The following is a 55,625-nucleotide window of genomic DNA, read 5'->3' as shown; positions in this document are numbered from 1 at the left end:
GACGTCGTCGGCGGCGACTTCTATCATTTCGCGGCCTTTCCGACCGGCTGGTTTGGCGCTGTTGCCGATTGCACCGGACATGGCGTACCGGGCGCCTTCATGACCTTGCTTGCTTCGGCGTCACTGTCGAAGGCGCTCGAACACATCGGTCCGCGCGACCCCGCCGCGCTACTGGCGGCCGTCAATCAAAACGTCAAGGGCTTGCTTGGGCAAGTGAACAGTGCCGACGAAGGAACCCAATCCAACGACGGTCTGGATACCGCACTCTTCTGGTTCGACGCCACGCAGAGCGTGCTGCATTTTGCCGGCGCGAGGATCGCTCTGCACATCCTGTCGCCCGATGCCGCGGAGTTTGAAACGATCGACGCCGACCGCATGGGTGTCGGTTATGTGGATAGTCGCGCCGACTATGCGTGGAGCTTGCGTTCGATTCCGGTCACGGCGGGCAGCCTGCTGTTCATCTATACCGACGGCCTCACCGATCAGATCGGCGGCCCGCGCAACATTTCTTTCGGCCGGCGCCGTGCGCTCGACCTGATACTCGAAAACCGCGCCGAAACTCCAGCGACGATTTGCGAGCGCGTCCGGCTCGCGCTCGCGGAGTGGCAAGGCAAGCAACCGCGCCGTGACGACGTCACGCTTTTCTGTGCCCGCATTTAGTGAATTCCCAGAATGTCCCAACTACTAGAACAAGACAGCGCCTTTTTCGAACTCGCGCAGCGGCGCAACGTGCTCTTCTATCACAAGGGCTACTTCTCCCATAACATCGTCGCGTCGATGGGCGAAGTCGTGAAACTGCAGCTCGAAGTCGCCGGCGTCAGCGGTCCTACTCGCCGCAAACTCTTCTCGTCCTTTATCGAGCTGGCACAGAACATCGTTCATTACTCGTCGAACGCGCTGGAGCCCGGTGGCGAACGGGCAGGCGAGATACGCGAGGGCGCGGTGTGCATCTCCAGGCACGGCGAACATCACGTAATGTTGTGCGTCAATCCCATCGCGACCGCCGAAGTCGAGGACCTGCGAAGCAGGTTGGAGCCTCTGCGCAACATGTCACTCGAAGAAATCAAGCAAGCGTACAAGGTTTCATTGCGCACCGACGCTCCGAAAGACAGCAAGGGCGCCGGGCTCGGCTTCCTGACGATGGCGCGCGATGCGAGCGCGCCGCTTGAATTCGCTTTTCATCCGCGTGCCGACGAACCGGGCACCACGCTGTTTTGCCTCACGGCCATCATCTGAGCAGGAAGGCACACGAACAATGGAAAACCTACACATCCCCGCGACGACGACGTCGCCCGAAGTCGATTTTCGCTTCGACCAGCACGCGTTGTCGATCAGGGGAGAGTCTTACCCCGAAAACGCAGCCGCCTTTTACGCGCCGATCATCGAGCAGATGCGCAAATACCTCGCCGCGAACGCCGGGGCCGAGATCACCATCGACGTCGCGCTGACGTACTTCAATAGCTCGAGTACCAAAATGCTGTTCAGCATCTTCGACGCGCTCGATCAAGCGGCGGAATCGGGAAGCCGGGTGTCGATGAACTGGTATCGCGACGAGGAAGACGAGACCATTGCCGAATTCGGCGAAGAACTGAAAGCCGATTTCCGCGCGATCGAGTTCACCGATCGTCCCATTGCGCAGCAGGGGAAGTAAAGTGCGTTCGACCTCTTCCCTTGACGTGTCCTCGGGTGGCGCACCCGATCTGTTCCAGAACGAGAGCACCGCGCTGGCAAAGGCTCGGGCCATGCATTCGATCATCGATGCGGACCCCGCGGAGTATCGCCAGTCGTTGGGCGAACTGATCGAGCACTTCCAGCGCCTGATGCGCGAGACACGGCGCCTGATCGGCCGCAGCGACCGGGCCGAACGCGAGATGCAGGCGCTGGCCCAGCAGTTGGCGTATCGCGCATCGCACGACGCGTTGACGGGCGTACTGAACCGCAGTGCCGTGATCGAACGGACCACCAAGGTCTTGCGCATCAGCAGCGCGGTGATGATCATCCTCGACATCGACGAATTCAAGCGGATCAACGACGACTACGGCCACCCCACCGGAGACGCGGTCATTTCGGGGGTCGTCGATTGTCTGCGCAGAATCGTCGGGGAACAAGGCTTCATCGGGCGAGTGGGCGGTGAGGAGTTCACCGTCCTGCTGCCCGGTCATGAACCGGCCAGCGGTGCCATTCTTGCCGAGCGCATGCGAGAAGCCATCGGTGACTCGCTGGTCGTTCCACCCGTCGAGCGCCGCATCACGGCCAGCTTTGGCGTCAGCATCAACGAGGTCGGAACCTGTTTCGACACCGCATATGGCCTCGCCGATGCGGCTCTGTACCGCGCCAAGCGAAGCGGGCGCAACCGCGTGGAATTTGCCGATCGATAAGGCGGATAAGCAGACCCATCGCGCGCCGTTACAGGCAGATCCGGAGCGCCCTAAGGCAAGTCATGCAGCCACCTAAACATTCACTATCCGGGCGGGTCGGTGTTCGCCCGCGCCGGGTTGACGGAAAGGGAAGGGCCTTGGGACAGGAAGCAACGCGCAAAGCCGGTACTGTCATAGCCGTGCTTGCCATTCTCGCTGTCATTGCGACGAGTACCTTCCTCGCAATCCGCCAGAGCAGCGAGCAGGACAGTTCGCTTCGGACGATCCAGGCTTCCGGGCGGCTGCGCCATGATCTCGACCAGGTTCAGCAAGTCATGCTCGATGAGCATGCGACGCTCTACACCTCGATCGCAACGGTGCCGCTTTACAACCGCGCCGCTTATAGCTTTCCGATGCTGGAACTGCTCGCGTTGACGCGCGACGCGCGCGAGAGCTGCAGCGAGAATCAGGAATGCATATCGAGGCTGTCGGATCTGGACGACATGATCGGCAGACTTAGCGAGCTGAGCTTTGGTCTTGCGCGCAAGATCGCGGAAAATCCCGGCAGTGTGGCAGTGGGCGACCCCAGACTCGAAGAAATCGACGCCTATTTCTATAGCGTTCTCGAGCGGGTCGTCGACGTACGACTCGCGGCCGACGCCAAGGTCGCTTTAGTCGTCAGCAAATCCTCGTTGGATGGGAAGTGGTTTACGCGCATGCTGTTGAGCTGCGGCGTCGCTTCGGCCTTATTGCTGCTTTCGCTGATTCACGGGAACGGGCGCATTGGAGCGCATCTTCGTCGTTCGCTCACAAGACTCGAGCATCAAGCCAGATACGACGCCCTGACCGATCTGCCGAACCGGGTGCTGCTCGGCGAACATCTTTCAGAGTCGCTCGTCCGCGCGGCAGCGACAGGTCAGAACGTTTCCGTCCTGTTCCTCGATCTCGATCGTTTCAAGGACGTCAACGATTCGCTCGGACACCGCATTGGCGATTTGCTGCTACAGGCCGTGGCGCGAAGGCTTCAGCGTCTGCTGCGCGCGACGGATTTCGTCGCGCGTTACGGGGGCGATGAATTCGTCATCGTCGCGGAACGGGCCGACGCGAAGCAACTCACCGAAATGCTGGACACGCTCATTCACGAGATGAGCGAGCCGTATCGCATCGGCGAGCACGAGCTTTATCTCGAAGCAAGCATCGGCGTCAGTACTTTTCCACAAGACGGCGCCCAGCCGGAACTGCTCACGCGAAATGCCGATGCCGCGTTGTACGTGGCGAAATCGCGCGGGAGAAACGGCTATCAATTCTACGAACCGGAGCTGAGCCGGGCGGCCGCCGAGAAGTTGCGGCTCACGACGCGACTGCGGCGCGCGGCGAAAGCCAATGAGTTGTATCTGGCGTATCAGCCGCAAATCGACATGAAAACCGGATGCATCGTCGGTGCCGAGGCACTTTTGCGGTGGCACGACGACGAACTCGGTGAAGTCTCGCCGGCCGTCTTCATCCCGCTTGCCGAAGAAACCGGTCTGATCCAGAGCATCGGCACGTGGGTATTGCGGCAGGCGTGTCTGCAGGCGAGCGCATGGGTACGCTCGGGGCTTCCGCCCGTGCGCATATCGGTCAATGTTTCGCCACTTCAACTCGAACGGGCGGACCTTCCAGGCGTAGTGCGCTCGGCACTCGACGATGCCCATTGGCCCGCCGAACTGCTGGAGCTCGAAGTCACCGAGGGCACATTGATGCGCAACGCTGAAGAAGCGCAACGGGCTTTTCGCGAACTGCGCGAACTCGGTGTGTCCATCGCTATCGACGACTTCGGCACGGGTTATTCGAGCCTCAGCTATCTGAAACGCTTTAGCGTCGACCGCATCAAGATCGATCGCGCCTTCGTTTGCGAAATCGGCAGAGACAAGGAACTTGAAGCTCTGTCGCTTGCCATCATCGCGATTGCTGAAACGCTGAGCTTCGACGTCGTCGCTGAAGGGGTCGAGCTCGACGTCCAGCGCGAGTTTCTGGTCCGTCACGGATGCACGGTGGCCCAGGGTTTCCTGTTTAGCCCAGCGGTCTCGCCGGAGGCTTTAGCGCAATTGCTCGGCAAGACCGCGGTCGCGTCTTCATTGAGCGTGGCGTCTTTCCGGGGATTCGCTTTGTGAGTCGCAACATGTATCCGCGTTGACGCACTACTTACGTTTTGTCACCAGCGCGGCGTCAACTCCTGTATTCCGCCCTACGTTAAACCGGCAGCGCTGAAATGATTCAGCCGCGACAAACGAATCCATCGATTCAACCTGGAGTCACATCATGAAGACGCTGTTCGCCGCTGTTGCTTCCGCACTGCTCGTGTCGACCGCCTTTGCTCAAACGGCCGCACCGTCTGCCGCACAACCCGCGCAAACCACGCAGTTGCCAGCCACCGGCCAGGCGAATCTGAAGGCAGGCACCGCGGTACAAGCCGGCGCGACCGCAACGAAAGCGCCTGCCGAAGCCGCTACGCAAAAGCACGTGAAAAAGACTTCCGCCCATACGAAGAAGGCCCACAAGTCCACGGCCAAAAATGCCGTCGAAACGAGCGCAGCGAAGACTAAAACGGAGAGTGCGAAAGAGGCCAGCACTGCCCCGGCGAAAGCCGACGGCGCACAAGCCGACACGACCAAAACGCAATAACACGTGATCGGTTTCGGCGCTGACCGGCCATGCAGGTGCTGTTCAAATAGAAGTTGATCGAAGCCGGACTGTGCCGTTCAGGGAGGGCGAGTCTTATGACTCGCCTTTTTTTATGCCGCGTGTCATTCCCCGTCGTATCTTTTTGCCGACAAACGCGCGAATTTTTGCACCGTCTTTACTCGCGGACGACTACTCTCGAATTGTTCCAATTCACCATCGCGTCGCACGAACGCCGCATCACATGGCTCTTACCCAATCGCTCGACAAGCTCTCGCCGCAACCTGCCAGCAAGCAGGTTCAACACAGCAACGTCATTCCGTTTCCGTCGGCGCGCGCGGCTCTACTCGTGACGCTGCCGCACGCTCACTTGCGCGCACTGCTTCATTCGCCGCTCGGCGTCTACGTAATCAACACGGAAACCGTGCGCGAAGAAGACCGCGTGCAACTCGACATCGCGTGCGAAGATCTCCACTTCACGTTGCACATGCTGCTCACCACGTTGCCCGCCGCGACGATCGGTCCATTGAAACGTCGCGTCAGCCGCCCGAGCGCGCGTTAAATGCGCTCGACGAAAGCCTGTTTACGCAGCTTGTCGGCATCGACGATTTCGATCTCCGCATAGCGCAGCTTCAACGCGCCCTGCGTCTCGAAGTGCTTGAGCACCTGATTGATCGTCTGCCGCGACAACGCGAGCATCATCGCCAGGTCTTCCTGCGGGACCTTCAGCGCGTTGCGCAATGCGCCGGGTTCGCCATAGCCGCCCGCCATCAGCAACAGGCGCCGCGCGACACGCGGTGCGGCCGGCAATAGCGCGGCTTCCTCGATCGCCTCGAACGCCAGACGCAACTTGTGCGCGAGCAGCAGACCGAACGCATGCCAGTAAGCCGGCGTGCGCTCGAGCAACGCGGCGAGCGCCGCGCGCGGCACATGAAACAGCGCGGTATCGCGTTCGGCATAGGCGTCGTGGGTGCGCGATCGATCGTCGAACAGCGCGATCTCGCCAAACCAGTTCACCGGCTCGATCACCGCGAGCAACGCTTCCTTGCCGGTCGAACTCGCCGCGCCGATTCTGACGAGGCCGTCGAGCACACAGTACAGGCCGTCGTCGGCAGCGCCGCGCGTGAAAAGCCGCTGACCTGCCGCGAGAGATTCGACGCGCCCCGCGTCGAGCAATTGCACCCGCAGCCCGGCTGGCGCGGCGCGAAACCACCCGCTGCGTTCGAGCAGCCCGGCAAGCTCCTTCGATGAAGAACGCGCTGTCATGGTCGGTATCCGTGGACGGTCGTTGCTGATTGTCGGCTACCCGATGGTTTGAAAATCCGCTGCCCGCGATTATGCTGACTTTGACACAGGAGCGGCACTGATGAGAACGCTGACGCAGCAACTGACGCAATACGCGGCCTACCATCGCGACCGGCGCAATATCGCCACGCACTTCGTCGGCATTCCGATGATCGTGCTCGCGCTCGCGGTGTTGCTGAGCCGCCCGTCGTTTGGCGCCGGGATGTTCCCGGTCACGTTGTCGCCGGCGTGGCTGCTGTTCGTGGCGGCGACCGTCTACTATCTCGCGCTCGACGTGCCGCTCGGCGTGCTGATGGCCTGCGTCTCGGCGCTCTGTGTCGGGTTCGGCGAGTGGATCGCCGCGCAAACGACGCTCGTGTGGCTCGCGACCGGCATTGGGCTGTTCGTGGTCGGCTGGGTGTTCCAGTTCGTCGGCCACGTGGCCTACGAACATCGCAAGCCGGCATTCGTCGACGACGTGATCGGCCTGTTGATCGGCCCGCTATTCGTGCTCGCCGAAGCGCTGTTCGGTGTCGGCTGGCGCCCCGAGCTGCGCGATGCGATCGAGGCTGAGGTAGGCCCGACGCGCATCGCTGAGCGAGCGCCGTAGTTCAGTTCGACGCGAACCGAACGAAGCGCACGCTGTGCAGCGCGGTTAGCGCGACGGCAATCCAGATCGGCACATAGGTCGCGAGTTGCGCGACGCTCAGCGTTTCGCGCAGCAGCGTGATCGACACGAACACGAGCAGCACCGGCTCGACGTAGCCGAGGATGCCGAACAACGCGACCGGCAACAGTCGGCTCGCCTTCAGATACGAAGCGAGCGCGAGCGTGCTCAACGCACCGAGGCCCGGCAATAGCAGACACCACATTTCGGCGCGGCCGGCGATCGCCTGCAGCGAGCCGCCGCTGAGAATGCACACGGCGGCCACCGGCAGCAGTAACGCCATTTCGACGGTGAACATCGCGAGCGAATCCTGATTGATCTGACGACGCACCACGAAATAAGGCGGATAACCGAGCGCGACGACGAGCGTCGGCCACGAGAACGCACCCGTCACCCACAGTTCGTGAGCAACGCCAACCGCCGCGCACGCGACCGCGAGCCACTGCAACGCGTCGAGCCGCTCGCGATAGTGGAAGCGCCCGACCAGCACCATCGCGAGCGGCAGCAGGAAATAGCCGAGCGATACTTCGAGCATGCGCCCATGCAGCGGCGCCCACAGAAACAGCCACAGCTGTACGCCGAGCAGGCCCGCAGCCACGGCCATCGCGGCACCGAGCTTCGGCCGCGTCATCATTTGGACAACGAGCGCGCGCAGAATCGGCAGGCGCTTGCGCAGCGCGACGAGCAGGAGCGCGCCAGGCACGGTCCACACGATGCGCCACGCGAAGATGTCGAGGCCCGACAGCGGTTTAAGCAGCGTCGCGTAAGCGGACAATAATGCGAACATCGCCGACGCGCCGACCGACAATGCGATCCCGCGCCTGAAGTCGTTGTGATTCATTGCGCGGTCGGGGATCGGTGTGACGCGTGGGCTTGCGGCGCGCGACGCAGGCTCGCGGCGTTCGTTGTCGTCATGAATATGATGTCTCGTGAGCAGGCGGCCACGCAGGCAAAGCGGCAGACGCTGCGTTGTTGTTCTGAAGCGGCGGTGCAAAACCGTAGGAAAACGGGCATTCTAGACGGGTTATTCGCCAACGGGCTTGCGCTTTTTCGTCAGTCGGCCGCAATTAGTCGTGCGCGTCGCGCGTCGATGCACTAGAACATAACTCTGTGCGCCGCGGCCGGCGAAGCCATTTCCGGCTCGTCCTCGCCGCGCGCGAATCTTGCTACCCAAGTATTGCACGCTGTGGCCGCACCACTCGCGACAACGACGTCCACAGCGGCACGCAACGTGCAGCACCCACGAGCCGGATCGGCGAATGCAGCCTCGAGCGCAGTCTGTCAGGCCGCCACGAATCACCGCCCGCGCATCTCGCCCACGGCATGCCTCAACTGCGTTTCATCGCGCATGCCACCGCCCGGCAGCAATCCCGCTCATCGAATGTGACTACTGGAGCCAGCATGACCCAGCCAGCCCTATCGCTCAGCAACTCGCCTTCCGAACTGCGTCGCGCCTTCGCCGCCGACGTGTACGCCGGCCTCACCCATACGCCGCAAAAAGAGCTGCCGTCGAAGTATCTGTACGACGAGGTCGGTTCCGCACTTTTTGAAGTGATTACCGTATTACCGGAATATGGCGTCACGCGCGCCGAAGAACGTCTGCTCGCGAAGCACGCGGCCGACATCGTCGAGCATTTGCCGCATGACGTCACGGTCGCCGAACTCGGCAGCGGCAGCGGCCGTAAAACGCGGCGCATTCTCGAGGCGCTGTGTAAAAAACGCCCTACTTCCTACTGCCCGATTGAAATTTCGCGCAGTGCGTTGCAGTTGTGCCGGCGCGAACTCGGTGACATCGAGCGGATTTCGATCGTCGGTTATGAGCGCGACTATCTGGCCGGTCTCGCCGAAGTGAGCCGGCAGCGCGCGCCCGGCGACCGCTTGCTCGTGCTGTTCCTCGGCAGCACGATCGGCAACTTCGGCAGGCTCGCGGCGACGCGTTTTCTGCGCGAGATCCGCAACATGCTCGCGCCCGGCGACGCGTTGCTGCTCGGCACCGATCTGATCAAACCGACGCCGGTGCTGGTCGCAGCCTACGACGACGCGATCGGCGTGACCGCGTCGTTCAATCTGAACCTGCTCGCGCGCGTCAACCGCGAACTCGACGGCGACTTTCCGCTCGATGAGTTCGAGCACGTCGCGCGCTTCAATCCGGACGCGCGCAGCATCGAGATGCATCTGCGCGCGAAGCGCGATATCACCGCTCACGTGCGCGCCGCAAAGCTGACGGTGTCGCTGAAGGAAGGCGAGACGATCTGGACCGAAAGCAGCCACAAGTATCGCGCGGAAGAATTGCCCGCGATCGCCGATGGCGCCGGCTTCGTGTGCAGCCATCAATGGATCGAGGACGAGTGGGGATTCGCGGAGAGTTTGTTGGTGGCCCGGTAAGCGCTGACCACGCGGCAAATAACGGCCGATAAAGTCATAAACGAAAAAGCGGCGCGCCCTCCTCTGGTCGGCGCGCCGCTTTTTTAACTCGCGCAGCTCGAGCTCAATGCTGCTCGAAGCGCTCGTAACGCCTGTCCGTCACGCGCTCCTCGCCGCTCACTTCGGTCACGCGCGCCGCCGGCGGTCCGTGACGCAGCCACGACAACATCCGGTCGATCTGATTGGCCGGTCCCTGCAACATCGCCTCGACCGAACCGTCGTCGAGATTCGCGACCCATCCCTTGATGCCGAGCGCGTGCGCCTGGCGCACCGTCGCAAGGCGAAAGCCAACGCCCTGCACGGTGCCGCGCACCCGCGCGTAATACGTTTCGATCCGCTCATCCAGATCCGGGGCCATGCCGCTACCTCCTTTTAATGCCTGACAGTCTTTCAAGCCGGCATTCTAGTCGCGTCGCGGCGAGCGCGCTCGGCAACGCCCATCCTTTGCGCGCGCCACGTACAATCCGTCGACCGTCACGCAGGAAATGGAAACAGAATGACCGAACAGCATCGCGATCTCGTGCTCGTGACCGGCGCGTCCGGCTTCGTCGGCTCGTCGGTGGCGCGCATCGCGCAGAGCAAGGGCTTTCGCGTACGCGTGCTGGTGCGCGCGACGAGTCCGCGCAAGAACGTCGAATCGCTCGACGCGGAAATCGTCGTCGGCGACATGCGCGACGAAGCATCCATGCGCAACGCGCTGCGCGGCGTGCGCTATCTGCTACATGTGGCCGCCGATTATCGACTGTGGGCGCCGGACCCCGGCGAAATCGAGCGCGCGAATCTCGAAGGCACCGAGGCGACGATGCGCGCGGCGTTGAAGGAAGGTGTGGAACGCATCGTATATACGAGCAGCGTCGCCACGCTGAAGGTGACGAGCTCCGGCCAGTCCGCCGACGAAACCTCGCCGCTTCGCGCCGACCAGGCGATCGGCGTCTACAAGCGCAGCAAGGTGCTCGCCGAGCGCGCGGTCGAGCGCATGGTCGCCGAGGACGGTCTGCCCGCGGTGATCGTCAATCCATCGACGCCGATCGGCCCGCGCGACGTGAAACCGACGCCCACGGGGCGCATCATTCTGGAGGCGGCGCTCGGCAAGATTCCCGCATTCGTCGATACGGGGCTGAACCTCGTGCACGTCGACGACGTCGCCGCCGGTCATTTCCTTGCGCTCGAACGCGGCAAGATCGGCGAGCGCTATATTCTGGGCGGCGAAAATCTGCCGTTGCAGCAGATGCTCGCCGATATCGCGGCGTTGACCGACCGCAAGGCACCGACACTGAGCCTGCCGCGCTGGCCGTTGTATCCGCTCGCGATGGGCGCGGAAGCGGTCGCCAAGTTCACGAAGCGCGAACCTTTCGTCACCGTCGACGGGCTGAAGATGTCGAAGAACAAGATGTATTTCACGTCGGCGAAGGCGGAACGCGAGCTGGGGTATCGGGCGCGGCCTTATCGCGAGGGGCTCGCCGATGCGCTCGAATGGTTCCGGCAGGCGGGGTATCTGAAGCGGTGATCAAGGGATAAGTGAAGGGCTGAACAGCGGCCGTCAGCATTTTGTTACAAGTCCCGCGCCGGCGACGGGTCCAAGCCCGCGCGCAGCAGGTAAAATCGCGGGTCCTACCTGAGAAACCTCGCATGAATCTTCACGAACAGCTCGGCGCGCTGGAAATGGGCGTCGATCAGCTCATTCAGGCTGTCGTGGCCACGCAGGCCGAGAACACTCCCGAGACAAGCGCTGACGCTGCGGCATCGCCCGCGGCGGTGGAGCATGCCGCGCACGAAGCAGCGGCGCAAGCGGCAGCGGAACAGCCCGCGAGCACCGAAGCAAACGCAGAAACGCACGCCGAAGCGATCGATACGCCGGCCGCCCCGCAATTCCAGCCGACGCTCGAAATCAACCGCCCCGCGCGCGACGAAATCACGATGACGATCGGCGACCAGACCGTCGCGCTACGCCCGGACCAGATCAGCCGGCTGATCGAGGAACTGTCGAACGCACGGGCGTCGATGACGCCGGAGCAGCCGCAAGGCATCCCGCCGGGCTGGCAATTCGTCTCGACGAAGAATCCGATGATGGCCGTGCAGAAGCAGTCGAACGGCGACCGCTTGCTGGTGATGCGCCACACCGGCCACGGCTGGGTGCCGTTCACATTCTCGCCGGACATCGTGATCCAGATGTACATGATGCTGACGAACGCGTGATGAAACGCGCGTACATAACAAAAGCGGCCTGGAGCCGCTTTTTTTACGTCTGCCTTCTGCAACCGACGAGCGCATCGGCCATCGACAGACTTCAGCGCTCCTGCACCGGCGCCTGCACGCGCGCCTTCCACTGCCCACCCTTGCCACGCCAGTAGCGCACCGCCGATGCGAACGTTGCGCCGACATAGAACAGCGCCACGAGCGGCAGAAACGGCGCCCACAGCGGCGAGCGCCGGTAGTAGACGAGCATCGGCGCATAGGCGCAGCACATTGCCGCCCACGCGATCCAGGCCGGCCAGCCGAGCGGCCCGAGGATCAACGCCGCGACCGGCGGCAACAGATAGATGATCGCCATGCCGACGAGCGTGCCCGCGAGCAGCAGCGGCGAGTAGCGCAGCTGCGTGAACGCGGTGCGCGCGATCATGTTCCAGATGTCGCGCCAGCTATCGTAGGGACGCAGCGACACGCTCTTCGCCGCCACATCAAGCCGGATCGGATGACGGCCGGTGCCACGATGCTTGATGCGCGCGGCAAGACTGCAATCGTCGATCAGCTCGGCGCGGATCGACTCGATGCCGCCCGCTTCCTCGAGCGCCGCGCGGCGCACCAGCATGCAGCCGCCCGCCGCGGCCGCGGTGCGGTTGCGTGGATTGTTGACCCACGCGAACGGATACAGCTTCGCGAAGAAGAACACGAAGGCCGGAATCAGCGCCTTTTCCCAGAACGAATCGCAGCGCAGCCGGACCATCAGCGAGACGAGGTCGCGCTTTTCGGCATCCGCGCGCGCGACGAGCTGCGTCAACGCCTCGGCGGGGTGGCCGATGTCGGCATCGGTCAGCAACAGGAATTCGGCCGGCAGATCGAGCGTGCGCACCGCTTCGATGCCCTGCGACTGCGCCCACACCTTGCCGGACCAGCCTGGGGGCAACGGCTTCGCGCTCAGCACGGTGAGGCGCTCCGGACATTGCAGCCGCAGCGCTGCGGCACGCGCGGCGTCGGCGGTGCCGTCGGTGCTGTGATCGTCGACGACGATCACGTGGAACGCGCCTGCATAGTCCTGCTCGAGCAGCGACGTGACCGCCTCGGCGATTACGTCGACTTCATTGCGCGCCGGTACGACGGCCGCGACGGCCGGCCATGCGTCGCGCGCCGTGATGGCCAGCGGCGCGGCGGGGCGCGCGCGCCAGAAGCCGCCACGCGCGAACAGCAGCACGCACCAGATCAGCAGGGAAACACACGAAAGAACGAACAGGACCGCCGCCATTAAGCATTACCCTCGATTGAGCGCGCCGCCATGCCGACGCGTCTGGATAGTCGCATTTTCAGGGTGCGCCCCGCCACCACGCACCAGTCGAACAGATTGAGGACTGGGCGCGCGCGGAACACATCGTGATCCGCGCGCTCGATGCGCTCGAGAAACCGAAAGCCTGCATGCACCGCGGCGCACAGCTCGATGCCGAGCCGCCCCGGCATGCGCAGCGCGAGCGGTGCGCCGCGGACCAGCGTGGCGCGCACGAACGCGATTTCATACGCCATCAGCGCGCGCCACGCATCGTCGACGACACCATCGGCAATCTGCGCCTCGGTCACGCCGAAGCGGCGCAAATCGGCTTGCGGCAGGTACACGTGCTGTCGTTGCCAGTCGGCGGTGACGTCGAGCCAGAAGCTGATCAGCTGCGACGCCGTGCAGATCGCGTCGGCGTCGGCAAGATTGTGCGGCGTCGCCGCCCCAACCAGATGCAGCAGCAGATGCCCGACCGGATGCGCCGAGCGGCGGCAATAGTCGACGAGCGCGGCGCGATCCGCATAGCGATTCGTATCGATGTCCTGCGCGCAGCCGTCGAGCAGATCGTAGAACGGTTCGAGCGGCAGCTCGTATTGCGCGATCACGCCAGCGAGCTTGCCGAACAACAGCGCATGCACGGGCGCGGCGCGCCGTTGCGCGATCGCGTCGAGGCCGGCGCGGAAATCGGCCAGCCGGGCATGCCGCTCGGCGGCGCTCCACTGGCCTTCGGCGGAGATATCGGCCGCAGTGCGCACGACCTGATAGATAATACCGACAGGCGCGCGTAGGGCCTTAGGCAGCAACACGCTCGCGATCGGAAAGTTTTCGTGCTGATCGACGTCCATCCAGCGAGCCTCGAAACCATTCTGTAATACAGCGCGATGTCCGCGCGGCAAGGATCGGTAGTTTAAGGGTTCCGCCGTGACGGTGCAGTGTGCGGTCATGGTCGGGCGCGTTACGAGGCAATCCCGCGCTGACTCCTTACATCGTTGTAACGCTCGCCGCCCCGGTCGTCCGCACGGCCCGGCGGCTGCGGCAAGCGGCCAACACACGGGCCACAGCAAAAAGCAAAGTGGCCCCGATAGCGTTAGAATGCGCGTTTGGTTTTGCTGTACCGGCCGGTCGCCGGGGCTCAAGACGTCAACTAATCAAGATGAGCGCGGCGATAAAGTCAGTTTCACGACTTCTTCGAAACCCGCGTTAGTCGGAGTTCGCCAACTTATGCGAGTCATCCTTGCTCAGCCCCGCGGCTTTTGTGCGGGCGTTGTCCGCGCAATCGAAATCGTCGATCGTGCGTTACAGCAACACGGCGCGCCCGTGTATGTCCGCCACGAGATTGTCCATAACCGTCACGTGGTCGACAATCTGCGCCAGAAGGGCGCGCGTTTCGTCGAGGAACTCGATGAAGTGCCGCAAGGTGCCGTCGCGATATTCAGCGCGCATGGTGTTGCGCAGACCGTCGAACGTGATGCCGAAGCGCGCGGCCTCGACGTGCTCGACGCAACCTGCCCGCTCGTGACCAAGGTGCACGTACAGGGTCGTCAGTACGTGGCCGCCGGCCGCACGCTGATCCTGATCGGCCACGCCGGCCATCCCGAAGTGGAAGGCACGATCGGCCAGATCCCCGGCACGGTGCTGCTCGTGCAGAGCGAGGCAGAAGTCGCGAAACTCGAGTTGCCGGTCGATGCGCCGCTCGCCTACGTGACGCAAACCACGTTGTCGGTCGACGACACGCGCGGCATCATCGACGCGCTGCTGCGCCGCTTTACCGACATGGTCGGTCCCGACACGCGCGACATCTGCTATGCAACGCAGAACCGCCAGGCGGCGGTGCGCGAATTGAGCAAAGAGGTCGATGTACTGCTGGTGGTCGGCGCGACCAACAGCTCGAACTCGAACCGGCTGCGCGAAATCGGCAGCGAGAGCGGCGTGGCGAGCTACCTAGTCGCCGACGGCTCCGAAGTGAAGCCGGAATGGTTCGCCAACGTGCACACGGTCGGCATCACGGCCGGCGCGTCGGCGCCCGAAGAAATGGTCGAAAACGTAATCGATGCGCTACGCGCATTGGGGCCCGTCGATGTCACGACGATGGCGGGCCGTGAAGAAAAAGTCGAATTCAAGTTGCCATCGAAACTGATGCAACCACTCGCTGCACGCGAAGTTTAAGGAGGACGCCTTGTCTATTCCGCTGCTACAGAAAGTCCGCGTCGGCGCATACATCATGCGCCAGCATCTCTCCGGCAACAAACGCTATCCGCTCGCCCTGATGCTGGAGCCGCTGTTTCGCTGCAATCTCGCCTGCAATGGCTGCGGCAAGATCGACTATCCGGATCCGATTCTGAACCAGCGTCTGTCGCTGGAAGAATGCCTGCAGGCCGTCGACGAATGCGGTGCGCCGGTCGTGTCGATCGCGGGTGGCGAGCCGCTGCTGCACAAGGAAATGCCGCAGATCGTCAAGGGCATCATGGCGCGCAAGAAGTTCGTGTACCTGTGCACGAACGCGCTGCTGATGGAAAAGAAGATGGACGACTACGAGCCGAATCCGTACTTCGTGTGGTCGGTTCACCTTGACGGCGACAAGGAAGCGCACGATCACTCGGTGTCGCAGGAAGGCGTGTACGAGAAGGCCGTGGCCGCGATCCGCGAAGCGAAGCGCCGCGGCTTCCGCGTCAACATCAACTGCACGCTGTTCAACGACGCGCAGCCGGAACGCGTGGCGAAGTTCTTCGACACGTTGGGCCCGATGGGCGTCGACGGCATCACGGTATCGCCGGGTTATGCGTATGAGCGCGCGCCGGATCAGCAGCACTTCCTGAACCGCGACAAGACCAAGCAGCTGTTCCGCGAAATCTTCAAGCGCGGCAACAACGGCAAGAACTGGTCGTTCAGCCAGTCGGCGATGTTCCTCGACTTCCTCGCGGGCAACCGGACCTACGAATGCACGCCGTGGGGCAACCCGGCGCGTACCGTGTTCGGCTGGCAAAAACCGTGCTATCTGGTCGGCGAAGGCTACGTGAAGACCTTCAAGGAACTGATGGAAACCACGGACTGGGACAAGTACGGCACCGGCAACTACGAGAAGTGCGCGGACTGCATGGTCCACTGCGGTTTCGAAGCGACGGCCGTGATGGACACGGTTGCGCATCCGCTGAAGGCGCTGAAGGTCAGCATGCGCGGCCCGAAAACCACGGGCGCGTTCGCGCAGGACATTCCGCTCGACAAGCAGCGTCCCGCCGAGTACGTGTTCTCGCGTCACGTCGAGATCAAGCTCGAAGAAATCACGCGCGCCGGCAAGGGCAAGAAGGTGGAGACCGCGACGGCCGCGCACTGAGGCGTTCGACAGGAGAGCGGCCGCGCGCCGCCCTCTATTGCGCCTGATCGTTAGCGCAAGCAGCTCGAAAAAAAGCGCGGTGGCCAATCAAGGCCACCGCGCTTTTCTTTTACCGATTGAAACTTCTGTCGACCGACCCGCTTACGCGCCGCGCGCATTATGCGCGGTCAGGAATTTGATCAGCCCGTCGATGCCGCCTTTGGCGATCTGGTCGGCGAACTGCGTCTGATACACCTGGATCAGCCACGCGCCCATCATGTTGATGTCGTAGATCTTCCAGCCCGACGGCCCCTTGGTGAGCCGGTAGTCGATCGAGTCATCGCCGCCGTTGCTGATCACGTGCGATTGCACGACGATGTCGGTCGCGCCGCCTTGCACGCTGACCGGCGCAAACTGGAACTTCACGTCCTGGTCGCGCAGTTGCGACAGCGATGCGGCATAGGTACGCGTGAGCAGCAGCGTAAACTGCTCGTACAGTTGCTTCTGCTGCTCCGGCGTCGCGGTCGCCCACGGCTTGCCTACCGCGATACGTGTGGTGCGCTGAAAGTCGGTGGCGGGCAGGAAGTGCGTCTGGACGACCTCGGTGATCTTCGCCATGTCGCCGCCGCGCGCCTGCGGGTCAGCCTTCATTGCAGTCACCGTGCCCTGGACTGCACTTTTTACCACCGCGTCGGGTGCGCTCTGCGCAAACGCCGCCGTGGATACCACGGCCGCAGCCACAAAAGCAGTCAGATATCGTTTCATACGCTTGTCATGACTCGAAAGAAGTAGCGCCGACGGGCCGCAGCCCCGCGGCTAAAGAGAGGTACACCAGTATAGCGGGGATTACGTTCCCATCCGGACGAAGCCGTCAGGAGCCGTACTTGCTACCGAAGTCGGGCTTGCTTGCCCGGGCTCTGTATACTTATGCACCTTCGTCAAAAACAACACCCGTGATAAGGCCACGTCCGCCTACATGCTGAAGTCATCTATCGTCCGTCTCGTCGCGTATTCGGTGCGTCATCCGCTGAGGATCATCGCGCTGTCGATCGTGCTCGCTGTCCTGAGCGGCATATACGTCGCGCATAACTTCAAGATCAACACGGACATCAGCCGTCTCATCGAGACCGACAAGCAATGGGCGGCAGTCCAGAACGCGCTCGACGCCGCCTTCCCCGACCGTGGCGACACCGTGCTGGTGGTGGTCGAGGCGCGCGCGCCCGAATTCGCCGACGCCGCCGCCAACGCGCTGACCGCCGCGCTCAGAGCCGATCCGAAGGAGTTCACGTCGGTCTCGCAGCCCGCCGGCGGCCCCTTCTTCGAACACAACGGCCTGCTGTTTCTGTCCACCGACGAGGTGATGTCCACCACCTCGCAACTCGTGCAGTCGCGCCCGCTCGTCAATCAACTTGCGCATGATCCGAGCCTGACCGGTCTCGCCGGCACGCTGACTACGACCCTGCTGCTGCCGCTGCAACTCGGCCAGGTCAAACTCCCTGACATGAGCCGGCTGCTTGCGCAAAGCGCGAACACGCTCGATCGCGTGCTGGCCGGCCAGCCCGCCGCGTTCTCGTGGCGCGCTCTCGTCGATAAAAGCACCGCCACCGATCCGGCGCGTTCGTTTGTCGTCGTGCATCCGGTCGTCAACTACGACGCGCTGGAGCCGGGCGCGAGCGCGTCGAGGGCGATTCGCGCAACCGCGGTCTCGCTGCATCTCCAGGAGCGCTACGGTGCGACGATCCGCCTGACCGGCGAGCAGCCACTCGCCGACGAGGAGTTCGCGTCAGTGCAGGACGGTGCGGTGCTGAACGGCATCGGCACTTTCATCGTCGTCCTGATCATTCTGTGGCTCGCGCTGCGCTCGGGCCGCATGATCGCGGCCGTGTTCATCACGCTGTTCGTCGGCCTCGCGATTACGGCCGCGCTCGGCCTGTTGATGGTCGGCGCGCTCAACATGATTTCGGTCGCGTTCATGGTGCTGTTCGTCGGGCTCGGCGTCGATTTCGGCGTGCAGTTCGGCGTCAAGTATCGCGAGGAGCGCAACCGCGACGACCGGCTGTCGGCCGCGCTGATGCACACTGCGCACAGCATCGGCGTGCCGCTCACGCTCGCGGCCGTGGCAGTCGCGCTGAGCTTCTTCTCGTTCCTGCCGACCGCTTATCGCGGCGTGTCGGAGCTTGGCCAGATCGCGGGCGTCGGCATGTTCGTCGCGTACTTCACCAACATGACCTTGCTGCCAGCGCTGCTGAAGCTCTTCAATCCGCCGGGCGAAGTCGCCTCGCCCGGTTTCAAGCAGCTCGAGCCCGTCGACGACTTCCTCGACCGCCATCGCAAGCCGGTGTTGATCGGCACGCTGCTCGTCGTGATCGGCGCGACACCGCTGCTCACGCACCTGCGTTTCGACTTCAATCCCCTGCATCTGAAGGACCCGCACACCGAGTCGATGGCAACGTTGCTGTCGCTGAAGGATTCGCCCGAAGCCGCGGTGAACAACGTGCAGGCGCTGGCGCCGTCGCTTGCCGACGCCAACGCGATGGCCGAGCGACTGCGCAAGCTGCCGGAAGTGGGCCGCGTGAACACGTTGAGCACCTTCGTGCCGGCCGACCAGCAGCAGAAGATGATGCTGATCGCGAGCGCCGCGCAACAGCTGCTGCCGGCGCTGCAACAGCAGCCCGCGCCGCAAGCCACCGACGAGTTGCGCGTCGCCGCATTGAAGCGCGCGGCGAATCAGTTGTCGCTCGCGGCCGAGGACCATCCGGGCCCGGGCGCGGCGGACGCGCAGCACCTGTCCGCGACCTTGCAAAAGCTCGCCGCCGCCGACGCCGCCACGCGCGACCGAGCCGAAGTCGCGATGTCCGACACGCTGCGCATCGCCTTGAAGCAGCTTGAGAACCTTCTGCAGCCGACCGAAATAACCCAGCAGACCCTGCCGCCAGGCATCACCGCGATGTGGATCGGCAAGGGCGGTCATGCGCTCGTCGATATCGCGCCGAAGGTGCCGCCCGGCGTCGATCCAAACGACGACCAGATGCTCGCGCGCTTCGCGCACGCGGTGAAGAGGGCGGAGCCGGGCGCGATCGGCGGACCGATCTCGATCCTGCATTCGGCCGACACGATCATCAAGGCGTTCCTGCAGGCGGCCGTCTATGCGCTGCTGTCGATCGCCGTGCTGCTGTGGATCGCGCTGCGCCGTGTCGGCGACGTGCTGCGCACGCTGGTGCCGCTGCTGGTGTCCGCGATCGTCACGCTCGAACTGTGCGTGGTATTCGGCATGCCGCTGAACTTCGCGAACATCATCGCGCTGCCGCTGATGCTCGGCGTCGGCGTCGCGTTCAAGATCTACTTCGTGATGGCGTGGCGCCACGGCCAGACCGGCCTGTTGCAGTCGAGCCTCACGCATGCGGTGCTGTTCAGCGCCGCCACAACAGCCACCGCGTTTGGTAGCCTGTGGCTGTCGCACCATCCGGGCACGTCCAGCATGGGGAGGCTGCTCGTGCTTTCGCTGTTCTGCACGCTGATCGGAGCGGTGGTTTTCCAGCCGGTGCTGATGGGCAAGCCGCGTCAACGTCGCGGGAAGCAAAAAGGAATATAAGCATGAAGCTGCGTAACACCGCGCTGGCGCTCACCGCCGCGGGTCTCATTTCTGGCTGCGCGACCGCTCCGGATCGCAAGCCGGGCGATCCGTTCGAGCCGGTGAACCGGGTGATCTTCAATTTCAATGACGGAGTCGATCGCTATATCGCGGTGCCGGTCGCGAAGGGCTACCAGAAAGTGACGCCGCAGCCGCTGCGCACCGCCGTCAGCAATTTCTTCTCGAACCTCGGCGACCTCACCAACGCCGCAAACGCGCTGCTGCAACTGAAGATCACCGATGCGACCGAAGACATCATGCGCTTCGCGTTCAACTCGGTGTTTGGTATTGGCGGCCTGCTCGACTGGGCGACGCCGGCCGGCCTGCCCAAGCATCATCAGGACTTCGGTCTGACGCTCGGGCATTGGGGCATTCCGTCGGGTCCGTATCTGGTGCTGCCGCTGTTCGGGCCGAGCACGGTGCGCGACAGCATGGGGCTCGTCGTCGATGTGAAGTTCAATCCGCTGAACTATATCGAACCCGCGACCCGCAATCCGCTGTACGTGCTGCAGTTCGTGAGCACACGTTCGGATCTGCTCGGCGCGACCAGCCTTCTGGAGCAGGCTGCGCTCGACAAGTACTCGTTCGTTCGTGATGCCTTTTTGCAGCAGCGCCTCGCGCGGCTGCGCGGCACGAGCAATAACCCTCTGCCGCTGCCGAACTACGACGATCACGGCGATACGGGCCCGGCTGCTGCCCCAGCGGCAGGCGCGCCGGCGGGCGGCCTGCCGAATTACTCCGATCCGGGTGAGTCCTCGCCGGCGCCCAATGGGGCTTCCGGTGGAGCGACCAACGCGCCCAGCGGGGATCTGCCGAACTACACCGATCCGGGTGACAGTGGCGCGGGCGCTACGCCAGCCGTGCCTGCTGAACCGGCGTCGGCCCCGCAATAGCGCTCCAGGGGATCTGGGCAAGTCGATCCAGCGCTCCAAGGCACAGCGGGCGCCCTCGATGGGTGCCCCGCGTGGAAGTACAGCCAAACGTCGCCCGACCAAGCCCGCGGGCATCGCTGCAACCCGCTCAGTGCAGGCTCTCGACCTCGCTGCGCGCCGCGCCCCGATCTTCCTCGACCGCCGCGACTGGTGCCGTTTGCGGCACTGGCTTGGAGTTCGCGCGATAGTGAGCGAACTGCTCGTCCGCATAACGGATACGCGTGCGGCCATGTGGCACCGGATCGCCGTTTTCGTCGAGATTGACGAATACCATTTTCTCGACCGTCAGAATGCTCTTGCGTGTGATCTTGTTGCGCACTTCGCAGCGCAGCGTGATCGACGTGCGTCCGAAATGCGTGGCGGTCATGCCCAGTTCGATGATGTCGCCCTGGCGTGCCGAACTGACGAAGTTAATCTCTGACATGAACTTCGTCACGACGCGCTGATTGTCCAGCTGAGAGATCGCGTAGATCGCGGCTTCTTCGTCGATCCAGCGTAGCAGGCTGCCGCCGAACAATGTCCCGTTGGGATTCAGGTCTTCGGGCTTGACCCATTTTCTCGTGTGGAAATTCATTTGGTACTCCGTGTCTGAGGCTCCCGGGCGGGCGCGTCATGCGCCGGAACCTAAGGGTTAACACTAGCATTGTACCAAAAGTAGGGGTTTTCCCTAGTATTTCAAAATTGCATAATTAACCGTGCTGATAGTCTTGGGGGCCCACGATGGACCACCGCTAGTGGTCAACCGCTTCGGGCGATGGCTAGGGGCAGCACGTCCATCACTGTCCCGGCAATTTTTAAGAAGTCGCTGATTGGTTCAAGCTCTGTCGGTACCTAAAGTTGGCATCCCCCGACTACGGCGTAGCAGACAATTTATGAATTCGGTTACTTGTGGCAACTTTGGAAGTGCATTTGCAGCAAACCTGGTCCTAGTGCAACGGTTGCCGAGTTGATTGGAGCAACAACGACACTCGAGGCGCTATCCGTCGCCGGCGCGCTAAGTGCGGCGTTCTACGTCGGTGCATGCATCGGTTCGCTGATCGTCGCGACCAAGGCTGCGATAACGTGCGGCACCAGCAGCGCGGCGGTCACTGCGCGAATTGCAGCGGGCCGCCTCGGATTGGTCGTTCCAGAGTCGATGCTGGCATTCATCCATCGCCATCCGGAAGTGCTGACAAACAGGCCAGCGCGCCGGCACTACGCCTGTCTGGCGCTCCATCGAGCGGAATTGGTATGAATTGGATCGTCGATAAAGTGGCGCTTCTGCTCGCCGCTATCGCCTGTGCGGCGATCGCATGGGCGCTGATTCGCTACAGCGGCCAGTGGTTTCCGCTGCTACTGTTCATACTGGCGTTTGCGGGGCTTTACGCAGATAACCAGCGGCTGCGCAACCGCCTAAGGGACCTGGGCGAAGACTCGAGTCGCCGCTCCAGGGGTGAGTCACGCACACGCTAGCGACTTGCTGCCGGCCCCAGACGCAGTCGGGATGGCTAACCGCCATCCCCGTCGCTCAACTGCTGACGCCCGCGATCCGCAGCGCGCCGCCCTTCCCCAAAGCCTCCCGCGCCTCGACCAGCGTAGTCCGCGCGGCGCGCGCATCACCGGCGAGTCGCAGCAGCGCGCCGAGTTGCGACGGCTGCCGCAGCAATTCGCGCAGAATCGGCCCGAGGGTGGTGCTGCCGTCGTCGCGCAAACCAGCGGTCGCGGCCGGCGGCAGCGTGCGCCAGGCCGGATCGACGATCGCGCGACACACGGCGAACGGCAGACCGTGAGCGGCAGCGGTCGCGCCAGCGATGTGCGATTCCATATCCACCGCGAGCGCGCCGGTCGATTCGTGCAGCGCGCGTTTCTCTTCGGCGGTGATCAGCGGCGCGGCGACTGCCGCCATCGCGCCACGGCGCAGACGTCCCGCGAGCCCTTCGGCCGTCCTGACGTTGGTCACGGCGGCGGCAATCCGCTCCGCCCATTGCCGATCCGTGTCGATACGCCCGAACGGCCCATGCACGGCATCCGCGACGATCAGCGCCCCCGGCTGCAGATCCGGCGCGAGCCCACCCGCCGTGCCGAAACTGACGATCCCCGCCGCGCCGCGAGCGACCGCCGCGTTCAGCGCGCGCTCGAGCAGATCGGCGCGCGCCGCGTACACGACTTCGACGCGCACGCTGCCGTCGCCGCGTGCGATGCGCGCCTCGAACGCCATGCCCGTCACGACGATCACCGGCAAGCTGCTATCGCCCGTCCCCACGGACGGCGTCATCGACACGGACATCCGTCACATCCCGACCGTGACGCGCGTGAGCCCATTGCGCTTCAGATGACGGAAGCGCGCGAGCGCCCACAGCGGGAAGAACTTGCGATAGCCGTGGTAGCGTAGATAAAACACGCGCGGAAAGCCGGTCGCGGTAAACCGGGTTTCGTCCCACAGCCCATGCTCGCGCTGCTCACGCTGCAGATAGTCGATACCGCGCGCCACCGCCTCGTGATCGACCTCCCCCGCCGCCATCAGCCCGAGCAGCGCCCAGGCTGTCTGCGACGCGGTGCTCGGCGCACGCTCGTAGCCGCGATAGTCGAGCTTGTAGCTCTCGCCGCCCTCGCCCCAACCGCCGTCGTCGTTCTGGATCGACACGAGCCATTGCACCGCGCGCCGCATGCGCGGGTCGTCGTGTGGCATGCCGGCCGCGTTCAGCGAGCACAGCGCGGTCCATGTGCCGTAGATGTAGTTCAGGCCCCAGCGGCCGTACCAGCTGCCGTCCGACTCCTGCTCCTGGAGCATGTAGTCGAACGCGCGCCGCGCCGGCTCGCTGCTTTGCGGCAGCTCGCCGATCTGCGCGAACATCGACAGACAGCGGCCCGACACGTCCGCGGTCGGCGGATCGAGCAGCGCGCCGTGGTCCGAGAACGGAATGTTGTTCAGGTAGTACTGCGTGTTTTCCGGTTCGAACGCGCCCCAGCCGCCGTCGCTGCTTTGCATGCCGACCACCCATTCGCGCGCGCGGGCAATTGCTTCGCGATCGACATCGGATTGCGTGAGCGCCGCCGAGCGGTGCATCGCCATCGCGACCACCGCGGTATCGTCGACATCCGGGAAATGCGCGTTGTTGTACTGGAACGCCCAGCCGCCCGGCCGCACCTTGGGGCGGCGCGAAATCCAGTCGCCGCGCACGTCGAGAATCTGCAGCGGACGCAGCCACGCGAGCCCGCGTTCGGCCGCCTGTTCGGCGCGCGCTTCGCCGGTTTCGAGCAAAGCGTGCGCGGCGAGCGACGTATCCCACACCGGCGACAGACACGGCTGGCAATAGGCTTCGTCGTCCTTGATGACGAGCAGCTTGTCGAGAGAATTGCGAGCGATCGCGCGATGCGGATGATCGGCCGGATAGCCGAGACCGTCGTACATCATCACCGAGTTGGCCATCGCCGGGAAAATCGCGCCGAGGCCGTCCTCGCCGTTCAGCCGTTCGTCCACGAACGCGACCGCCGCGCGGATCGCGCGCTCGCGGGTCGCCTTCGGCAACAGGCCATCGACCGCGCGCAGCACCGAATCGACACAACGGAACAGGCCGAACCAGCCCGCGTGCTGATGCGGTGCGCGCTCGTTCATGCCGGTGTTCACCGGCGCGCCGCGGAACAGCTCGTCGATGCGCACCTTGCGCGGATTACGCGCTAGCGGCCGCTTCGCGTTGAGCACCAGCAGCGGCACGATCACCGTGCGCGCCCAGTACGACACCTTCGACAGATGGAACGGGAACCACACCGGCAGCAGCATGATCTCGACCGGCATCATCGGCACCGCGCGCCACGACACCACGCCAAAGAGGGCGAGCAGGATTCGCGTGAACACGTTCACGTGTTCCGCGCCGCCGTGCGCGAGGATCGCGTCGCGCGCGCGCACCATGTGCTCGGCATCGACCGGGTCGCCGATCATCTTCAGCGCGAAGTACGCCTTCACGCTCGCGCTGATGTCGAGCGCGCCGTCGGTGAAGAGCGGCCAGCCGCCGTTCGGCAACTGGATGCGGCGCAGATAACGGGCGATCTTCTGTTCGAGTTCGAGGTTCGGCGTTTCGCCGAGATAGTGGACCAGCAACACGTATTCGGCCGGAATCGTCGCGTCGGCTTCGAGTTCGTAGACCCAATGGCCGTCCGGCTGCTGCGCGGCCAGGATCGCATCGGTCGCGCGCGTGATCGATGCGTCGAGCGCGTTCCCGCCCTGCACGGGCGCCGGCGTTGCGGTTGCCAATGCGTCCGCCACGGCGGGCGCGTTGGCAACCACGGCAGCTTCGGCCAGGTCCGGCGCCGCATCGGCGGCTTCGGGCAGCGCCGCGTCGAGCGGCTGGGTGTGAGATAAGTCGTTCATCTGCGTTCCATCGGTTGATTCAGCAGCGTATCCGCGGCCTTCCGGCCGGAGCGGATCGCGCCTTCGAGCATCGCGGGCAGGCCGGTGGCCGTCCAGTCGCCCGCGAGCAGCAAATTGTTCCAGCGAGTGCGCGTGCCCGCCCGCAATGTCTCCTGCGCGGGCAGCGCGGCAAACGTCGCGCGCGATTCCATCACCACCTGCCAGCGCGGCAGCGGCGCGACCGGCAGATTGACCGCCTGCGCGACCTCGGCCCAGACGGTCGCTGCCAGCACGTCATGCGGCGTGTCGACGAGCCGCTCGGCGCCGTTGAGCGTCACCGACAGGCGCTCGTCGAACGCAAACAGCCATTCGGCCGTTCCGTTCAGCAGCGCGGTGATCTGCGGCAGGCCGAACGGCGGCTCGACCGCGAAATGCACGTTGAGCACGGCCGCGAAACGCGTCGGCGCGCGCAGGCCCGGCACGAGAGCCACCGCGGCTTCGGGCGGCAGCGCGAGAATCACCGCCTCGTTCGCGCCGAGCGCGATGCTCTCATCGTCGAAATGCAGCGCCTGCACACGGGCCGGGTCGGCCGCGAACGTGATGTCGCGCAGACGCGAACCGAGCCGGATGGTCGCGCCGCCATGTTGCAGCAGACGCAGCGCCGGATCGACGAACGCGCTGCCAAGACCATTACGCGCGACCAGCGGCCGGCACGCGAGCCCGCCCGCGAACAGCGTTTCGCGCACGAGCGCGCCGGTCAGTTCGGCCGAGGCGTCGCGCGGCTCCAGATTCAGCAGCACATGCAGCAGCGGCCGCAGCAACCGTTCCCACAGCGGACCGTGACAGCGCATCGTCTGCGCGACGCTGCGGCCCGGTTTCGCAAACAGCAGCGGCACGAGCGACAGGTAATCGGTCGGGCCCGTGTTCGGCACGCGCGCGTGCGCATCGAAAATCCACCACGGCAAACTCCCCGGCGACAGACGCACGCTCCAGCGCGAACGCGTGGCCAGATCGACGAACGGATACTCGGGCTGCGCGGGGCCGACCAGTTCGTCGGCGGCGCCGATCGCGCGCACGTAGTTGAGCGTCGCGGCATTGGCCGACAACACGATGTGATTGCCGCTGTCGAGCGTCGCACCAAGCTTCGCGTCGTAGTACGAACGGCAGCGGCCGCCCGCGTGATCCTGCGCTTCGTGCAGCACGACCCGCGCGCCGCGCCGCTGCAGTTGCACGGCGGCGGCGAGCCCGGCCACGCCCGCGCCGACCACGTGGACGAGCTTCGACATCAGCTCAGAAAAGCGCGTAACGCGCGACGATCCACAGCAGGCGCAGCTTCGGCTTGCGGACCTTCGTGCGCGGAACGTCGAAGCCGCGCTCCAGCGCGCGCTCGAGCAGCACGCGATAGACGCCCGACATGATGCGCGGCGCGCGCACCTGAGCGCGCGGCTCGCGATCCATGATCGCGTCGGACTCGGCGAAGTGCTGCTTCGCGCGCTCGGCGAGCGTCGCGCAGACGCGCGGCAGCGTCGGATCGTCAGCGATCTGCCGCGGGTCCGTGGCCGCGATGCCTTCGCGCGCGAGCAGCTCGCGCGGTAGATAGCAGCGGTTGATGACGGCGTCTTCGTCGATATCGCGCAGGATGTTGGTGAGCTGCAGCGCGCGGCCGAGATGGTGCGCGAGCAGCCGGCCCGGCTCGTCACGCATCCCGAATATCCTCACCGACAGACGGCCGGCCGCGCTCGCGACGCGGTCGCAATAGAGGTCGAGCGTGGCGTCGTCGGGCGCGCAGATGTCGGCGGCGGCATCCATCGCCATGCCGTCGATCATTGCGTGAAAATCCTCGCGTTGCAGATGAAACGTGTGAATGTGCCGCGTCAGCGCGCGCAGCGACGCGCGCGGCTGGCCGGCGTAGCAAGCGTCGAGGTCGGCGCGCCATTGCTCCAGCCCTGCCGCGCGCTCGGCGCGCGGCAGGTCGCTGTCGGCGATGTCGTCGACGGCGCGGCAGAAGGCGTAGACCTGGTACATCGCATCGCGCTGCGCCGCCGGCAAGATGCGCATCGCAAGATAAAACGAGCTGCCGGACGTGGCGGCAGCGGCGTCGATTTCAGTATCGTCCACGACAAGATTGGAAACAGCCAAGACGATCTCCGCTGGAGGCGCCCGCTGAAAGGCGTTCAAAGAGGTTTTTATGCCGACCCGCAGGGCAGTGGGCCCGCGCGCGCGGACACGCGCGAAACATCCGGCTGGGCGGCCGGAAACGGCGAAAAGTATAGCAATCTTTGCCGGTGACCGCAGTTTCGCCGGTCAATAGGGGGACGGGAAGGAGGGCCGCCGGGGGCGGCGCGGCGGCCTCGACCGCGCCGCGCCCGCTAGCGAATCAGGCTCCCGCGAGCCGGAACGCGACCGCGCAGTTGCGGCCCTGACGCTTTGCGCTATAGAGCGCCGCGTCGGCCTCGTTGATCAGCACGTCGTAGGCGGGCACCCCGGCGCGCGCCGTCGCGCCGCCGAGGCTCGCCGTGACCGGCACGCTGGTGCCGATCAGCTCCACCGGCGTTTCCTCGATCACGCGACGGATCTTCTCCGCCACCAGCATCGCGTCGTCGAGCGGCGTGCACGGCAGCAGCAGCGCGAACTCTTCGCCGCCGAAGCGCCCGAACGTGTCCTGCGCGCGCACCACGCCGGCGACGCGCTGCGCCATCACACGCAGCACCGTATCGCCGACGCCATGACCGAACTGGTCGTTGATCTTCTTGAAGTGATCGAGGTCGAACAGCAACATCGACATCTCGCCGCCGTAGCGCTGCCAGCGCGTGAACTCGTCGCGCAGCCGCGTTTCGAAAAAGCGCCGGTTCGCGATGCCGGTCAGTCCGTCGCGATTCGCGTACTCCTGCAGCTTCGCAACTGCCTCCTCGCGTTCGCGCTGCACGATGCTCACATGCGTCACGTCGGAGATCGTCACGCACACGGCCACCACTTCACGACCGCGCATCAGCGGCATGAACGTGCAGTCCTGCTGCATGAAGTCGACCCCACCGGTGATCGGCCGGTCGTGATCGAACTTGAACAGATACGGGCGCTGCTCCCACGAGCTGAACGCAAAGCTGCCGAGCTGAAACACGCTCTCGATCTTGCGCGACAGCCACACGCGCGGCAGCTCCGGAAAGTTCTGATAGATCGAGCGGCCGACCACCTGCTCCGCCGACAGGCCGCTATGGTCCTGCATGAAGCGATTCCACATCAGCACGTTCAGTTCACGGTCGAGCACGAAGATGCCAAAACCGACCCGCTCGACCACGAGGTCGCTCAACGATTCCACGGAGACGTTCATATACTGGACAGCAGCGCATCGAGCGCTTCGTTCATGTGACGGATTGATTCTTCGGCCATCAGCATCACCAGATGCGCGCGAAAACTCTGATGTTCGAGCGCGAAATTCACTTCGACGAGCAGCGCCACCTGCCATTGCAGCACGCCGGGCTGGAACACTTCGTCGAGCGTCAGCGTGTCGCCGAGCATGCCCGGCGCGGAAAACACCGGCGTGCGGCCGAGCTGGTCGAGTATCGACGACACGCACGCGCCGGACAGCAGGTTCGCGACGTCGAGCATCAGTTCGCGCTCGCCGACCTCCTCGTAGCTCGAACGCGCGTACGGGTCGCGGACGAGCGAACACAGCTGCGCGATGCTGTCGCTGCGACAGATCACCAGCACCTCGCCCTTGATGTCCGAGCGAAAGCCCTGGCGCACCGCGCTGACCGTGTCGTCGATATGGGTCATCTCGCGCAGCGTGCGCGCCGCGTCGCTCACCGCGACCATCCGCACGCGCGGCACCGACAGTTCGATGAACGAATCGAGCAGGCCCGCGAGCCGCGTCGCGGCCCGGCCCATCGCGAGATTGGCGATTTCCTGTAGCGCGTCGCGCTGGTCTTCGGTGAAGGCGGGCTCAGACATACAAGCCGTACTCCTTGAGGATGGGCAGGACCGCCTCCGGCGTCACCGGCTTGGCGATGAACGCGATCGCGCCGAGCTCGCGCACGCGCTGCTGGGCGAGCGGCTGCACGTCGGCGGAAACGACGATCACGAAGGTGTTGAGGTCCTCGTGCTGCAACGCTTCGAGGACCTGGTAGCCGGTCATGTCCGGCATCGTCAGGTCGAGGAACATCACCGATGCCTTGCCCTCGCGATACAGCGTGAGCGCCTCGTGCCCGTTCGTCGCGTAGGACACGTCGACTGCCCAGTCGGGCGGCAGTGCCTTCGTGAGCAACTTGCGGGCGAGCAGCGAATCGTCGGCGATCACAATGGGGAGCATGGCAACGGCGGGTCGGGCGGTTTGGGCGGGTCGGATAAAGGAATCGGCTGGTTCATCTGCGCGCTTTCCGCGCCTGGTTGTGTGCGTATTTCGTTCGTCACGACAGCGGAGGGTGGCACACCTTCGCGTGATGCCGACCGATGCGCGACCAGGTACAGTGGCGCCTGTCGAATTGCAATTGCCTTTGGCGAGAGGGGGTGCGAATGCAGCAGGACGCGTTTGGCGAACCTTGACGATCCGGCGCACAGAGGGGGCAACGGCCCTTTTATCGTGGCGAGGATTGTCGAAGTAAAGTCGCGCAAAAGCAACTCGCCAGAATCGCTGACGGTAACGATCTGTTTCTCTGCTAGGCGAATTTTAGAAATGGATCTATCGTCGGGGCGGACATTTTTTTATCTTTATCCTTTTGTGTACGTTTGCGCTTCCCGATTCGTCGCTGTTTTAAAGCCGCTCTTAAAGAACGGCCGGCACGGCGGACGCCCATCCCCCGCGCTTTGCGGCAAATTTTTCCGTGCTGCGTCTATGCTTGTTCTGAAGGCGGCATGGTGCCGGCAACGGCCCGATACGGGGCTGCCACATCCGAACGACTTTTCGCGTCAACGACAATGACATCAGACCGGGTCGACTCCGCGCGCGCGGGCCGTCTTTCGCGTCGTCCTGCCCGCGAGCAGGACGACGCGTCGTTTCCCACCGTGCCGGAACAGAATTTCCAGGTGCGTCGCATCACGCTGATCGCGCTGCTGGTCGCGGCGATCGTGCTGCCGTTCGTCTACGTCGCGGCGATGGCATTCGCCGATCTGCGCTCGCGCGAGGCCGACGCGACCGATCTGGCGCTGCGCACGGTGCGGGTCGCCGAAGAACACGCGTTGAAGGTGTTCGACATGAACGAGACGCTGAACTCGCGCATCGTCGATCTGACCGACGGCCTCGACGACGACGGCATTCGCGCGCGCGAACACACGATTCACGACAAGTTGCGCACGATGGGCGGCGGCTATCCGCAGGTAGCCTCGATGTCGATCTTCGGCCAGCAGGGCGCGCTGCTCGTGAGCAGTCGCCTGTATCCGTCGCCGGAAAATTCGATCGGCCAGCGCGACGATTTCGTCGGCATCCGCGACGGCAACGCGCTCGAACGCGTGTCGAAAGTGATGACGGGACATGTGAGCGGCGAGCAGGTGTTCAACATGGGCGTCGAGCGCCAGGCGCCCAATGGCTCGTTCGCGGGCGTCGTGTCGATCGCGCTGCGGCCCAGCTATTTCGACGCGTTCTATCGCGAGTTGCTCGGCAGCAGCGACGCTACGCCGATCATCATGAGCCTCGTGCGCACCGACGGCGCGGTGCTCGCGCATTACCCGCGCGGCCCACGCGAGCCGACCGCGCTCGCGTCCGATTCGCCGTTCGCCGAAGCGGTCAGGCAGGGGCAGCGCTCCGGCGTCGTGCGGATGCGCTCGAGCTTCGCCGGCGGCAACCTGATCGTCGCCTTCCGGCACGTCGGCTCGTATCCGGTCTACGTGCTGTGCGGCTATCGCACGTCGGCGATCTGGGCCGCCTGGTACAAGCACCTGAGCGTGCTGGTCCTGTCGATGTTCACGCCGTCGATCGCGCTGTGGTGCGTGATCTGGCTGTCGCTGCGCCGCCTCGGCGCCGAAGAGGAAGCGTGGCAGCGTTGGCAGGCCGAGGCATCGATGCGCCGCTCGATCGAATCCGCGTACCGCCAGTCGCGCAAGATGGAAGCACTCGGCACGCTGGTCGGCAGCGTCGCGCACGACTTCAACAACCTGCTGATGATCCTGTCGGCCAACGTGCAGATCGTGCGACGGCGCGGCGTCGGCGGACTGGAGCGCGAACTGTCGGCGATGGAGCGCGCGCTGAAGAGCGGCCAGTCGCTGACGCGGCAGCTGCTCGGCGTCGCGCGCAAGCAGCCGCTGCGCACCGAGACGCTGTCGCTCGAACGCTGGCTGCCGTCGTGCCGCGAACTGCTGCGCGCGTCGCTCGGCGCGAAGGTGTCGCTCGTGATCGATAGCGGCGTCGATACCTGGCCGGTGCGCGTCGACGTCGCCGAGCTCGAGCTCGCGCTGATCAACATCGCCGTCAATGCGCGCGATGCGATGACCAACGGCGGGCGCTTCACGGTGCGCGCGAGCAATGTCGTGTTCCGTCACGAGGACGGCTTTCCGCTGACCGGCGAGTTCGTGCAACTGTCGCTCGAGGACACCGGCGCCGGTATGGCGCCCGACGTGCTCGCGCGCGCGTTCGAGCCGCTTTTCACGACCAAGCCCAAAGGCATGGGCACGGGACTCGGGTTGCCGCACGTCTTCGCGTTCTGCGAGGGCTCGGGCGGGCTCGCGGCAATCGACAGCGCGATCGGCGCGGGCACCTCGGTGCGGCTCTATCTGCCGCGCGCGTCGACCGAGCCGCACACGGCCGGGCCTGCAGAAGCGCTAGCGACCGAAAGCGGCGTGCCACAGGGTCTGCGCGTGCTGCTCGTCGAGGACGACGAAGAAGTCGCCGCCGGCACCGAGGCGCTGCTGCAGATGATGGGTCATCAGGTCACCTGCGTGTTCAACGCCGACACGGGGCTGCGTGTACTCGACGACGCACGCGCGAAGCGCGCGAGCACCGGCGAGCCGCTGCCGTTCGACCTGGTGCTGTCGGACATCCACATGCCCGGCAAGATGAACGGCATCGATCTGGCCGAAGCGGTGCTCAGGTTCGACCCACAGCTGCCGGTCATCCTCGTCACCGGCTACGCGGAAGAGCTCGACCGCGCGCGGCACGCGAACGTGCGCGTGCTGTCCAAGCCGTTCGATATCGGACTGCTGGAGCAACTGCTCGAAACGATCCAGCACGACGCCGTGCAAACGAGCAACGATGCCGCCACGCATCCGGCCGATACCTGATGTCCACGCCGTGCCGGCGTCATTTACCGGGCCTTGTAAAAAGCGCGGCGTTTACACGCCGCGCTTTTTTGCATCGCGAGCCCGCGTCATACGTAGCACGCCGGGCAGCGCGGCGGTGCGGGGCATGAAGGTTGCTTGCCTTCAGACGGCAAGGGGACGACGCCGCGAGCGTCGCCCGTTCCAGCAGAACATGTCGGGAGACAACCATGCAACATACCGTGATTGGTTTATTCGACACTTACATGCAGGCCGAAACCGCCCGCGACACGCTCGTGCAAACCGGCTTTGCGCGCGAGAAGATCGAGTTGCAGGCGAACGCCGAACCTTCGGTGGGCTCGGCCACCAGCGAAGTCGCCAACGCGGGCGTGCTCGCGAATATCGAGCGCTTTCTCGCCAGCCTGTTCTCGACCGGGCCGCGCTCATCGGACACCGCGCGTTATGCCGAGGCGATGCGGCGCGGCGCGGTGCTCGTGTGCGTCCACGCGGCAAGCGAGTCGCATGCGGAGCTGGCGCGCAATACGCTCGTGCGGCTAGGCGCGACGGATATCGGCGACCGCCCGCCCGAGGCGGACACGCCGGCCGCCACCGACCGCGACCACTCGATACTCGATGAGCTGGGCATCGGCGCGGTGATGCCGGGAACGCCGCGCACGTCGAGCGTAACGACCGAGGCGGTTGCGACGCCCGGGATGCGCGACACCACTGCGACACCGGGGGCGGCGGGCGTGAGTTCGAGCAGCGGCGCAGCGGGTGCGGCGGCCATGACCGAATCGACCGGAATCGCCGGCGCGACGGGCGCCACTTCGGCGACCGGTACGACCGCACCCGACACCATGCCCCCTCCCGCCACCCCGCGCCCTGATCCGCTGACCGCCATGCCGCCGGCGGACATCGGCGCCGCCGCCAAGCCGTTCGCGCCGCCGCCGATCAGCGAACGGCCGATGAGCGATCCGGTCAACGAACCCATCGTCGATCCGCTCGCCGGCGATGCGGGACGCAGCGCGATCGCGGCCGGCTCGGTAGCAGGTTCGGGCGCGGTGATGCAGCCGTCCGACATCGTCCCCGAAGGCGGGCAGCCGGGTACCGGTCCCGGCGCGCAGATGCCGAACGAATATCTGGAGTACGAAGAAGATTTCCGCGCGCACTACGACGAGCAGTACGCCGCCGCGAACGCGCGCTATGAAGACTATGTGCCGGCCTATCGCTACGGCGCGGAGATCGCTCGCGACGCGCGATTCCGCAATCGTCCGTGGGATGAGATCGAGCCCGAAGCACGCCGCCATTGGGAAACCACGTCGCCGGACAGCACGTGGGAGCGCTTCAAGCTCGCGGTGCGTCACGGCTGGGAGCGGGTGACCGGCCATCACCACGCGTAGGCGATGCGCCTGGCGACACGAGCGCGGCCGCCTTACGCGGCGCGCGCTGTGTTCGCGTTGCTTCGGCGGATGGTCAGGACGCGGTCAGCGGCGCTGAGGCTCGGCTACACCGCCCCGTGCCGCTTGATCCACGTGACGTAGCGGTCCATGAACGTCTGCAGGAACTTGCGCGTGCCGTCGTTGACGATCTCGCCTTTTTCGTTGATCACCGCTGGATCGTGCTTGATGAACACCTCGGGCTGCCCCATCGCCGCGACATCGAGATAGGCGAGCACGTTGCGCAGATGCTGCTGAGCGAGCGCGCTACCGGTCGCACCGACCGAGGTGCCGATCACCGCGCCGGGCTTGTTGGCCCACGAGTTGGTGCCCCACGGCCGCGAGCCCCAGTCGAGCGCGTTTTTCAGCACGCCCGGTATCGAGCGGTTGTATTCGGGCGTCACGAACAGCAGACCGTCCGCGGCTTGCACGCGCTCCTTGAGCTTCTTGCCGGCTTCGGGATAGTCGGCGTCGTAGTCCTGGGAGTACAGCGGCAACGAGCCGATATCGATGTATTCGAAGGTGAAATCGGCTGGAGCGAGGGAAATCACCGCCTGAGCCAGCTGACGATTGAACGAATCCCGCCGCAGGCTGCCGACGACCACTGCAATGTGATAGGCCATGTTCGCTTCCTCAGGTAAGGCGCTCGACGCGCAGAGAGTACGAACTGTCCATCATAGGCAAAAGCCGCGCGAAACGCCCAGGCCCTGGCGGATTTGGCCAGGTCATAGCGGATCGGGAAGGATTCTTGCGACACCTGTCGGTGGATAACCTCGCGGCTCGAAAAGTTATCCACAGATTCGCTGAATAACCTTGTGGATAAGTGGAACTTTTGCCTTGCCAATCAAGCATGCCTTCGGGCCAGGGCGATCTGAGGCAAATGGACACTATCGACATTCTGGAGGACCGGATCATGAGTCTCGACTACGCAGGAAAATCCCACGACGAAGCGGTCGCCGCGCGCAAGAAAGCGCGGCAGCGCGCGCAGGAGCCGGCGGGCGGCGAGATGGCCGTCGACGGCGTCGAAGCCGATGCCACGCATAGCTGCGGCGAGTTGTCGGAACGAGGCAAACAGGTGTGGCGCACGGGCGCCGGACTCGATGGCGGAGGGAAGGCGCCGAGCCGCTAGGACTCGCGGGTTGTCCGTCGGCCGTGGCTAGAAGGGGCCACTTGACGCCGCCGTATCCCCATGCAGGCCGAATGCTGAATACTGGAATACGAAAGGGCGCCGTTGCCGGCGCCCTTTTCTCATGCTTCCTTGCTGCGTATTTCGACGTGCCGATCAGTTGCCAAAAAATACGTTGCAGTACGACGCCGGGCCGTTGCAGGTCGAAGCCGGAGCGTCGGCGTGAGCGACACCCGAAGCCGCTGCGAACAGCGCGGCCGAAGCGATCAGGGCGGAGAAAATGCGTTTCATGGTGTGCGTCCTCGTTTGTGTGTGGGTTGCGCGATCTAATGCGATCGATGGCGTGAAGAATAGCGAGCGGGCCCGCGTCCACAAACAGCGAAGATGAGAAGAGATTATTTTATAAATTGAAATAATCGCTATTCTGCGATTGCGTTGAATTGGCGGTCGACCGCGACGCGTTGATCGGCCAGTGTGGCGATCCAACAGCCTTGTCGCGCGCAGACTCGAAATATCATTTCTTGCAACAATTAATTTCCGTTGTCATAAGCGGCCGCGCCGCGCGACGAAGCTCCTCGGGCATCGATTGCCGAGGGGCATATGTTCAATACCGATTCGCTAGGGCAGGAACGTGAGGGAGAATGGCGCACGCATCCGCAAACCGTGCGAGGACGACCATCTGCTCATGAATCACGACGTTTCAGGACGACACGCGCAGCGCAGCGCGCGGCCGACAGCGCAGCGACGGAGCATGCCGTGACGCAGCCAGGCGCTCCCTCGCTGGACGATCCCATTTATCTCGCGCAATTGCGGCGTGACCTCGTGCGCTTCGCCCGTCTGCAATTGCGCGACGCCGCGGCCGCCGAGGACGCCGTGCAGGAAGCGCTGACCGCCGCGTGGACTCAGGCCACGCGTTTCGCCGCGCAGTCGGAGCACAAGACCTGGGTGTTCGGCATCCTGCGCCATAAGCTCGTCGACACGCTGCGCGCGCGCCAGCGCACGGTCAATCTGTCGGCGCTCGAAGCCGAACTCGACGGCGAGGCGCTGCTTGATCGCGAGCTCTTCAAGGACAACGGCCACTGGTCGCGCGAGACCAAACCGCGTCCGTGGCCGACACCCGAAACTGCATTGCGCCGGCAGCAATTCTGGACGCTGTTCGAGATGTGCCTCGAACATTTGCCCGAGCACATTGGACGCGTGTTCATGATGCGGGAGTTTCTCGACCTCGACATCGCGGCGATCTGCGCGGAACTGCAGATCAACGCGAATCATTGCAGCGTGCTGATCTATCGCGCGCGGCTGCGGCTGCGCACGTGCCTGAGCGAAAAAGGCCTATCCAGCGAGGATGCGAATGGGGAAATGTAAGGACATCACGCGGCTGCTATCCGATGCGCTCGACCGCTCCCTGTCGACTGGCGAATGGCTCGCGATCCGCCTGCATCTGCCGACCTGCAGCGGGTGCCGGAACTATCGCAAACAGATCCGCCTGCTGCGGGTCGCCGCGCATGTGGCGAGCGGAGTGGCGAACGTGGATGGAAAGGTGAGCGGCGACGAGTGATTTGCCGCTTTGCCACACCGTAGTTCAGCGCTCGCCGATCGGCACGTCGCGATAGCGTTCGAAAAAGCGAGCATGCGATGCTTCATCGATGCCGACAGGATGCGCATCGGCACGCGCCGGATGTTTGGCGAGTTGCGCGCGGGTGCGAATCGGCCGATGCGCGAAATTGCCGCCGCAATTCGGACACACGTTGCGCAGCCTCGTCAGCGTGCAGACCTCGCAGAACGTGCATTCGTAGGTGCAGATCATTGCGTCGGGCGCGTTCGGCGGAAGTGACTTGCCGCAGCCTTCGCAGGTTGGTCGCAATTCGAGCATGGCGGTGGCTCCTGTTGTTGATGACGCGAGGCGCGGCTTGCTGCCTGGCGTCGCGTGAGGTTCTGCGCGCGTGTTCCGCTGTGCGCGCGTCAACCCGCTGCCCAAATGGGTGAGGCTGTTGCGCGCGCCGTGCTCACGTCAACACGCTCCACAGCACGAGCGTCAACGCGAGACCGACGACCGATACGATCGTCTGCAAGACCGACCACACCAGCACAGTCTGCTTAAGCTGGAGTCCGAAATATTCGCGGACCATCCAGAAGCCGGCGTCGTTCACATGGCAGAAGAACACCGAGCCGGCGCCGATCGCGAGCGCCATCAGCGAATTGTGCGTCGCCCCGAGCCGGTGGCCTGACGCAGCGCGACGGCGATCAACCAGGCGAGCAAGATCAGCGGCATATGCGCCCCGACCGCGATCTTGCCGATCGTCGTGCTGATGCCAGCGACGACGAGCGCCTGTTTCAGGCCGCCGCCCGCGCCGATCGTCAGCAACAGCGCGGCGATCGGCGGCAGGCTTTTGCGCAGAATGCCGCCGACGCGCTCGCGCGCCATGCCGCGCGACCAGCCGAGCGCGACACCGCGAACAGCACGGTGAGGCCCAGCGCGATCAGCGGACCCGGATGCGGCGGCAGCAGCGCATGCAGCGTCGCCATACCGGCGAGCGCGGGAATCGCGATGCGCAGAATCGGCTGCTGCGCGCGACGCGCCATGACGAAGATGATCGGCACCATCATCACGAGGCCGACTTCGAAGAACAGCGGCAGGCCGATGAGCAGCGCGACGACGGCCATCATCCACGGCAGCGTGCGCGGGGTCGAGTGCGCGAGGATCGTCGACACGAGCCGGTCGGCGGCGCCCGATTCGGCCATCAACGCACCGAGCATCGCGCCCAGCGCAATGATGATGCCGACGTCGCCGAGCAACGCGCCGGCGCCTTTGCTGAACGCGCTCGCGACTGCTTCGAGCGGCAGGCCGGCCGTGAAGCCCGCCGCGAAGGTGCCGACCAGGATCGACAGGAACGGCGCGAGCTTCAGCACGCTGATGAAGATGATGATCAGTGCTAGTCCAAGCGCGCACGACAGGATCAGTTGGGTGTCGTGGGCGGCCCACGGTGTCAGTGTTGTCGTTACAGGCACGGCGGCTTTTTTCCTCTCTTCGTTTGCAGTCGATCGATGCAGCCGCGAGCTGGTGGTCGCGGGCGCTTGTTTTGCCGGTCGATTCTAGCGGGAGGGGATAGGTTGGGCTTTGGGCAATGCTTCGCTACTGCCGCATGATTTGCTTATGCGAATTTATCGGTTCGTCCAGGCCCGCAGACGAATTATCGTCGGAGCCAATCGGACCATCTTTTGGCGTCCGTTAAATTCTTTTTCGACGAGTATTCTCATGTCCCGTGATCCGCTGCTGACGCGCCGTACGTTACTGGCCGGCGTAGGCGCAACGCTGGCCGCCGCCGCGTTGCCGGTCTTCTCCGCCGCCGCATTTGCCGCCGACGTACATGCAAAAGAACTTCGCATCGGATATCAGAAAGCCGCAAGCACCCTGGTATTGCTGAAGGCGCACGGCACGCTCGAAAAGCGGCTCGCGCCACTTGGCATCACGGTCAAATGGACCGAGTTTCCGGCCGGGCCGCAATTGCTGGAAGGGCTGAACGTCGGCGCGATCGATTTCGGCTATGTGGGCGAAGCGCCGCCCGTGTTCGCGCAGGCCGCGGGTGCCAATTTCGTCTACACGGCGTATGAAATTCCAACGCCGCACGCCGAAGGCATCCTCGTGCATCCGGACGCGCCAATCAAAACCTTGGCCGATCTGAAGGGAAAGAAGATTGCGCTGAACAAGGGCTCGGATGTGCACTGGTTTCTCGTCGCCGCGTTGCAGAAGAACGGCGTGAAGTTCAGCGAGATCCAACCCGTGTATCTGCCGCCCGCCGATGCACGTGCGGCCTTCGAGCGCGGTGCGGTCGATGCGTGGGCGATCTGGGATCCGTTCCTCGAAGCCGCCAGGCGGCAAACGAACGCGCGGCTGCTCGCCGATGCCGAGGGTTTCGTGAGTCACCACCAGTTCTTTCTCAGCGCGCGGCCCTTCGCGCAACAGAACGGCGACGTCCTTGCGATCGTGCTCGATGAAGTCGGCAAGGAAGGGGAGTGGGTGCGCGGCCATTACAGCGAGGCCGCCGCCCAACTCGCGCCGATTCAAGGGCTCGACGCGAGCGTGATCGAATCAGGCTTGCGGCATTACGCGCATATCTACAAGCCCGTCGACGCGAACGTGCTTGCAGAACAACAGCGCATCGCGGATACGTTCACCGAACTGCATCTGATTCCGACGAAGATCGTGACCAAGGATGCCGCGCTGTCCGGCAAAGCCTAGCGCAGCAGTTTGAGTCCGCATTGCCCACATCGTTTTACTTCGACGGTCGCGCGATCAGGCGAAAAGCGCGGCGACATTTTCCGGCGGGCGGCCGATGACAGCCCGTCCGTTTCTGACGACGATCGGTCGTTGCAACAGAATCGGATGCTTCGCCAATGCGTCATAGAGCTGGGCGTCCGTCAGCGACGTGTCGGCAAGATTGAGCTCTTTATATTCGACCTCGGTGTCGCGGATCATTTCGCGGACGGGACAGCCGAGTTGAGCATTGAGCTTCTCAAGCTCTGCGACGGTGAGTGGTTTCTTCAGATATTCGACGATTTCCGTCGCTTCGTTTGCGGAGTTGTAGGTGTTCGCGACGAGTTCGCAGGTGGTGCGAGATTTGGAGCAGCGCGGGTTGTGGTAGATGGTGATCATGGGCTGGATTCGGGGCTTAAGCCTTTGAAGGCTGTGACGGTTAGAAGGGTTCGGGAATTTTAACGGGTGACCTGATGACGTGACGCGGGACAACTGCGCGGCATCCGCGTTGTTTGAACCATCGGCGAGGTGGGTCGGTTTATGCGCATAAACCGACGCTGCCTTCGAGGCGAGTGGGAACAGTAACGCTGGCACCCTCAGTTCTAGTCGCACCTGAGATTTGCTCGCGCAGGCGCGATTCAAACGACAACCTATATCCCCCGCTGATGAGGCGCCGGATGCACGTTTGCCCCTTGCCGCCATGTCTGGGGAGAATCGGCGTCGGACGAATTCATGACGAATGGTCCCTCCGGGCCAATTGGCACGCGAACTTTATGCGCATAAAGTCTGGCACCTCTCACCTCTTTGGTCGCTCAGATGCGTGCGCTCCTTTTCTCTGCACATCAGCCCGAGAATCGCGAACAGTCACCGACGACTGTGCACGCAGTGCGCGAGCACTCGTTACTTCCCCTTTGCCGCCGCCGGACAGCGATCAGCAACGCTTAAGCCCCAGTCCACGCTTGCTCTGATATCCCGCAAAACCCCAGGCACACGTCCGATGCCCCTTTATGCGCATAAACCCTTTGCCGAATGGCCAATTTCCGAACTGCGCTTACGCAAATCATTTGAAATCGCAATTCAACCAGGTAAAATCCATTTGCGTCTAAAAAGAGGAGGTGAAATTTGGCGGCAGAAATCATCGCGGTAACACAGCAGAAAGGCGGGGTCGGGAAGAGCACCATCGCGATGCATCTCGGCGCTGCATTTCACGAGAAAGGCAAACGCGTTCTCGTCGTCGACGCGGATGGCCAAAACACTCTGATTCACTGGGCCAGTGCTGCCTCCGACGGCGACATCGGTATTCCATTCGCCGTCGTCAACCTGTCCGAAGCAGGCAGCCAGATCCATCGCGAGATCAAGAAGTTCGTGGCTGATTACGACATCATCGTCGTCGACTGCCCGCCCTCCATCACCGAAAAAGTCTCGGGCGTCGTTCTGCTCGCGGCGAGCGTCGCGGTAATCCCAACTTCCTCGTCCCCTGCCGATTACTGGTCGAGCATCGGCCTCGTCAAGCTGGTCCAGCAAGCGCAGGTCATGAACGAAGACCTGCGAGCCGTGTTCCTGCTCAACAAGACTGAAGAGAAACGGATGCTGACGCGCGAACTGAAGCGCGCGCTCGAAGAACTCGGCTTCCCTCTCCTCAAGACCCAGATTCCCACGCGCGAAGCCTACAAGCAGGCAATGGCGTTAGGGCAAACGGTGCTTCAGATGAACGACCGCGGCGCGAAGCTCGCCGCGCTCGAAGTACGGGCGTGCGCCAACGAGATCGCCGCCTTGCTCCCATGAATTTATGCGCATAAAGGACCCTGAATGAAACCGTCCCAGTTCGCCAAAGGCTTTCAAGCACGTCCTGACACGACCAGCAGCGAAAAGCGCACCGCGCTCGACCGGCTGAATGCGATCGACGGCCTGGTCGGAAACGAGGCGAAAACTCCCGTGATCGCCGGGCGGCCGATTCCGGCCGTCTTGCCGTCGCGTCTGCAGGACGCGGAGATTCCTGATCCGGACAACGAATCGGCGGCCTACCGCGCCTGGAGGCTCGAACACGGCTATCGTCCCGGCCAGATCATCGAACTGGCGCTCAAGACAATCAAGCCGAGCCCGTTCAATCCACGGTACTTCTATGTGAAGTCGTCGATTGCGGAGCTTGCCGTCAATCTGGCGAAGCAGGGGCAGCAGCAGGCGATTCACGTCATTCCCGACTATGACAACCCTGGCACCTACTTCGTCAGCGACGGCGGCAGACGGGTGCGTGCGCTGAAAGAAGCGAACAAGGAGTCGGTGAAAGCGCTCGTCATCGATCTGCCGATCGGCATCCAGAGCTACAAGCTCGGTTACGACCTCAACGTGCAGCGCGACTCGCAGACGGTGTTCGACAACGCGGTCGTGTGGCGACGCTTTCTCGACGAGCGACATTTCCAGAGCCAGAAGGAACTGGCCGAACATCTCGGCCTCGACGAATCGACGGTCGCAGTCGCGCTGTCCATCGCCAAACTCCCGGAAACCGTGATGCAGGAGATGGTCGCGCGCCCTGACCGCTTCGGCTCGAACATGGCGTATCAGGTGGGCCGCTACCACACGGCTCGCGGCGCGGAGGCGACACTGCGACTGATCAACCGGATCCTTTCCGACGATCTGAGCACACGCCAGGTCGCCGACATCGTCAAAGGCCGAGCGACCTCGCAGGAAAGCGTCAAACCGGCGGGCCGGCAGCGCTACGCGCAACGTCTGGAAATCAAGCTTGGTGGTGTGTCGGTCGGCGATCTGAAGTCGTATGGGGACGACCGGCTCGAGTTGCGCCTGAAAGGCCTCACGCGTGAAAAGCGCGACGACATCCTGCGGCAGATCGAGAAGATGCTGAAGTAAAACGTGAGGGCGGTGCGCATGCACCGCCGCCTGGATTTCAAAGGCAGTTATCGACCCATCACGCCGCGCGCGACTGGCTCAGCGTAAAGGCGAGCAGGTCGCCGTCGGTCGGTTCGCCCCAGGTCCTGCGCGCGAGCCAGTCGAAGAACGCCGTTTCGACGATCTTCGAGTCGAGCCCGCGACGCCGCCAGTCGTCGCGCATGTGCGTGCCGAGCCCCGGCAATTCATCTTCCTCGAACGACTGTCGCGCGATATCGCGCTCCGACTCGCCCTGTTCGTTGTACAACTCGTAGGCCTGCTTGCGACGGTAAGCCGAGTATTCACCGAGCAGACGCGCCTTCAGATCGTCGGCCGGCGACGCCGCGGCCTTGCTGGTGCCGCCACCCGCGGGCAGCGCCTCGACCGGCGGCGCATAGCCTTTCTTCAACGCATCCTTGAACAGCGCCGGCGCACTGCGCACCGGTGGCAGTGACGTGCTGCGCATACGCTGCTCGGTCATCTGCAGCGCCGCGCGGATCCGGTTCTCCTCGCTGTCCGCATAAAGCGTCTGCGCCTCCTTGAGCGGAATGCCGATCTTCACCATCCGGTCGACCAACGTGCTGTCGAACACGTTCGGATGTTCGTCGAGCGCGAGCATCGGCTGCTTGCGCTCGGTCACGCGGAACTGGATTTCAGCGACGCGCCGACCCTCGCGATGCTCGATCAGCTCGACAAAAATGTTCGTGACCGCGTTGACCTCCGCGATGGCCGGGCGCAGGTAGTCGCGCTTGAAATACTTGTACTCGCGCTTCGCCTCGTCGCCGGCTTCAGTGTCCGGCGTGCCCGACAGAATCGGCCGCCACCATTCCCAGGTCTCGCGCATCGTCAGGTGGCTGGGGTTGGTCAGGTAGCGCACGCAGATCTCGTAGAGTGCGAGGCCCGCGCTACTGCGCAGCTGGCTCTGGAACTGCAGACTCAGCCGCGCATACTGAACCGGATCGAGCAGTTTCTTCTTGATCTTCGGCGCAAACGAAAACTCGACCCAGACGCGACGCGTGGTCGGATCTTCGAGAATTTCCGCGTCCGCGATCAGCGTCGAAATACCCCATTTGCGGCCAGGCTTCTGACTCGACGTGCCGGTGCTCCACTCGACCTGCACCGACACCATGCGGCGCAGATGCTCCTTGACGAGCGCGGTGTCATTGGAATCGAACGCGGAATTGGCGACGATGTCGGACAGCAGCGCCCGATAGGTGTCGCCCGATTCATCCGCTTGCTGGGCCACCGCGAGTAACACGTTAAATAGCTTGCGCGTGAGCAGCGTGATCTTGCCGCTCTTAGGCTGGATCGCGATCGCCTCGACGGCTTTGCGCAGCTCAGCTGAGCTCGGGCTGACAACATCGGTCTTTTTCGCGCGCTTCGTGGCCATGCGTCGAGGTGAGGAGGGGATTTCGCGAGAGCATACCGGCTGTGGTGATACGCGTCTATAGCGTCCATCTCACCATTGCCGGTGAAGCGAGTTTACGAAGCGCAACTCACCTCGACCAACTCCCGAAAACCCTCACCTCGTGTGCGTACCGCCAGGATCGGGCTCTCCTTGCCGGTCGCGGCGTTTGCGAATCGGGCTCGTTTCGCCGCGTGCGGCAACGGGGAGCATTTGATCCCGAATCTTCTCACCTCAAAAATTTTCGCGGATTTTTTCGAGACCCTCCTGCAAACGGATGGTGTCCGGGGCGGGTGATGACTTCGTCGTGCGGCCTCGCGATCGTTTCGTCGATCGTCGCGTGCTGCCGGCCGACGCACAGTCCCGGATCGATAGATGGAATGCCCGCACGGTATTGGGACCGCAACGCGGCGCGGGCCAGCGACGGGCGCCCCGTCAGCCCTGTTGTCGGTGCATCAAGCTTCCTGTCGTCGGGCGCGCCATTCGACCTGCTTGGTGACTCCGCTGACGATTCAGCCCTCACTACCGAGAACCTACCGGCGTTAATCACCTGTTTCGACTTCGAGCTTCGTCCGAAGCTGCCGAAAAAGGGCAGATCCAAGCACAGGAAAATCCTCACCGCTCCGATGCTCCCGAAAAACCTCACCGTAGCACCGCGGAACGGCACAACACGATACGCGCTCATGCCGCGCCGGTACCGCATTTCCCCAATGCAACCTCCGGAAAAGCCTCACCTTTGACGTTTACGGAGGCCCCGGCGCCCCCTTCCAAAGAACTCCTGAAAACTCTCACCTTTGCTGGAGGACAGGAAAAAAATCAATTATTTCAGTGACTTGTGATAATCCCATCTAGCGCTCGAACCATCGGTGTTCCCGTAAAATCTCACCTTAAGCGAGTTTTTCGCACCGCAGCACTTTTCATTGCGTCCCCGCGGACCTCCCGAAAAGACTCACCTTTGCAATCAGAGACCAGGTATACCTACACTTGCAAATCGCCATCCGCCGGGCATCTCCGGCCGATAGCCGGCGTTTCAGTCCCGAATCTCCTCACCTTAATGCGCAGAACCCTATCCAGACCTTCCCGAAAAGCCTCACCTTTGACGGAATCGCCGGCCAAATCAGCTCGCGGATCTAGCTGATCAGCCAGTTCCCCGAATCCCCTCACCTTTCCAATCGCCAGCGGTTCCCGCCGACCAGTCTTTCGGGCAATCGATGCGTCGAAATCCATCTTGACTCCCGTAAAACCTCACCTCAGCACTATGGATGCTCAAAAAGAGAGCAAAACTGGACCCCGCGCCCCGAAAAATCTCACCTTCGTTTTCCGTTTTCTCCCGCCACGGCTCACCAAAGCGGTTAACCACCCCAAAAAACCGGCAAAAAACCACGCTCGCGAGCCTCCCGAAAGCCCTCACCTTGCTGCAGACCAAACCGAACAGACACTTTGAGGGGTGTCGGGCGCTTCGCGGCTGCGAAGTCCCGCAAAACCTCACCTTTGCCCAAACCCCACGTATACGGCGCTTCCTGAACCCGCTCACGTTCCGTCCCGCAGCCGCTCACCGAGCTTCCCGAACCCCATCACTCGAGTTTCCCGCAGACCCTCACCAAGTCTCCCGCAAAGCTTCACCTTGCTGGCCTGAAAACCCCGCCAGATAAGGGTTTGCCGAGTCGTTAACGTCTTTAACAAGGTTCAAAGGTGTTTATTTTTATTACTCTCAAGCCTTACACCCCGCGAGTCCCGTGAAACAGACGACCACCCCCCGCAACCATTGCCGATCAATCGTGAAACAGTGCGCGATCATGCGAAAATCAAACAAAATGCTTCTAATACAATGGCTTATTAGCTATTCTTCGTTTTGTTTCACGGAGAAAAACGGTAGGCGCGGGTTTACTATCACCATTTGCACGCAAAAGCCCGTCGGTATACGCCAATCCGTTCGCCATCGATAAATCGGTAGCAAACACTACGTAAATTGTTATGATCCATCCAATTCGAGCCACATCGAGGTAGACATGAATCTGGATCAGGAGCGGCAAGCCATTCGCGACGAGCTTGAATCAATGCGTGCGCAGGGCGTGCGCCGCCAGGATCTGTCGCTGCATGCATGCAAACGGCTCTTTTTCGATCTCGGCATCCGGCCATCGATGGCGGCCGTGCGCGATCTCACGCAAACCGGCAGCGCGAGCGACATCCCGAAGGACATCGATCATTTCTGGGAGCGCATCCGCAGTGTGTCGCGGGTCAAGGTCGGAGCAGGCGCGATACCAAAGGCACTCGAAGATCGCGCCGGCGAACTGCTGGGCGCGCTATTCGAAGAAGCGGTCGTGCAGGCCAAAGCGTCGCTCGATGGCGAACGTGAAGAGATCCGCTCGCAGATCAGCGCCGCCGATCTACGCGTACGCGAGGCGGAAATTCGTCGGGATGCGGCCGACGACGCCATCAGGCGCAGCGAAGCGCGCGCCGAAGCCGCGTGGGAGCGGGTTCGCGCACTTGAAACCCAGTTATCAAGCGCGACTACGCACGGCAGCGTTCACCTCGAAGGCATGCAGGCAACCACGCGCCGGCTCGACCAGGAGAACGAGGCGCTGCGGCAACGGCTCGAAAACGAACAGACTGCCAATGCTGCGTTGCGCGACCGGATCGACGCGTTGCACGTCGAATTGCGGCAAAGCACGGAGCACTATGCACAGCAGATCAAGGATGCGGTCGCCGAAGCCGAGCGGCGCGTCAAGCCGATGCTGGTCGAACTCGACTCGCTGCGTAGCATGGCCGCGACGTATCAGTCCGGCGTGCGTGATGCGAGCCGCAAGGAATTCGAGTTCATTCAGCAGATTGCCGCCGCCAAAGCGCGCGCCGATCGGCTCGACGCGCAGCTGCGCGAGCAGTCGGACGAAGTCGACGCGCTGACGAAAGAAGTCGCCACCCTGCGTGGCCAGCAGGGCATCGATCCAGCCATCGCCGTACTGCTGTGCTCGCTGGTTACTGAGGGGCGGCTCACGAGCAAAGAGTTGAGCATGATCGGCACCGCGGCTGACGGCCACGTGACGCTGCCCGCGAGATGCCCGAAATGCGAGGAAGGTGAGCCGGAGCTGTCGCAGGTCGATCACCGTTTCGAACTGTTGTGCCCGGAATGCGAGCACTCTTCCGGCCTCGGCGAATCGAGGCTCGCGGCGGTGAACCAGTTTCTGTCGAACGATGGCGCCACCGCGCCGTCGTCCCGCTCCGTCCACGCGATGCGTTAACCGGAGGCGGCCAATCCAACGGGAAAAACGTCAAAGGTGAGGAAATTCGGGACCGCAACGGTGAGGTTCCTCAGGGTTCGCCGGCTCCCGTTTTCCTCGTCAAACGCCCGTCACGGCGGGGCTCGGCCAACGGCGCCGCAGCTGGATCCGGCTCCTCTGTCGCGGGCGAATCCTGCTGATCAATCCAGGTTTGCCACGCCCGATATAGCCGGTTCGCGGACACCGCCTGCACGAAGCCGAGCCATTGACCGACCTGTTCGGCCTCTACCCCGCTTTCGAAAAGGTCCGCCGCAAACGTGTTGCGCAAGGTCTGCGGACTCGCGCGCGATTGGCGCGACGTGGCAATCCCCGCTGCATCGACGAGCGCATCCACCGCGCGCAGCATCGTGGCCTTATGCATCGGCCTGCCCGACGGCGATGCGGGAAACACAAGCTTGCCGGCCAGCTGCGTCAGCCGGCGCTCGGCTAGCCAGGCGTCGAGAATCGCCGTTGCGAACGGCGCGAGTCGCGTGCGCCGCGTCAGCACTGGATTCGCGGACTCGATCGTGACCCACGGCGAGCCCTCTCTCACGCAACTAACCGTAAGCGCTCCCGCTTCGCCCGTCTTCAGTCCTGCGCCCAGAAACACCGCGATCAACGCGCGATCGCGTCGCTCTCTCCAGCGCTGCGCGGTCGACAACGCCGGCAACGGGGCGAACAGCCGCGCGATCAACGCAGTGCGTTCCGCATGCGTGAGAAACCCGGTCGGCTCATTGTCGCGCGCATTGCGCCACGCGGCTTCCCCGTCCTGAGCGATGAAACGAGCCGGGTTGGTCGACGCCGATTCGATCTCGCGCACGTGATCGAGCACGCGCTCGATAAGCCGCAAATAGCGGATCCGCTGCGTTCTGCGAATCTCGAGGCTGGCGACGAATTCGGCGATCGCGGGTGTGTCGACCGTCGCGAGGCTTTGTTGCCGCGCGTCGAGCCAATCGAGAAACTGACCCCACTGCGCCTGATAGACCAACGCCGAAGAGCGACGGAAGTGCTGCTTCGCGAGCCACGCATCGAACGCGACCTGCGGGTCGCGACGCCAGTCTTCGCGTTGCTGATCGAACAGATCGGTAGAGGGCGCGGGACGGGGAACGGGGTCGGACAGATGAGGAGGTGACATGGGCAATCCTTCCGTTAGTTGCACCGTTTGGTCCGCGTATTGTAGGCGCTGACCGCTGCAAGGCCGACCGCGAGGAATAAAAGAGGATCCGAGCCATCCCGACGTGGTGCCGCCATTAGCCGCCCCACGCCCGGGCGCGCTTTAAGGGCGCATCGGCCGGCCGTGGCAGCGCCGCCCGGCGCGCCGCTTCCTCGTACGCATTGACGGCAAACGCAAAAACGGCCGGCAATGCGTTGGAGGTGCCGAAATCCACGCCGTCATCGGTTTCTGGATAAGGCAGATCGGACGGGCGCTGGAACAGTCCGAGCATCAGCGCGTCGTGCCGGCTGGCAAAACCGAGATCGGCCAGCGCCTCGGCTTCGATGGCATGGAGCAGACGCCACGTGAGCGGCACCTGCCTGACGATGTAGCGCGCGGCAATGCTGCGCACGATATGTTCGAGATCGCGCGCGGCGGTCTGGAAGCGCAGCGCGGCGAGAGTTTGATCGGTAGGGTCGGTTTTCAGGTTGTTCATTCTCGGCTCCAATCGACACCTGATACTGTACAAACATACAGTACCGGGCGCAACCTGGCCGAACGGCCTAACCGTGAATCACGACCAGCAGCGCTTTCGCCTCGCTCTTGCCGACGTTGCGGATCGCATGCGGAACATCCGCGACGTAGCGCGCGGTGTCCGCGACCTTGAGCCGCTTCGTCGCGCCGGCCGCCTCGATTTCGAGCGAGCCGTGCAGCACGGTCAGATGCTCGCGCGTGCCTGGCTCGTGCGCGTTCGACACGAGGGCCCCGCCTGGCTGCAGCGTCAACTCGTACCACTCGAACTTGCCGGCCAGCTCGATCGGTCCCCACACACGCAACTGGTATTTCGCTTCGTGACCGCTTAGCGTAGGAATATCGCGCGGTCCGGAAACGGCGATTGCCTCAGGCGACTTCGGCGGCGCAAACAGCGAATCGAGACTTACGCCGAGTGCATTGGTCAGCCGCCATGCAACCGCGATCGTCGGATTGGCCTTGTCGCGCTCGATTTCCGACAGCATCGATTTCGACACGCCGGCCGCGCGCGACAGATCGTCGAGCGTCATGCGCCGCTCGGCGCGTAGCCGTTGAATCTGTTCGCCGACGCGCGGCGGCGCCGCAATCGCCGCACTCGGCGGTAATGCCGCGCTGGCGGAGGTGGGCGCCGCATTGGACGCGGTGCGGCGTGTACCCGAACTTGCCATTTCCTGACCCATCGTTTAGAGTTGTTCGATATACCGGATTTTAGTTCGGAAAAACGAAAATATCCGATAAAGCTGACAACCGACTATAACAGGCCGCCCTTCCCGCGCGCATGCGAATGCGGGCGCCATCACTCTCAGGAGTCCCGTTCATGCGTGACCAATACCTTGCCCATTTGCGCGGCACCCTCGACCAGATCCGCGCCGACGGCTTCTACAAGAGCGAGCGCGTGATCGCGAGTCCGCAGTCGGCCGACGTGCGTCTTGCCGACGGCAGCGACGTGCTGAACTTCTGCGCAAACAACTATCTCGGTCTCGCCGACGACGCGCGGCTGATCGAAGCCGCCAAGCAAGGCCTCGACAGCGACGGCTTCGGGATGGCTTCGGTGCGCTTCATCTGCGGCACGCAAACCGTGCACAAGCAACTCGAAGCGGCGCTCGCCGCGTTCCTGCAAACCGACGACTGCATTCTCTACTCGAGCTGCTTCGACGCGAACGGCGGCCTGTTCGAAACGCTGCTCGACGAAAACGACGCGATCATCAGCGACGAGCTGAATCACGCGAGCATCATCGACGGTGTGCGGCTGTCCAAGGCGAAGCGTTTTCGCTACAGGAACAACGACCTCGGCGATCTCGAAGCGCGCCTGCAGGAAGCCGATGCGGCGGGCGCGCGCTTCAAACTGATCGCGACCGACGGCGTGTTCTCGATGGACGGCATCATCGCGAACCTCGCCGGCATCTGCGATCTGGCCGACCGGTACGGCGCATTGGTGATGGTCGACGACTCGCACGCGGTCGGCTTCATCGGTGAACACGGTCGCGGCACGCCCGAACATTGCGGAGTGATGGCGCGCGTCGACATCATTTCCGGCACGCTCGGCAAGGCGCTCGGCGGCGCATCGGGCGGCTACGTCGCGGCGCGCAAGGAAGTCGTCGAACTGTTGCGGCAGCGCTCCCGCCCGTATCTGTTCTCGAACACGCTGACGCCGAGCATCGCGGCGGCGTCGCTGAAGGTACTCGAATTGCTCGCCAGCGATGAAGGGGCGCTGCTGCGCGCACGCGTGCGCGAAAACGGCGCGCATTTCCGCCGCGCGATGAGCGCGCTCGGCTTCGCGCTCGTGCCGGGCGAACATCCGATCATTCCGGTGATGCTCGGCGACGCGCAACTCGCGGGAAAGATGGCCGATGCGCTGCTGAAGCAAGGCGTCTACGTGATCGGTTTTTCGTTCCCGGTGGTGCCGCGTGGCCGCGCGCGCATCCGCACGCAGATGAGCGCCGCGCACACGCCGGAGCAGATCGACCGTGCCGTCGAGGCGTTCGCGCGCGTCGGCCGCGAACTCGGCGTCATCACCACGTGATCGCCGCGTGATTCGAATGGAGAAGCAGATGAAAGCATTGGCAAAACTCGAACGCGGACCGGGCCTCACGCTGACCGACGTGAAGAAGCCCGAAGTCGGTCATAACGACGTGATGATCCGCATCACGCGCACCGCGATTTGCGGCACCGACATTCATATCTGGAAGTGGGACGACTGGGCGCAGAAGACGATTCCGGTGCCGATGCACGTCGGCCATGAATACGTCGGCGAAATCGTCGAGATGGGGCAGGAAGTGCGCGGCTTTGCGATCGGCGATCGGGTGTCGGGCGAAGGACACATCACCTGCGGCTTCTGCCGCAACTGTCGCGCGGGCCGCCGGCATCTGTGCCGCAACACGGTCGGCGTCGGCGTGAATCGCGAGGGCGCGTTCGCCGAATACCTGGTGATTCCGGCCTTCAACGCGTTCAAGATCCCGCCTGAAATCTCCGACGATCTCGCCGCGATCTTCGATCCGTTCGGCAACGCGACGCATACGGCGCTGTCGTTCAACCTCGTCGGCGAAGACGTGCTGATTACCGGCGCTGGGCCGATCGGCATCATGGCGGTCGCGATCGCCAGGCACGTCGGCGCGCGCAACGTCGTGATCACCGACGTCAACGACTATCGCCTCGAACTCGCGCGCAAGATGGGCGCGACGCGCGCGGTGAACGTGTCGCGCGAATCGTTGCGCGACGTGATGCACGATCTGCACATGACCGAGGGCTTCGACGTCGGACTCGAAATGTCGGGCGTGCCGAGCGCTTTTACGGGCATGCTCGAAGCGATGAACCACGGCGGCAAGATCGCGCTGCTCGGCATTCCACCCGCGCAAACCGCGATCGACTGGACCCAGGTGATCTTCAAAGGCCTTGAAATCAAGGGCATTTATGGGCGCGAGATGTTCGAGACCTGGTACAAGATGGTCGCGATGCTGCAAAGCGGCCTCGATCTGTCGCCGATCCTCACCCACCATTTCAAGGTCGACGACTATCAGGAAGCCTTCGCGACGATGCTCTCCGGCGAAAGCGGCAAGGTGATTCTCGACTGGACGACTGCCTGAGTCGGCACCTCATCGTCTGAACGCTGACGCCCGCAGCGCGCTTACGCGCCTGCGGGCGTTTTCACGAACTCGGCCTGGATGCGCACGTGAATATCGTCGCCGACGGCCGGATACCAGGTAGACAGACCGAACTTCGCGCGGCTGAAATGACCGTCCGCGGAAAAGCCGAGCGTGTCCTTTTTCGTCAGCGGATCGGGCGCGAAGCCGTTGAACGTGACGTCGAGCGTGACCGGCTGCGTGACGCCGCAGATCGTCAGATCGCCGCTCAGCGTGCCGCGCGCTTCGCTGGTGCGCTCGAAACGCGTGCTCGCGAAGCGGATCTGCGGATAGCGCGCGACGTCGAGCATGCTGTCGCTTTTCACCATCTTGTCGAGCAGCGGCACGTTCGTGTCGATGCTTGCGGCGTCGATCGCGACCGACGCCGTGCTGCGGTCGAGGCCGCCGTCGTTCCAGTCGAGCTCCCCCTGCTTGCGATCGAAACGCATCGTAAAGCGCGTGTATTTGAAGTGATCGATATCGAACGTGATGCTCGTATGGTCCTGATCGATTTCGTAGCGTCCGGGCGGCACGCGCGCCTCGTTCTGACTGACCGAATGCGTGAGCACCTGGATCGGCGTGCAGGCCACCGCGCCCAGCAGCGTTGCGCCGAGCAGCGCGCGTACCCACGCGGTGCGAACGGAGGATGGTTTCATCGAAGCGATTCTGGTTGAGCGGTGATCAAGCGACTCCATCACGATAGCAGCAAGCGCACCCACAGCGCCGAAGCTCGAAGAAAAACTTGACGAGGGAGAATGATCGTTCTACCTTTTCGTCCATGACACACGAAACGATTCCGACCGATCCAAACGACGCGGCCCAGCCCGGCACGGCGCGCGAGCGGCTGCTCGATGCCGCCGAGGCGCTCATCTACGCCGGCGGCATCCATGCAACCGGCGTCGATGCGATCGTGCGGCAGTCCGGCACCGCGCGCAAAAGCTTTTACACGCATTTCGAGTCGAAAGATGCGCTAATCGCGGCCGCGCTCGAACGGCGCGACGAGCGCTGGATGAACTGGTTTATCGCCGGCACGCAACGGCGCGGCAAGGGCGCGCGCAGACGCCTGCTCGGCATGTTCGACGTGCTGCGCGAGTGGTTCGCATCGGCGGATTTTCATGGCTGCGCGTTTCTGAACGCGGCCGGCGAGATCGAATCCGCCGACGATCCGATCCGCGTCGTCGCGCGCAGACACAAGGCACGGCTGCTCGGTTTCGTGCGTGCCGAATGCGTCGCGTTCGTAGCGGAAGCGCAAATCGATGCGCGTCGCGCGGCGCCGCTCGCGCGGCAATGGCTCGTGCTGCTCGACGGCGCGATCGCGGTGGCGCTCGTGAGCGGCGAAGCCGATGCGGCGCTCGACGCGCAGGCGGTTGGCAAGACCTTGCTCGATGCGGCAGCGAAACCCGCCGCAACCAAACGGCCGCCATCGCGGCGCACCATAACCTGACTGAGGAACCATCATGGCCGATACGATCGAAGCTCGCCCGCCGCTGCCGCCATTCACTCGCGATACCTCGATCCAGAAAGTGCGCGCCGCGGAAGATGCGTGGAACACGCGCGAACCCGAGCGCGTAACGCTCGCGTACACGACGGATAGCGTGTGGCGCAACCGCGCCGAATTCGTGCATGGCCGCGCGGAGATCGTCGGCTTTCTGCGCCGCAAGTGGGCGAAGGAGCTCGACTATCGGCTGATCAAGGAGCTGTGGGCGTTCACCGATAACCGCATCGCCGTGCGCTTCGCGTACGAATGGCACGACGATTCGAACAACTGGTTCCGCTCGTATGGCAACGAGAACTGGGAGTTCAACGAGCATGGTCTGATGGCGCATCGTCACGCAAGCATCAATGACCTGCCGATCCGCGAAGCCGACCGCTTGTATCGCTGGCCGCTCGGCCGGCGGCCAGACGATCACCCCAGCCTGTCCGATCTCGGTCTGTAGACGTTCCCACCACATTCATCGCCGGCGGCGCACCCGATGCGCGCCGCGAACTTCTTTACCGCTTGTTCATCACGGCGCCATCGGTTCTCCGTTATCGTGGCGGTTCCGGCTGCGGGGGCGCGTCGCGTGCCCGGCCGAGCGAGTCCTCAACATCGACCGCACGGCTTCAGGTACAGTGCGCGACGGGCGGCACGCGGATCGCCAGAACACCATGACACCGGCGCTCGACCGGTGACGGAGAAGAAATGCACTTCAGGCAGATGAATAAGAATATCCGGCGCGCCGCGGTGGCGCTTTTCGCCAGCTTCGCGGCGCTCTCCGCGGCGCACGCGGGCAACTGGTGTGACGGCGGTGTATGGGTCGACGCGATGCTCGGCTCGTATCACATCAACCCCGATCCCGATACGCACTTCGAGCAGTTCAATCCCGGGCTTGGTGTCGAATGCTGGCTGAACAACCAGTGGGCGCTGACGGCCGGCGGCTTTCGCAACTCGCTGCGTCGGCCGTCCTACTACGGCGGCGGCGTATGGGCGCCGGAGTTCGCGCATTGGGGCATCGTGCGGATCGCGGCGATCGGCGGGATCATCTCCGGCTATAACTATGGCAACTGGGGGCTTGGCAGCAATCACACGATCGGCCCGGTGGTCGCGCCAATCGTGATGCTCGAATACAAGCGCGTCGGCGCGAACTTCATCGTCATTCCGCCGATCCCATCGGACAATCTGCCCTTTACGATTGGTTTTCAGCTGAAGGTAAAGTTCTGACGGAGCTCTCAATTGGCAAAACAGTCGCGACCTACAGAAAAACACTGATTTTTGGCAAAACAGTCGCGACTTGCCCTGGTGAGCGGGAATGCGGCTATAAAACTTTAGTGCTTCGCGCGTGCCAGATTACTTCGTTCGCCGAATGACAGTTGAGACTTCCTTTCGCCATTCGAGGTCTTTGCCGCAACACTTGCTTCAGCAGCTCAACCTCAAGGCTCTAAACATTAAACCCGCCGTTGCGCTTCGACCTTGAAACCGCCCTGGGTTTAAGGGCGGGGTGCCCGTTGACTTGACTGACAGCCTTTGCAACAAGCGCTTGATGTGTTCCACGAGGAGCGCGGTTGTTTTCTGACCGTGACCTCCTAAAACTACTGCTCAGTGTACCCGTGAGATGGGCGGCCCCAGTTTAGATTCAGCACACCGTTCACAACTGATGAGGACCTCCTGGAATTGCTCACCGCACACGTGAGGGAAGATCCGGTTAGGGTTGCCGTTAGCGAGACCGGTTTGAATATATCTGTATGCGCGTCAGATGCTGCCAGCGTGTTTCCACTCCCGAGAGACGACAGAGCTACCGGTGTCAACTTCCCGCAGGTCTCGAATAATTACAGTCTGCGGGGTCGCCAACGTAATGGCCGCTGCACGCAACCGCTTGAGAATGTCGAACAGCAGATCGCTCTGGCGGATTCAACCGGTGGATGCAATAGTTTGCTGGAATCGTTCGGCGGGCGTCTCGTAGTCCAGTGTCTTTCTTGGACGCTCGTTCAGTCGTCTTGCCACAGCGTTGAGTTTGGCCTGCGAATACACTGACAGATCGGTACCTTTCGGGAAGTACTGCCTCAATAGTCCATTCGTGTTCTCATTCGACCCACGCTGCCAGGGATGTTGCGGGTCGCAGAAGTAGACGGCAACGTCGGTGGCGACGGTGAAGCGCTTGTGCCCGGCCATCTCCGTCCCCCGATCCCAGGTGAGCGACTTGTAGAGTTCCTGCGGTAACTTGCTGGCATGTTTGATGAGCGCATTGATGACCGTTTCGCTGTCCTTGCTGGCTATCTTCACCAGCATGACATAGCGTGTCTGGCGCTCGACGAGCGTCGCAATCTGGCTGCTGCCGCTACCGCACAGCAGATCACCTTCCCAGTGGCCCGGTACCGCGCGGTCTTCAACGCTAGCCGGGCGTTCGCTGATCGATACGGTGTCACGAATCCTGCCGTGATCCTCCGTCTTTAGCGTGTGATGGCGCGAACGGCGCATGGCCCGGGTGCGCCGCAGGTGCTCCAGCAACTCCTTCTTCAGGGCCCCACGGGCCTGTATGAAGAGAGAACGATAGATTGTCTCGTGGGACACGTGGTAGTCCTCGTTGTCTGGGTACGCGCGTCTGAGCCATCCGGCGATCTGCTGCGGTGACCACTGCAGTTGTAGCTTGGCTGCCACGATGTGCGCCAACATCCGGTGCTCAACCAGTTTACAGGCTTTGGGTCGCTGCGCGCGATCCCACGCGAG

At 63.5% G+C, this 55,625-nt stretch carries 56 protein-coding genes and 1 pseudogene (1 of these 57 running past the window's edge); 30 read left to right on the top strand and 27 right to left on the bottom strand.

Annotated features, from left to right (window positions below):
- The 4 genes in view from HDG32_RS31950 to HDG32_RS31935 are tightly spaced (at most 19 nt apart) and all read left to right on the top strand, a layout consistent with a single transcriptional unit that may run on beyond the window.
- Positions 1–660: the 3' portion of a SpoIIE family protein phosphatase gene (locus HDG32_RS31950; RefSeq protein WP_184073475.1), read on the top strand. The gene continues 456 nt to the left of window position 1, outside the view; only the last 660 of its 1,116 coding nucleotides appear in the window; the start codon falls outside the window, past its left edge; it ends in the stop codon at positions 658–660.
- Between the two features lie 12 nt (positions 661–672).
- Positions 673–1,236, top strand: a complete 564-nt coding sequence (locus tag HDG32_RS31945) for a SiaB family protein kinase (protein ID WP_184073473.1) — start codon at positions 673–675, stop codon at positions 1,234–1,236.
- A gap of 19 nt (positions 1,237–1,255) precedes the next feature.
- On the top strand, positions 1,256–1,651 hold the full coding sequence (locus HDG32_RS31940) for a DUF1987 domain-containing protein (protein WP_090808074.1): 396 nt from the start codon (positions 1,256–1,258) through the stop codon (positions 1,649–1,651).
- 1 nt (position 1,652) lies between these two features.
- Complete coding sequence (locus HDG32_RS31935; protein ID WP_184073471.1) at positions 1,653–2,378, top strand: GGDEF domain-containing protein; 726 nt, start codon at positions 1,653–1,655, stop codon at positions 2,376–2,378.
- An 83-nt stretch (positions 2,379–2,461) separates the two neighbouring features.
- Here the strand turns inward: HDG32_RS31935 and HDG32_RS36825 are convergent, their stop codons facing one another.
- A complete protein-coding gene (locus HDG32_RS36825) occupies positions 2,462–2,707 on the bottom strand; it encodes a hypothetical protein (RefSeq protein ID WP_260336669.1) in 246 nt (81 codons plus the stop codon).
- Here HDG32_RS36825 and HDG32_RS31930 point away from each other — a divergent pair.
- From HDG32_RS31930 to HDG32_RS31920, 3 genes are all read left to right on the top strand, one after another.
- Complete coding sequence (locus tag HDG32_RS31930; RefSeq protein WP_260336668.1) at positions 2,693–4,510, top strand: bifunctional diguanylate cyclase/phosphodiesterase; 1,818 nt, start codon at positions 2,693–2,695, stop codon at positions 4,508–4,510. The genes HDG32_RS36825 and HDG32_RS31930 overlap by 15 nt on opposite strands.
- 148 nt (positions 4,511–4,658) lie before the next feature.
- Complete coding sequence (locus tag HDG32_RS31925) at positions 4,659–5,021, top strand: hypothetical protein (RefSeq protein ID WP_184073467.1); 363 nt, start codon at positions 4,659–4,661, stop codon at positions 5,019–5,021.
- Positions 5,022–5,262: 241 nt separating this feature from the next.
- Positions 5,263–5,580, top strand: coding sequence for a hypothetical protein (locus tag HDG32_RS31920; RefSeq protein WP_184073465.1), 318 nt, complete (start codon positions 5,263–5,265; stop codon positions 5,578–5,580).
- On the opposite strand, the gene HDG32_RS31915 is transcribed toward HDG32_RS31920, so the two are convergent.
- A complete protein-coding gene (locus tag HDG32_RS31915; protein ID WP_184073463.1) occupies positions 5,577–6,284 on the bottom strand; it encodes a Crp/Fnr family transcriptional regulator in 708 nt (235 codons plus the stop codon). The two genes, HDG32_RS31920 and HDG32_RS31915, sit on opposite strands and share 4 nt — an antisense overlap.
- A gap of 100 nt (positions 6,285–6,384) precedes the next feature.
- On the opposite strand from HDG32_RS31915, the gene HDG32_RS31910 reads away from it, so the two are divergent.
- A complete protein-coding gene (locus tag HDG32_RS31910; RefSeq protein ID WP_090808084.1) occupies positions 6,385–6,912 on the top strand; it encodes a DUF962 domain-containing protein in 528 nt (175 codons plus the stop codon).
- A 1-nt stretch (position 6,913) separates the two neighbouring features.
- Here HDG32_RS31910 and rarD read toward each other — a convergent pair whose 3' ends face one another.
- Positions 6,914–7,810, bottom strand: coding sequence for an EamA family transporter RarD (gene rarD, locus HDG32_RS31905; RefSeq protein WP_184073461.1), 897 nt, complete (start codon positions 7,808–7,810; stop codon positions 6,914–6,916).
- 560 nt (positions 7,811–8,370) lie between these two features.
- Here rarD and egtD point away from each other — a divergent pair.
- Positions 8,371–9,354: an L-histidine N(alpha)-methyltransferase gene (gene egtD, locus HDG32_RS31900; protein ID WP_184052776.1), complete on the top strand. Its 984-nt coding sequence runs from the start codon at positions 8,371–8,373 to the stop codon at positions 9,352–9,354.
- Positions 9,355–9,457: 103 nt separating this feature from the next.
- On the opposite strand, the gene HDG32_RS31895 is transcribed toward egtD, so the two are convergent.
- Positions 9,458–9,751, bottom strand: coding sequence for an acylphosphatase (locus HDG32_RS31895; protein WP_090808088.1), 294 nt, complete (start codon positions 9,749–9,751; stop codon positions 9,458–9,460).
- A 138-nt stretch (positions 9,752–9,889) separates the two neighbouring features.
- Here HDG32_RS31895 and hpnA point away from each other — a divergent pair, with 138 nt between their 5' ends.
- Together hpnA and HDG32_RS31885 are read left to right on the top strand one after the other, a co-directional pair.
- Positions 9,890–10,900 (top strand): hopanoid-associated sugar epimerase, encoded by a 1,011-nt coding sequence (gene hpnA, locus HDG32_RS31890; RefSeq protein WP_184073459.1) that lies wholly within the window; start codon positions 9,890–9,892, stop codon positions 10,898–10,900.
- Between the two features lie 122 nt (positions 10,901–11,022).
- Positions 11,023–11,589, top strand: a complete 567-nt coding sequence (locus HDG32_RS31885; RefSeq protein ID WP_184030878.1) for a hypothetical protein — start codon at positions 11,023–11,025, stop codon at positions 11,587–11,589.
- Between the two features lie 91 nt (positions 11,590–11,680).
- Here the strand turns inward: HDG32_RS31885 and HDG32_RS31880 are convergent, their stop codons facing one another.
- Complete coding sequence (locus tag HDG32_RS31880; RefSeq protein WP_184073458.1) at positions 11,681–12,853, bottom strand: glycosyltransferase; 1,173 nt, start codon at positions 12,851–12,853, stop codon at positions 11,681–11,683.
- Positions 12,853–13,719 carry a squalene synthase HpnC gene (hpnC, locus tag HDG32_RS31875; RefSeq protein ID WP_184073456.1) on the bottom strand — a complete coding sequence of 289 codons (867 nt, stop codon included), beginning with the start codon at positions 13,717–13,719 and terminating at the stop codon, positions 12,853–12,855. The genes HDG32_RS31880 and hpnC overlap by 1 nt, the downstream gene beginning before the upstream one ends.
- A 376-nt stretch (positions 13,720–14,095) precedes the next feature.
- Between hpnC and ispH the strand changes: the two genes are divergently transcribed.
- The gene (gene ispH, locus HDG32_RS31870; protein ID WP_090808097.1) at positions 14,096–15,040 is read left to right on the top strand and encodes a 4-hydroxy-3-methylbut-2-enyl diphosphate reductase; all 945 of its coding nucleotides are present in this window, start codon (positions 14,096–14,098) and stop codon (positions 15,038–15,040) included.
- A gap of 10 nt (positions 15,041–15,050) precedes the next feature.
- Positions 15,051–16,205, top strand: a complete 1,155-nt coding sequence (gene hpnH / locus HDG32_RS31865; RefSeq protein ID WP_184030888.1) for an adenosyl-hopene transferase HpnH — start codon at positions 15,051–15,053, stop codon at positions 16,203–16,205.
- A gap of 141 nt (positions 16,206–16,346) precedes the next feature.
- Here hpnH and HDG32_RS31860 read toward each other — a convergent pair whose 3' ends face one another.
- A complete protein-coding gene (locus HDG32_RS31860; protein WP_184073454.1) occupies positions 16,347–16,949 on the bottom strand; it encodes a phospholipid-binding protein MlaC in 603 nt (200 codons plus the stop codon).
- 211 nt (positions 16,950–17,160) lie between these two features.
- Here HDG32_RS31860 and HDG32_RS31855 point away from each other — a divergent pair, with 211 nt between their 5' ends.
- Positions 17,161–19,776 carry an MMPL family transporter gene (locus HDG32_RS31855; RefSeq protein WP_184073452.1) on the top strand — a complete coding sequence of 872 codons (2,616 nt, stop codon included), beginning with the start codon at positions 17,161–17,163 and terminating at the stop codon, positions 19,774–19,776.
- Between the two features lie 2 nt (positions 19,777–19,778).
- On the top strand, positions 19,779–20,708 hold the full coding sequence (locus HDG32_RS31850) for a VacJ family lipoprotein (protein ID WP_184073451.1): 930 nt from the start codon (positions 19,779–19,781) through the stop codon (positions 20,706–20,708).
- A 127-nt stretch (positions 20,709–20,835) separates the two neighbouring features.
- On the opposite strand, the gene HDG32_RS31845 is transcribed toward HDG32_RS31850, so the two are convergent.
- Both HDG32_RS31845 and HDG32_RS31840 read right to left on the bottom strand, forming a co-directional pair.
- A complete protein-coding gene (locus tag HDG32_RS31845; RefSeq protein WP_090808106.1) occupies positions 20,836–21,321 on the bottom strand; it encodes an acyl-CoA thioesterase in 486 nt (161 codons plus the stop codon).
- Between the two features lie 434 nt (positions 21,322–21,755).
- Positions 21,756–21,896, bottom strand: a complete 141-nt coding sequence (locus HDG32_RS31840) for a hypothetical protein (protein WP_184073449.1) — start codon at positions 21,894–21,896, stop codon at positions 21,756–21,758.
- 81 nt (positions 21,897–21,977) lie between these two features.
- On the opposite strand from HDG32_RS31840, the gene HDG32_RS31835 reads away from it, so the two are divergent.
- A complete protein-coding gene (locus HDG32_RS31835) occupies positions 21,978–22,199 on the top strand; it encodes a hypothetical protein (RefSeq protein WP_184073447.1) in 222 nt (73 codons plus the stop codon).
- Between the two features lie 55 nt (positions 22,200–22,254).
- Here HDG32_RS31835 and HDG32_RS31830 read toward each other — a convergent pair whose 3' ends face one another.
- The 7 genes from HDG32_RS31830 to HDG32_RS31800 all read right to left on the bottom strand — a co-directional run bounded on the left by HDG32_RS31830 (position 22,255) and on the right by HDG32_RS31800 (position 29,380).
- On the bottom strand, positions 22,255–23,013 hold the full coding sequence (locus HDG32_RS31830) for a phosphorylase (protein WP_184073445.1): 759 nt from the start codon (positions 23,011–23,013) through the stop codon (positions 22,255–22,257).
- A 3-nt stretch (positions 23,014–23,016) separates the two neighbouring features.
- Positions 23,017–25,095, bottom strand: coding sequence for a squalene--hopene cyclase (gene shc, locus HDG32_RS31825; protein WP_184073443.1), 2,079 nt, complete (start codon positions 25,093–25,095; stop codon positions 23,017–23,019).
- Positions 25,092–26,360: a hydroxysqualene dehydroxylase HpnE gene (gene hpnE / locus HDG32_RS31820; protein WP_184073441.1), complete on the bottom strand. Its 1,269-nt coding sequence runs from the start codon at positions 26,358–26,360 to the stop codon at positions 25,092–25,094. The genes shc and hpnE overlap by 4 nt, the downstream gene beginning before the upstream one ends.
- Before the next feature lie 4 nt (positions 26,361–26,364).
- Positions 26,365–27,213, bottom strand: coding sequence for a presqualene diphosphate synthase HpnD (hpnD, locus tag HDG32_RS31815; RefSeq protein WP_184073438.1), 849 nt, complete (start codon positions 27,211–27,213; stop codon positions 26,365–26,367).
- 238 nt (positions 27,214–27,451) lie between these two features.
- Positions 27,452–28,402, bottom strand: coding sequence for a diguanylate cyclase (locus tag HDG32_RS31810; RefSeq protein WP_184073436.1), 951 nt, complete (start codon positions 28,400–28,402; stop codon positions 27,452–27,454).
- Positions 28,399–29,022: a chemotaxis protein CheC gene (locus HDG32_RS31805; protein WP_184031036.1), complete on the bottom strand. Its 624-nt coding sequence runs from the start codon at positions 29,020–29,022 to the stop codon at positions 28,399–28,401. The genes HDG32_RS31810 and HDG32_RS31805 overlap by 4 nt, the downstream gene beginning before the upstream one ends.
- Positions 29,015–29,380, bottom strand: a complete 366-nt coding sequence (locus tag HDG32_RS31800) for a response regulator (protein WP_090808122.1) — start codon at positions 29,378–29,380, stop codon at positions 29,015–29,017. Before HDG32_RS31800 ends, HDG32_RS31805 begins: the two co-directional genes overlap by 8 nt.
- A 605-nt stretch (positions 29,381–29,985) precedes the next feature.
- Here HDG32_RS31800 and HDG32_RS31795 point away from each other — a divergent pair.
- Both HDG32_RS31795 and HDG32_RS31790 read left to right on the top strand, forming a co-directional pair.
- Positions 29,986–32,280: a hybrid sensor histidine kinase/response regulator gene (locus HDG32_RS31795; protein WP_184073434.1), complete on the top strand. Its 2,295-nt coding sequence runs from the start codon at positions 29,986–29,988 to the stop codon at positions 32,278–32,280.
- 206 nt (positions 32,281–32,486) lie between these two features.
- A complete protein-coding gene (locus HDG32_RS31790; RefSeq protein WP_184073432.1) occupies positions 32,487–33,656 on the top strand; it encodes a hypothetical protein in 1,170 nt (389 codons plus the stop codon).
- Between the two features lie 104 nt (positions 33,657–33,760).
- Here the strand turns inward: HDG32_RS31790 and HDG32_RS31785 are convergent, their stop codons facing one another.
- Complete coding sequence (locus tag HDG32_RS31785) at positions 33,761–34,315, bottom strand: NADPH-dependent FMN reductase (protein WP_184031046.1); 555 nt, start codon at positions 34,313–34,315, stop codon at positions 33,761–33,763.
- Between the two features lie 290 nt (positions 34,316–34,605).
- Between HDG32_RS31785 and HDG32_RS31780 the strand changes: the two genes are divergently transcribed.
- The gene (locus HDG32_RS31780; protein WP_026226445.1) at positions 34,606–34,821 is read left to right on the top strand and encodes a hypothetical protein; all 216 of its coding nucleotides are present in this window, start codon (positions 34,606–34,608) and stop codon (positions 34,819–34,821) included.
- Between the two features lie 153 nt (positions 34,822–34,974).
- Here the strand turns inward: HDG32_RS31780 and HDG32_RS36820 are convergent, their stop codons facing one another.
- On the bottom strand, positions 34,975–35,109 hold the full coding sequence (locus HDG32_RS36820; RefSeq protein WP_018424013.1) for a hypothetical protein: 135 nt from the start codon (positions 35,107–35,109) through the stop codon (positions 34,975–34,977).
- A gap of 465 nt (positions 35,110–35,574) precedes the next feature.
- On the opposite strand from HDG32_RS36820, the gene HDG32_RS31775 reads away from it, so the two are divergent.
- Positions 35,575–36,183 (top strand): RNA polymerase factor sigma-70, encoded by a 609-nt coding sequence (locus HDG32_RS31775; RefSeq protein ID WP_184073430.1) that lies wholly within the window; start codon positions 35,575–35,577, stop codon positions 36,181–36,183.
- Complete coding sequence (locus HDG32_RS31770) at positions 36,164–36,376, top strand: zf-HC2 domain-containing protein (RefSeq protein ID WP_184073428.1); 213 nt, start codon at positions 36,164–36,166, stop codon at positions 36,374–36,376. Before HDG32_RS31775 ends, HDG32_RS31770 begins: the two co-directional genes overlap by 20 nt.
- 24 nt (positions 36,377–36,400) lie before the next feature.
- On the opposite strand, the gene HDG32_RS31765 is transcribed toward HDG32_RS31770, so the two are convergent.
- Both HDG32_RS31765 and HDG32_RS31760 read right to left on the bottom strand, forming a co-directional pair.
- Positions 36,401–36,691 (bottom strand): DUF1272 domain-containing protein, encoded by a 291-nt coding sequence (locus HDG32_RS31765; RefSeq protein WP_184073426.1) that lies wholly within the window; start codon positions 36,689–36,691, stop codon positions 36,401–36,403.
- A 133-nt stretch (positions 36,692–36,824) separates the two neighbouring features.
- Positions 36,825–37,827, bottom strand: a pseudogene (locus HDG32_RS31760) (GntP family permease).
- A 247-nt stretch (positions 37,828–38,074) separates the two neighbouring features.
- On the opposite strand from HDG32_RS31760, the gene HDG32_RS31755 reads away from it, so the two are divergent.
- The gene (locus HDG32_RS31755; RefSeq protein ID WP_184073424.1) at positions 38,075–39,058 is read left to right on the top strand and encodes a sulfonate ABC transporter substrate-binding protein; all 984 of its coding nucleotides are present in this window, start codon (positions 38,075–38,077) and stop codon (positions 39,056–39,058) included.
- Between the two features lie 54 nt (positions 39,059–39,112).
- Here the strand turns inward: HDG32_RS31755 and arsC are convergent, their stop codons facing one another.
- Positions 39,113–39,472 carry an arsenate reductase (glutaredoxin) gene (arsC, locus tag HDG32_RS31750; RefSeq protein ID WP_184073422.1) on the bottom strand — a complete coding sequence of 120 codons (360 nt, stop codon included), beginning with the start codon at positions 39,470–39,472 and terminating at the stop codon, positions 39,113–39,115.
- Between the two features lie 723 nt (positions 39,473–40,195).
- On the opposite strand from arsC, the gene parA reads away from it, so the two are divergent.
- Together parA and HDG32_RS31740 are read left to right on the top strand one after the other, a co-directional pair.
- Positions 40,196–40,858, top strand: a complete 663-nt coding sequence (gene parA, locus HDG32_RS31745) for a ParA family partition ATPase (RefSeq protein ID WP_013092840.1) — start codon at positions 40,196–40,198, stop codon at positions 40,856–40,858.
- A 24-nt stretch (positions 40,859–40,882) separates the two neighbouring features.
- Positions 40,883–41,938: a ParB/RepB/Spo0J family partition protein gene (locus HDG32_RS31740; RefSeq protein WP_184073420.1), complete on the top strand. Its 1,056-nt coding sequence runs from the start codon at positions 40,883–40,885 to the stop codon at positions 41,936–41,938.
- Between the two features lie 58 nt (positions 41,939–41,996).
- On the opposite strand, the gene HDG32_RS31735 is transcribed toward HDG32_RS31740, so the two are convergent.
- Positions 41,997–43,346 (bottom strand): replication initiation protein, encoded by a 1,350-nt coding sequence (locus HDG32_RS31735; RefSeq protein ID WP_184057688.1) that lies wholly within the window; start codon positions 43,344–43,346, stop codon positions 41,997–41,999.
- Between the two features lie 2,024 nt (positions 43,347–45,370).
- Between HDG32_RS31735 and HDG32_RS31730 the strand changes: the two genes are divergently transcribed.
- Positions 45,371–46,600, top strand: coding sequence for a DNA-binding protein (locus HDG32_RS31730; RefSeq protein WP_184073418.1), 1,230 nt, complete (start codon positions 45,371–45,373; stop codon positions 46,598–46,600).
- 70 nt (positions 46,601–46,670) lie between these two features.
- On the opposite strand, the gene HDG32_RS31725 is transcribed toward HDG32_RS31730, so the two are convergent.
- The 3 genes from HDG32_RS31725 to HDG32_RS31715 all read right to left on the bottom strand — a co-directional run bounded on the left by HDG32_RS31725 (position 46,671) and on the right by HDG32_RS31715 (position 48,982).
- Positions 46,671–47,753, bottom strand: coding sequence for a site-specific integrase (locus HDG32_RS31725; protein WP_184073416.1), 1,083 nt, complete (start codon positions 47,751–47,753; stop codon positions 46,671–46,673).
- A gap of 115 nt (positions 47,754–47,868) precedes the next feature.
- A complete protein-coding gene (locus HDG32_RS31720; RefSeq protein WP_184073414.1) occupies positions 47,869–48,267 on the bottom strand; it encodes a DUF2471 family protein in 399 nt (132 codons plus the stop codon).
- 67 nt (positions 48,268–48,334) lie between these two features.
- Positions 48,335–48,982, bottom strand: coding sequence for a helix-turn-helix domain-containing protein (locus tag HDG32_RS31715; protein ID WP_184073412.1), 648 nt, complete (start codon positions 48,980–48,982; stop codon positions 48,335–48,337).
- Between the two features lie 137 nt (positions 48,983–49,119).
- On the opposite strand from HDG32_RS31715, the gene HDG32_RS31710 reads away from it, so the two are divergent.
- Together HDG32_RS31710 and tdh are read left to right on the top strand one after the other, a co-directional pair.
- Positions 49,120–50,325, top strand: a complete 1,206-nt coding sequence (locus HDG32_RS31710; RefSeq protein ID WP_184073410.1) for a glycine C-acetyltransferase — start codon at positions 49,120–49,122, stop codon at positions 50,323–50,325.
- A 28-nt stretch (positions 50,326–50,353) separates the two neighbouring features.
- Entirely contained in the window at positions 50,354–51,385 is a 1,032-nt protein-coding gene (tdh, locus tag HDG32_RS31705; protein ID WP_184073408.1) for an L-threonine 3-dehydrogenase, read from the top strand.
- Positions 51,386–51,426: 41 nt separating this feature from the next.
- Here the strand turns inward: tdh and HDG32_RS31700 are convergent, their stop codons facing one another.
- Positions 51,427–52,077, bottom strand: coding sequence for a YceI family protein (locus tag HDG32_RS31700; RefSeq protein ID WP_184073406.1), 651 nt, complete (start codon positions 52,075–52,077; stop codon positions 51,427–51,429).
- A 122-nt stretch (positions 52,078–52,199) separates the two neighbouring features.
- On the opposite strand from HDG32_RS31700, the gene HDG32_RS31695 reads away from it, so the two are divergent.
- The 3 genes from HDG32_RS31695 to HDG32_RS31685 all read left to right on the top strand — a co-directional run bounded on the left by HDG32_RS31695 (position 52,200) and on the right by HDG32_RS31685 (position 54,122).
- A complete protein-coding gene (locus HDG32_RS31695) occupies positions 52,200–52,865 on the top strand; it encodes a TetR/AcrR family transcriptional regulator (protein WP_184073404.1) in 666 nt (221 codons plus the stop codon).
- A 13-nt stretch (positions 52,866–52,878) separates the two neighbouring features.
- Positions 52,879–53,358 carry a nuclear transport factor 2 family protein gene (locus tag HDG32_RS31690; RefSeq protein WP_184073402.1) on the top strand — a complete coding sequence of 160 codons (480 nt, stop codon included), beginning with the start codon at positions 52,879–52,881 and terminating at the stop codon, positions 53,356–53,358.
- 245 nt (positions 53,359–53,603) lie between these two features.
- Positions 53,604–54,122, top strand: coding sequence for a hypothetical protein (locus HDG32_RS31685; RefSeq protein ID WP_090808157.1), 519 nt, complete (start codon positions 53,604–53,606; stop codon positions 54,120–54,122).
- A gap of 687 nt (positions 54,123–54,809) precedes the next feature.
- Here the strand turns inward: HDG32_RS31685 and HDG32_RS31680 are convergent.
- The coding region (locus HDG32_RS31680) for an IS30 family transposase (protein WP_184073400.1) at positions 54,810–55,625 on the bottom strand (816 nt) is incomplete at its 5' end.

Source organism: Paraburkholderia sp. CI2 (assembly GCF_014201055.1).
Classification (GTDB): Bacteria; Pseudomonadota; Gammaproteobacteria; order Burkholderiales; family Burkholderiaceae; genus Paraburkholderia; species Paraburkholderia tuberum.
The sequence above is the reverse complement of the archived record's forward strand: the minus strand, read 5'-3'. Positions and strand labels throughout refer to the sequence as shown.

Coding starts and splice junctions, on each gene's coding strand:
- HDG32_RS31735 (WP_184057688.1), bottom strand. CDS start 43,346: ATGGCCACGAAGCGCGCGAAAAAGACCGATGTTGTCAGCCCGAGCTCA.
- HDG32_RS31945 (WP_184073473.1), top strand. CDS start 673: ATGTCCCAACTACTAGAACAAGACAGCGCCTTTTTCGAACTCGCGCAG.
- HDG32_RS31895 (WP_090808088.1), bottom strand. CDS start 9,751: ATGGCCCCGGATCTGGATGAGCGGATCGAAACGTATTACGCGCGGGTG.
- HDG32_RS31765 (WP_184073426.1), bottom strand. CDS start 36,691: ATGCTCGAATTGCGACCAACCTGCGAAGGCTGCGGCAAGTCACTTCCG.
- HDG32_RS31910 (WP_090808084.1), top strand. CDS start 6,385: ATGAGAACGCTGACGCAGCAACTGACGCAATACGCGGCCTACCATCGC.
- tdh (WP_184073408.1), top strand. CDS start 50,354: ATGAAAGCATTGGCAAAACTCGAACGCGGACCGGGCCTCACGCTGACC.
- HDG32_RS31940 (WP_090808074.1), top strand. CDS start 1,256: ATGGAAAACCTACACATCCCCGCGACGACGACGTCGCCCGAAGTCGAT.
- HDG32_RS31925 (WP_184073467.1), top strand. CDS start 4,659: ATGAAGACGCTGTTCGCCGCTGTTGCTTCCGCACTGCTCGTGTCGACC.
- HDG32_RS31795 (WP_184073434.1), top strand. CDS start 29,986: ATGACATCAGACCGGGTCGACTCCGCGCGCGCGGGCCGTCTTTCGCGT.
- HDG32_RS31730 (WP_184073418.1), top strand. CDS start 45,371: ATGAATCTGGATCAGGAGCGGCAAGCCATTCGCGACGAGCTTGAATCA.
- HDG32_RS31710 (WP_184073410.1), top strand. CDS start 49,120: ATGCGTGACCAATACCTTGCCCATTTGCGCGGCACCCTCGACCAGATC.
- shc (WP_184073443.1), bottom strand. CDS start 25,095: ATGAACGACTTATCTCACACCCAGCCGCTCGACGCGGCGCTGCCCGAA.
- HDG32_RS31755 (WP_184073424.1), top strand. CDS start 38,075: ATGTCCCGTGATCCGCTGCTGACGCGCCGTACGTTACTGGCCGGCGTA.
- egtD (WP_184052776.1), top strand. CDS start 8,371: ATGACCCAGCCAGCCCTATCGCTCAGCAACTCGCCTTCCGAACTGCGT.
- HDG32_RS31920 (WP_184073465.1), top strand. CDS start 5,263: ATGGCTCTTACCCAATCGCTCGACAAGCTCTCGCCGCAACCTGCCAGC.
- HDG32_RS31690 (WP_184073402.1), top strand. CDS start 52,879: ATGGCCGATACGATCGAAGCTCGCCCGCCGCTGCCGCCATTCACTCGC.
- HDG32_RS31700 (WP_184073406.1), bottom strand. CDS start 52,077: ATGAAACCATCCTCCGTTCGCACCGCGTGGGTACGCGCGCTGCTCGGC.
- HDG32_RS31740 (WP_184073420.1), top strand. CDS start 40,883: ATGAAACCGTCCCAGTTCGCCAAAGGCTTTCAAGCACGTCCTGACACG.
- HDG32_RS31860 (WP_184073454.1), bottom strand. CDS start 16,949: ATGAAACGATATCTGACTGCTTTTGTGGCTGCGGCCGTGGTATCCACG.
- HDG32_RS31800 (WP_090808122.1), bottom strand. CDS start 29,380: ATGCTCCCCATTGTGATCGCCGACGATTCGCTGCTCGCCCGCAAGTTG.
- HDG32_RS31785 (WP_184031046.1), bottom strand. CDS start 34,315: ATGGCCTATCACATTGCAGTGGTCGTCGGCAGCCTGCGGCGGGATTCG.
- hpnC (WP_184073456.1), bottom strand. CDS start 13,719: ATGGACGTCGATCAGCACGAAAACTTTCCGATCGCGAGCGTGTTGCTG.
- HDG32_RS31930 (WP_260336668.1), top strand. CDS start 2,693: ATGCTCGATGAGCATGCGACGCTCTACACCTCGATCGCAACGGTGCCG.
- HDG32_RS31695 (WP_184073404.1), top strand. CDS start 52,200: ATGACACACGAAACGATTCCGACCGATCCAAACGACGCGGCCCAGCCC.
- HDG32_RS31720 (WP_184073414.1), bottom strand. CDS start 48,267: ATGAACAACCTGAAAACCGACCCTACCGATCAAACTCTCGCCGCGCTG.
- hpnE (WP_184073441.1), bottom strand. CDS start 26,360: ATGTCGAAGCTCGTCCACGTGGTCGGCGCGGGCGTGGCCGGGCTCGCC.
- HDG32_RS36820 (WP_018424013.1), bottom strand. CDS start 35,109: ATGAAACGCATTTTCTCCGCCCTGATCGCTTCGGCCGCGCTGTTCGCA.
- HDG32_RS31850 (WP_184073451.1), top strand. CDS start 19,779: ATGAAGCTGCGTAACACCGCGCTGGCGCTCACCGCCGCGGGTCTCATT.
- HDG32_RS31810 (WP_184073436.1), bottom strand. CDS start 28,402: ATGAACGTCTCCGTGGAATCGTTGAGCGACCTCGTGGTCGAGCGGGTC.
- HDG32_RS31835 (WP_184073447.1), top strand. CDS start 21,978: ATGAATTGGATCGTCGATAAAGTGGCGCTTCTGCTCGCCGCTATCGCC.
- rarD (WP_184073461.1), bottom strand. CDS start 7,810: ATGAATCACAACGACTTCAGGCGCGGGATCGCATTGTCGGTCGGCGCG.
- ispH (WP_090808097.1), top strand. CDS start 14,096: ATGCGAGTCATCCTTGCTCAGCCCCGCGGCTTTTGTGCGGGCGTTGTC.
- HDG32_RS31845 (WP_090808106.1), bottom strand. CDS start 21,321: ATGAATTTCCACACGAGAAAATGGGTCAAGCCCGAAGACCTGAATCCC.
- HDG32_RS31840 (WP_184073449.1), bottom strand. CDS start 21,896: ATGAATGCCAGCATCGACTCTGGAACGACCAATCCGAGGCGGCCCGCT.
- HDG32_RS31685 (WP_090808157.1), top strand. CDS start 53,604: ATGCACTTCAGGCAGATGAATAAGAATATCCGGCGCGCCGCGGTGGCG.
- HDG32_RS31805 (WP_184031036.1), bottom strand. CDS start 29,022: ATGTCTGAGCCCGCCTTCACCGAAGACCAGCGCGACGCGCTACAGGAA.
- HDG32_RS31885 (WP_184030878.1), top strand. CDS start 11,023: ATGAATCTTCACGAACAGCTCGGCGCGCTGGAAATGGGCGTCGATCAG.
- HDG32_RS31770 (WP_184073428.1), top strand. CDS start 36,164: ATGCGAATGGGGAAATGTAAGGACATCACGCGGCTGCTATCCGATGCG.
- HDG32_RS31830 (WP_184073445.1), bottom strand. CDS start 23,013: ATGTCCGTGTCGATGACGCCGTCCGTGGGGACGGGCGATAGCAGCTTG.
- HDG32_RS31780 (WP_026226445.1), top strand. CDS start 34,606: ATGAGTCTCGACTACGCAGGAAAATCCCACGACGAAGCGGTCGCCGCG.
- hpnA (WP_184073459.1), top strand. CDS start 9,890: ATGACCGAACAGCATCGCGATCTCGTGCTCGTGACCGGCGCGTCCGGC.
- HDG32_RS31880 (WP_184073458.1), bottom strand. CDS start 12,853: ATGGCGGCGGTCCTGTTCGTTCTTTCGTGTGTTTCCCTGCTGATCTGG.
- HDG32_RS31790 (WP_184073432.1), top strand. CDS start 32,487: ATGCAACATACCGTGATTGGTTTATTCGACACTTACATGCAGGCCGAA.
- HDG32_RS36825 (WP_260336669.1), bottom strand. CDS start 2,707: ATGCTCATCGAGCATGACTTGCTGAACCTGGTCGAGATCATGGCGCAG.
- HDG32_RS31725 (WP_184073416.1), bottom strand. CDS start 47,753: ATGTCACCTCCTCATCTGTCCGACCCCGTTCCCCGTCCCGCGCCCTCT.
- HDG32_RS31915 (WP_184073463.1), bottom strand. CDS start 6,284: ATGACAGCGCGTTCTTCATCGAAGGAGCTTGCCGGGCTGCTCGAACGC.
- HDG32_RS31715 (WP_184073412.1), bottom strand. CDS start 48,982: ATGGGTCAGGAAATGGCAAGTTCGGGTACACGCCGCACCGCGTCCAAT.
- arsC (WP_184073422.1), bottom strand. CDS start 39,472: ATGATCACCATCTACCACAACCCGCGCTGCTCCAAATCTCGCACCACC.
- HDG32_RS31855 (WP_184073452.1), top strand. CDS start 17,161: ATGCTGAAGTCATCTATCGTCCGTCTCGTCGCGTATTCGGTGCGTCAT.